Below are 49229 nucleotides of genomic sequence, written 5' to 3'. Positions count from 1 at the left end.
GGGGAGCAGGGGGGCAGGGGAGCAGGGGGCAGGGGGTAGGGGGCAGGGAGGAGAATAATTAATAACCAATGACAAATGACCAATGACAAATGACAAATGACTACTTCGTTTTAATTTTGGCTAGGAATTTGTCAAGCTGTTTTTGGCTGAGTCTGGCTGCTGAGAAATCTGAAGGTGTATGACCGATCGCACCAGGGGATTGACAGTGGGTAATGAGCGATCGCAATGCCTCTATGAACCCAAAGGCCAAACCCTCGATGGTGTCTCGGTTATGAACTTTTTCGCTGTAATTCCAAGTCATTTCCAGCCTTTCTGCACGAATAAATCCGCTTACTCCTAATAGGTGGCTGCGCTGATTAACTAAACTCTGTTCAGCTTTAAAATCTTCAGCCAAACCCAATACAGCAGATGCCTTAAGCACCTGATCGAATTGACCAAGGTAGTTAAAACTCACTTGTGCTTGGGGTAAATCCTGTAATTTCGTGCGTATTTTCTCATCCGGGTGCAAATATCGCAACACGCCATAGCCGATGCCCCGGTTGGGGATGCGCCGTAGTTGTTCTTTGACTGACTTTAAAGCCTCTCCTGCCTCTTGTTCAACTTTTTCTAGCTGTAAATGAACGGGGAATAAGGTAGTAAACCAGCCCACAGTCCGCGACAAATCCACATCCTCAAACAAGTCTTCTCGCCCATGTCCCTCTAAATCAACGAACAGGGAACGTTCTCCTGTCCATTGGGCAAAGCTTTGCACTAGGGCAGTCAACAGTACATCATTAATTTGAGTGTTGTAGGCAGAGGGTACATCCTGCAAGAGGGCGCGGGTTTGTTCTTCAGTTAAGGAAAGTGACACAGAAGCGGTTGAGGCTAAGGTATTATTTTCTTGATCTGAAGGATAATCTACTGGTAAGGCGGTAACTTTCAAATTAGACTCATTTAGCCAGTAATTCAACTCATTTGATGATTTGGCGTATTCTGTTAGGCGATCGCTCCAATATTGAAAGGATGTTGTCTTCGGTGGTAGTTTAATAGCTTTGCCACGGCTGATTTGCTGGTAAGCTGTAGCCAAATCTTCGAGCAAAATCCGCCACGAAATGCCATCTACTACTAAGTGATGGATGATGAACAGTAATCTGCCGGGTTTATCATTGCCTAACCTAAATAACGTCACTTGTGCGATCGCTCCAGTTGATAGATTCAAGCTAGCCTGGAGTTCAGCATCCGTTGCTTTCATTACTGTTTGTTGTTCTTCTGGCGACAGGTGCGACAAATTGATGACGCTAAATGGCACAACTTCCTGGGTAGGGGTGTTAATCTGCTGCCAGTTTTCCCCTTTTTGTATAAACTGCGATTCTCCTAAGAGGAGACGTGCAAAGCACGAACGCAAAACATCGTGATGCATCAACAATTGTTGCACGACTCGCTGCAATAGCTCTGGTTGCAAGTCTGGCGGCACTTTTAGCATGGCTGACTGGTTAAAGTAATCAGGTTCGGGCAAATTCTGCTCGAAAAACCAGTGTTGGATGGGTGTCAGCGCTACTGTACCTGTCACTAACCCTTGTTCGGCTTTGACAGAGCGAGCAATTCCTGCCACAGCAGCTAACTCAGCAATTGTTTGGTAATGAAATAGCTGTTTAGGGGCAATTTGGATACCCGCTTGATTGGCTCTTGAAATTACCTGAATACTGAGGATGGAGTCGCCGCCCAATTCAAAGAAGTTATCGTGGATGCCGACTTGTTTTAGTCTTAAAATTTCCGACCAAATCGCCGCTAATTTCTCTTCTGTAGGAGTTTGCGGTGCAACAAAATTATCTTTTACACTCAGTGAAAGTTCGGTGGCTGGGAGGGCGCGGTAATCTACCTTCTGGTTCGGAGTCATTGGTAGGGCTTTCAGGAGTGCGATCGCTGAGGGCACCATATAATTAGGCAACTTCTGTTTCAGGAAATGGCGCAGTTCATTGAAAGTCGGTGGGAAACTCCATCCACTTGTGGGTGGAGAGGGATAGCCGCCCACCGACTTGGGGCATTGGGCATTGGGCATTGGTGACTCTTCCCCATGCCCCATGCCCCATTCCCCATGCCCAAAAACTCCATCCCCTTGTGGATGGAGTTTTTCATCAGTAGTTGGTTGCGGCTGGTGCGGAACAACATAAGCCACAAGGCGCTTTTGTCCAGGGATATCTTCACGAGCAATAACTACAGCCTCAAATACCTGTGGGTGTTGTCTCAGCACCGTCTCGATTTCTCCCAACTCAATGCGGAAGCCGCGAATCTTCACCTGATTGTCAACTCGTCCGAGATATTCTAAGTTTCCATCGGCGCGAAAACGTGCTAAATCCCCCGTTTTATATAATTTTGGATTTTGGATTTTGGATTTTGGATTGTGAAATGGATTCTCGATAAATTTCTCCGTCGTAAGTTCAGGGCGTTGCCAATATCCTCTAGCTAATCCGGCTCCGCCAATGTGCAGTTCTCCGGGAACTCCTATTGGTACTGGTTGCAGATATTGATCCAAAATATAAACTTGAGCATTACTAATCGGTCGTCCAATCGAAACGGAGTTAGTTGAGGTTAACCGAGTTAAGGTGGTTATAATCGTTGCTTCCGTTGGCCCGTAACTATTAAGTAATTGGGGTGGATTGCAGAGGTGAGCAACACTACTGTGCCAGCGCTTCACTTTTTCGAGTTGAGCTTCTTCTCCCCCAATAATCACCATTCTCAGACTTTCGGGAATTCGGGAATCTTCAGAGGTAAGTTCCGCTACTAATTGATGCCAGTAAGCAGTGGGAAGATCCAAAACAGTTAACTGCCATTCTCGGCAACACCGCCAAAATTCATCGCTGGAGTGCAGCATTTCTTCGGTTCGCAGTACTAATGTTGCGCCAACTAAAAGACAAGGTAAGATTTCTTCAATAGATGTATCAAAACAGAGAGATGCAAATTGCAGAATATTATCAGTTGCATTAATTCCATATTCATGCATAGCACTGATAACAAAATTCATTAGCGATCGCTGTTCAATCATCACCCCTTTAGGTTTACCCGTAGAACCAGAGGTGTAAATAATGTAGGCGAGGTTATGAGGTTGAACTTCGCTAATCGGGTTGGTTGTACTGTGTTGAGTAATTATTTGCCAGTCTGTATCTAAACAGATGGTGGTTTTTCCGGCATAATCTGGTAGTTTTGCCTGAAATCTTTCTTGAGTCAGCAGAATGCTCAGTTGCGTATCTTCGAGAATATCAGCCAGTCGCTTTTGGGGATAGCTAGGGTCAAGGGGAATGTATGCACCGCCCGCTTTGAGAATGCCGAGTAAGCCGATAATCATTTCTAGAGAACGCTCAATGCAGATACCCACCAAGGTTTCTGGTTTGACTCCCAAACTTTGTAGATAGTGTGCAAGTTGATTGGCGCGATCGCTCAATTCGCGGTAAGTTAGCTGTTGACCTTCTTGTTGAATAGCTACAGCATCGGGAGTTAACTCCACCTGAGCTGCAAATAACTCATGAATACCCTGATTAAAGGTGTACTCTTTCTGAGTCTGATTCCACTCTATTAGTAATTGCTGCTGAGTCTCTGTTAGCAGTGGTAATTCTGAAACTCGCTGCTCTGGGTTAGCAACAATCCCCTCTAATAAAGTTTGATACTGCTCTAGCATTCGTTGGATTGTGGCAGCATCAAAGAGATCGCTGTTGTATTCTAAAACTAACGTGATTCCCTTCGCCCCCGTTTTAGAACCGTTCTGCACGCGTTGCTCAGAACGCGGTATAACCAGGAAATCCAGATCAAACTTTGCTGATTTATTGCTGATAGGTTCATGCAAGCTAATGTCCAAACCAGGAAGACTCAAGTCCGGCATGGGAGAATCGTGGAAGCTGAACATCACTTGAAATAGAGGATTGTGGCTTAAATTCCGTATTGGTTTGAGAACTTCCACCACCTTATCAAAAGGTAAATCTTCGTTGTTATATGCTTCCAGTGTTACTTGACGCACTCGGTCGAGTAATTCCCGAAATGTGGGATTGCCAGACAAATCAGTGCGTAGAACCAGGTTATTGACAATCATGCCAATTAACTTTTCTACCTCGTGCATCCGCCGATTGGCAACAGCAGTTCCTACGCTTAGGTCGTTCTGCCCAGTGTGTCGGTGCAAAATTACCAAAAAAGCTCCCAGCATCGTCATAAATAAGGTGACACCTTCTTGACGACTCAGAACTCGCAGAGATTCGCACAAGTTGATGGGAAGTTCCACCCTAATTTGATCGCCATTATAAGTTTGCTCTGTCGGTCGCGGGCGATCTAATGGTAATTCCAACAACGGTGAACTACCGGATAATTGCTGCTGCCAATAGGTTAATTGGGTTTGGGCTTCCTGGCTTTTGACCCACTGTCGCTGCCAATGGGCGAAATCCACAAACTGGAGGATTGGCTCAGTCAACGGGGAAAGATTACCCAAACAGAAGGCTTGATAAAGTTCAAGCAACTCACCCAGAAATACATTAAATGACCAACCATCATGAATTATGTGATGCTCAATGTGGAGCAATAAATGTTCTTGGTCGCTCAACCTCAACAAAACCCATTTAACTAGTGGTAGTTGATTCAAGTCAAACGGCTTTTGTACTTCTGCCTCAACTAGGCGCTGAACTTCTGCTTCCTGCTCAGATTCCGGGAATTTCTGGAGGTCAATAACTTTAAAGCTAATTGGTGACGCTGGGTGGATTATCTGAAATAGCCGTCCATTCACCGCCGGATAAGTCGTGCGAAAGATTTCATGACGGCGCACAATCTCGTTGAGGCACTGTTGTAATACCGCCACATTTAGCTGACCTTTAAATCGCATAGTTGCCTGGAATTGGTAGGCACTACTTTCAGGAGCCACTTGCTGAATAAAGTACACTCGCTCTTGGGCAAAGGAAACTGGTAAGAGTCCTTCACGCCCAATTCGTTGGATGACGGGACGCTGCAACGGCTGTTCTAACTGACTATGCTGTTCGATTAGTTGAGCTAAACCTGCGATACTGGGGTTTTCAAAGATGTGATGAAAAGACAACTCGACTTGGAAAACTTCGCGCACGCGAGAAAGGATCTGAGTTGCAATTAGGGAATGACCACCCAACTGGAAAAAATTGTCATTGACTCCAATCTGCTCAATTGCCAATAACTCAGCCCAAATAATCGCTAACGTCTCCTCAATTGGGCTACGAGGTGCGACAAAAGTTTCTTCGAGAGCGGGGCGTGTGCGATCGCAACCTGGAAGATTTCGACGATCCACTTTACCATTGGGCGTAAGGGGCAACGAGTCTAAAATTACAAAGACTGCTGGCACCATGTAGTTGGGCAGCTTTTCTTGGAGAAAACGTTTTAGAGTAGCGGCGATGGCTTCACGCTTTTGATTAAGGACAATATAGGCAACAAGGCGCTGCTCACCAGGGATATCTTCACGGACGATTACCACCGCCTGCTGTACATCCGAATGTTGACTCAAAAGCGCCTCAATTTCTCCTAATTCAATACGGAAGCCGCGAATCTTCACCTGATGATCAATTCGCCCCAAAAACTCAATATTGCCGTCTGGTAAATAGCGTCCTAAATCCCCTGTTTTATAAAGTCGGGGATTGGGGACTGTGGATTGGGGATTGGGGATTGGGGATTGGGGATTGGGGATTGGGAATTGAGAATTAGGAAGAATTTCTGCCCCTCTGCTTCCACCGAATGGATTGGGGATAAATTTTTCCTTGGTTAATTCTGGACGGTTTAGATATCCTCGTGCCAAGCCATCGCCGCCAATATATAATTCACCAACAGTACCAATAGGAACTGGTTGAAGCTGGGAATCCAGTATATAGATTTGTGTATTAGAGATTGGGCGACCAATCGGTATGTTTGTAGCCTCTTCTGAAATATCCTCTACTAGATACCAACAAGCAAATGTTGTACTCTCAGTTGGGCCATAAGCATTCAGCAATCGCTGTGGCGGCCCATTCTTGAAAACCGCTTTCACTGACTTGAGATCAAGAGTATCGCCCCCAATTAGTAAGTGATGTAAGTCTTTAAATGCTCCAGGGACAACACTAGCTAACTGATTAAATAAGGCTGGCGTCAAAAATAATACACTAATCCTTTGTTCGCGGATGTACGTTGCGAAATAATGGGGCGAAAGCACAACATTCTGAGGAATTACCACCAGCCTAGCCCCGTGGAGGAGAGATCCCCAAATTTCAAACGTAGCTGCGTCAAATGAAGTATTTGAAGCTTGAGCAACACTTAGTTGACCGCCGGAGATATCGCTCGGCATAAACTGTATGTAGTTGGTGTTGCATACTAACCGATTGACAGCCCGATGGGATACAGCTACTCCTTTTGGTGTTCCTGTAGAACCAGAGGTGTAGATAACGTAAGCGAGGTTTTCAGCCGTAACATTACTAATAGCATTCTCTTGGCTGTGTTGGTTGATGGATTCCCAGTCAGTATCCAGACAAACCACCTTTGTCCCGCTACCCGCAAACCCTTCAGCAAACTTTTGCTGTGTTAATAGCACCTGCACTTGTGAATCTGAAAGCATGAACGCTAGACGCTCTTTGGGATACGTTGGATCTAACGGCACATAAGCTCCACCCGCTTTGAGGATACCCAAACTACCCACTACCATTTCCCAGGAACGCTCAACGCAAATGCCTACTAGAACTTCTGTATCTACTCCTAGAATTCGCAAATAATGTGCTAATTGATTGGCTCGGTGGTTCAACTCTTGGTAGGTTAGTTGTTCCTCCTTAAAGACGACAGAAATATTATCTGGAGTTTTTTCTACTTGTGCTTCAAATAACTGATGTATGCATAGATGTTTGGGATAATCTACCGTTGTATCATTCCATTCAACTAATATTTTATGTCGTTCCTGCTCAGTTAAAGCACAAAAATCATCAACATACTGAGTAGAGTTAATGATAATTTCTTCCATAATAAATTTAGTACGAAGGTTGAAAGTTTTAGTAAAGTTATAGTTTTTGAATATATGCTTGACCCGGCTACATAGCTATTTTTTGGAAAAATAGGTAGACCGATTTTTCGGCTTGTGTTAGAGGATGTTTAAAAAGTCCTCTATCCTCTTAGATAACAGATATCTCAATACGGTTCGTTTAAGGTTTTTTGCCGTCAAGATGAAAGACTGATTATTGTAGAGACGGCGAATCATCGCGTCTCTTGTCTTAACCGAACAGTATTGACAGATATCTTGCACGAATCTTTAAAAGAATAGGCCTTTGAGGCTTTAATCCGATGAAATCAGACTCAGAGGCCATTTTATTTGCTCACAGCAATTTGCTGCGATCGCTTTCCTGACACCAATCGGAAAATAGAACACGAATGGATAGATATCTCAAAGCAAAGTACAGTCAGCTTTTCAGACTCCCAAATCCCAATCTAAAATCCAAAATAGTATTAGTGCTATTTGATTTAAAATGTCACCGAATGTAATAGTGAAATTATTCCTCGACAATTTCAATTGTTTTTGGTTGCTGAATCTCTTCAGTATCAATAATAACTTCTGGACTCAGTTCATTTCTCAGTTTGAGTTTTAGCTCATCTGAAATGGGTAAATCTTTAATTTCTTTGAGGAGATATCTCACTGATTCTGTTTTACTACGTTCTGTATAGACGGCCTTGAGAACAGCTTCAATTCCATATCCCGCGACAGTATCCCCTACAACCGTTATTAGACCAAGTATACCTATACCTCCGACAATGCCGAAGGGCCCTCCCAAGGCTGTGAGGGCAGCAACAATAGCAGCATTACTACCTGCTGATGTGACTGCTAAAATCACGAGAATGATGCCAGGAAGACCCAGACCAGCAAGTTTTTTAACGATTTCGTCCATTGTAATTACCTAAAATCCTTTTTTTCTTGGTTAAAACATTACTAAGAGTACGAGAATAGAGTCTTTGTAAATAAAGAAACCTATCTCAAAACCTAGACTAAGCTAGATAAAAGTCATTCACGCTCAGATTGGGTTAATATTTTTTGAGTTTTATCTCTAATTTACCCCGCTCTGATAGTTCGATTTAGTTGGGGTTCCAATCCCCAATCCCTGGATTTACCCCCCTTAATCCCCCCTTGCAAAGGGGGGAAATATCCGGTTCTCCCCCTTTGCAAGGGGGAGTTAGAGGGGGTGAAAAAGACTTGTGTGTACACGGTAGCCCCTGCTTACCCATCTCACACAATCGCATTCCTCCCATCCCCAGTTCCATCAAAGCGATCGCTAATTTTCCCATTTACAGCAGAGATAGCCACTGTTCTTGGTGAGGCTAAATAATTTTTGCCCGTTGGATCGCCGCTACGTCCTTTAAAATTGCGATTGGTTGCATAAATCCCTGTTTCTTCTTTTGCCAAAACCCCAAGTCCAGAATTGATACAAGCCCCACAACCTGTCTTGAGAATTTGTGCTCCTGCTTGTTCAAAAATATCGAGATAACCTAACTCTTGGGCTTGTTCTCGAATTTCAATGGTTGCAGGTACAATAAACAAGTTTACACCGTCTGCCAGTTGGCGACCGTGCAAAACTTCGGCTGCTTGAGCTAAATCGTAGAGTTTACCCCCAGTACAAGAACCAATAAAAGCTTTGGTAATCGGAATGTCTTCTAATTGACTAATGGCAACTACTTGATCCGGTTTTGGGGGACGTGCCACTTGTGCTTCTAAATCACTGAGGTCAAACTGATAAACCCTTTCGTACTCAGCATCAGCATCGCCGCTAATTTCTACAAATTCTTCTGAAGATCGGTTTTTTACATACTCACGTGTCACCTCATCAGGAACAATCAAACCACATATTGCACCACACTCCACAGCCATATTGGCTAGAGTTAATCGTTCATCAAAGGGTAGTTGGGCAAGGATTGAGCCTCTAAACTCTATTACCTTACTGGTAGCGCCAGCACAGCCGATTTTTCCCAGGATAAATAAGATAATATCTTTGGCACTAATTTTAGGAGACAAGGTTCCAGACAACTCAAATACTAGGGTTGGAGGAACACGAATCCACATATCTCCTGTGGCATAAATATTAGCCATATCGGTGGTTCCTACTCCTGTGGAAAAAGCTCCCAATGCTCCGTAGGTGCAGGTATGGGAATCTGTACCAGCAATCAGCATTCCTGGTCGGACAAACCCTTTTTCTGGGAGTAAAACGTGACAGATGCCCGCTGCTTCACCAGGGGAAACCATATCAAATAAGTGGCATCCTTGGACTTTAGCAAACTGAATCATCTGGTCATACATGACATGAGCTTTGTGATCAGCACGGATGTCGTTGACTTGGATAAAGTGATCGGCTACCAAAACTACCTTTTGGGAGTCCCATAACTTTGCTCCTTCTCCATATTCTTGATAAAATATCTTGGCCACAGGCCCAGCTACAGCATCATGGGATAAGGCTAAATCGACCTGGGCAAAAACCACTTCTCCCGGCTGGACGTAGGAATTTCCAGAGGCTTTAGCTAAGAGTTTTTCGACTAAAGTCATGGGGCGTGGCGGGGTGAAGCTGCGAGGAATGGTGATTTTACCCTGACGACGCAGTTGATTAAAAGACATTAACCCACCGGCTAGTGCGATCGCATCAACTACAGGATTCTCCTGTTTCTCCCCCAAAATTTCTAAGGGTAGTCCAATATTGATGCTATTACGATAAAAAATTTCAGCGAACGATCGCGCCCGAATTTTCTCAATTCCCGCAGCTTGCAAGGCAATGGGGGCAACTTCTCGACTGGAACCACAGCCGAAATTTTCTCCTGCTTCAATCACATTGAATTTTAGCAGTTCACCTGCTCCAATAATATGTTCTAAAGCATACTTTTTTAAGTAATCAGGGTCATCTGTAGTCGCCCGATTGGCAGGAATAATATCATCGGTATTGATATCATCTCCCAGGTGCAAAACGTTATTTGCATGACTCATGAAGCACTCCTAATTGAGAATGTTGCACAACTGAAAGTTCTTCAAGTAAAAGGTCAACTAAGGTTGCAGTATTGACTAAAATTTCTTCTCCTTGGCTAAATAAATCAGCTGTTCGGTATCCCTTAGCTAAAATCCGGTCTTGCGCTGCAATAATTCGTTGGGCAGCCCGCACTTCTCCCCATTGTTGAAGCATTAAAATACAAGCTCCAAGGGTGCCGAGGGGATTAGCAATTCCCTTCCCAGCAATGTCTGGGGCTGTACCATGAATCGCTTCGTACAAACCAAATCCATCAGCATTAAGACTCGCCGATCCTAATAAACCAATTGAGCCAATTAATGCACCACCAATATCGCTAAGAATATCTCCAAACAAATTGCCCGCTAAAATTACATCAAACCGTTGGGGATTCAGAACCATTTGCATAGCTAAGTTATCCACCAGCATTGGTTCAATAACAACGCCAGGAAACTCTTTGGCTTCTTCTTCCACTAGACGAGTCCAAGGCAAATAAGGCAAGGCATTTTCTTTGTGGGCTACGGTGAGTAATCCTCGGCGGTATTGGGCTTGTTCTAAAGCCTTGCGAGCAATTCGACGAATCTCTTCATCGTAATAGCGCATCGTATGATAGCCATAATCTCCTTTATCATCTGAGCCGCGTCCAGATGGGCCAAAATAGATTCCACTCACCAGTTCTCGAACGATGAGAATATCAATTCCTTGAATTTTCTCTGGTCGAAGACTAGATTTATGTACGAGGCTTTTAACGCTACGGATCGGACGAAGATTGCAAAAAAAGTCGAAATGCTTTCGGAGTTCTAGTAGTCCGCCTTGAGTAACTGCACCAAATACAATGCCATCGGCTCCATCGCACAGTTCGGCGGTAGCTTGAGGGAAATAACTACCCAGTTGTTCAAGTGCAGTTGCACCAAGCCAGCCATAGTCTACCTGTAAGGTAAATCCTTCAATTTTAGCGACATGTTGCAGAATTTTTAAGGAAGCTTCTACAACTTCTGACCCAATTCCTTCCCCTGGAATGGCGACGATCCGATAAGATGGCTTACTTAAAGACCCCATTTCGACCTATTGAAAATTACTGGCTCAACTCCATTAACATCAAGAAAAGCTCAAATTTATGTTAATAAAATACTAATCAACTCATCGATTTCTTTACTTTTTTCTTGAATCAGTGTATTAGCTAAAGTTTGTAACTGCCGCAGATTTTCGGGCTTGGCATTATCTATTGCTTCAAGTTCACTTTTTAAGAATGTTTGAAATCTATAATAAGAACTTTTGCTACCTTTACTATTAGCCTCAAACAACCTTTCTAATTCTCCAGCTACTACTTCACTGCCACCATCAAGCACAATATTTAACAGCGGTTTTGCCCATTGCAATAGTCCCCATTTTTTTACTTCGTCATAAGGGTAGACACTCGTCAGTGAGCCGGTACCCAAGGATACTATCAAGACATCCTCTGTATTCAAGACTTGTTTATTTTCTTGTCTACTAATTTGCGCTTCCAAAATAGCCAAATTAGCTGGATTATTAGCGACTACCCCGCCATCAACTAAAGTATAGAAACCGTTGGTATTATGAGAACTGGCAACGCGATAGGGAGCGAAATAAGTCGGAGTTGCACTAGTTGCCAATGCTGCATCTGTGAGGGTAAAACCTGAGCATAACTTGCGGAATCTTTTCGATTCTGTCTGTTGCTTTTCGATTTTATTAGTAAAGAATATGGGAATTCGCTGCTCGATATCGTAGCTAGTTACGAAAACTTCTTTGAGATTATTTTCTAGAGGAGTGTCGCCAAAATATTGCCTGATAATTTCTTCTCTCCCCTCAGAAGAATATTTTGGTTGGACAAATATATCTTCTAGTTGACCGAGTATTTGTTCCCAGAATGGCTCGTAAAATATCTCAGCCCCATACTCAAGATATATTTGGACGAGATCCTCAGCGCTGTATTGGGCGGTGGGTAAGCTATCAGTGGCTTCTAAGTCTAATCGGGGTTTGGTTAATCCGAGTGCCAGAATTCCGCCGCTGGAAGTGCCAGAAATTAAATCGAACAAACTAAAAATCGGCTTTTGTGCCCGCTTTTCGATTTCTGCTAGTAGCAGGGCTGGGATAATGCCCCGAATACCACCGCCATCAATAGCAAGTATTTTGTATTTGGGATTAGCTTTCGTATTCATAGTTTTTGGCGATCGCTCCTGAGTTAATGTTTGCTGTTGAATATCGACTGGAACTGTTTCGGCTTTCTCCTCTTTTGGCTGGAGAGTTTGAATGTTTGCAGATTTTTCGCTCTGTCTTTTTGTCCCTTTTTTTGCCTTTGGGTGACGCTCCTCTGGCGCTAACACAGTTGTCGTCTGGGTTGGGATGCCAGTTTCTACAATTGGAGGAACCTCAACGGACTCTTGCTGCAACTCGGTTTCACTGACAGCAATTACTTCAACGGAGACGACATCTGCAACAGACTGGCTTTCTGGCTCCAGCACCACAGTTTCCGCAAGGTTTCTCTCCTCGGAACTACTCGCTGTCTGTTCTTGTGGCTCACTCTCGTTCGATGATTGTGTAATTCCAAATGGAAGTTGTGCGACATCCCAACTAGGATTGCCACGCAAGTTTCCATCAAGACCATTTTCAGTTTGGTCTTTTACAGTTTTTCCTTGTCCTTCGTTTAATGTCCAGTAAGCGACTAATCCTTGTTCATTCCCAACTAAAGGCTGATCGCGATGCCTTTGAATTTCCGCTGGGGGACAGGGATAATTCCAGACGCTAATATTTGCTAATTGACCTGTGAAATATATGTTGTTGTGTAAAGTCGCGCCCAGTGTCACAGAACTAGTTGCTTTATTTAAAGAGTCACCTGTAAAGTACCCAAAATACTCATTCTCATCAAGATATATGCTCAGTTGACCTTTATTAAAAACAATGGCAAAGAAGTGCCATTGTCCGGTAGTTAATTCTCCATTGCCAAAAGTTTTAATTTTCTTCTCAAGAGTCTCATCAATGAATACATCTAGGTTCCCTGATTCACTGATGCCGAACTCAAAATTATCACTATATCGATCTGAAGAACGAGCAAAAAAAACATTGCGCGTGCCGTATGTAGTGGCTTTATCTGTTAGCTGATGAGGATTCACCCATCCAGAAATCGTAAAGGCCGAACTTCCTTGAGCAAAAACACCAGAAAAATCATTTTTGCCAAAGTCTATGTAATCATCTTGGCCATCAAATGTCAGAACTGATTGGCTATATACCTGGTTTGTCACAAGAGTTTAATCTCCAAATAGGATAATTCGTAATTCTAATTAATCAATGCAATAGATGAATAAACTATGTTTGTTAGTAAATCTCTTGAACTACCTGTGTTAAAAGTATTTTTGCCTTAATTAGGCAACTTATCGGAAATTAGTAATTTTTTTTATAGCCAAAGATTATTTTTTATTAAATCGACTAAATTTTTTAAAAACAACGTGCTTAAATACTTGTCGGTTAAGAGGTTGTTTGAAAAGTATTTCACTGTGACTTTAGGCACTTTTTGATCACCCCTAACTCCCCTTAAAAAGGGGGGAACCGGAATCAAAGTCCCCCTTTCTAAGGGGGATTTAGGGGGATCTAAAATTTTTGATGCCGACGGCAAGAGAACTTTTCAAACATCCTCTAAGGGCAAAAGGTAAAGAGAAATCTTTAACTTTTACTATCTAAGTTTGAGAATGAACTCAATTCCAAGTTAAAAATACACAAAGCTAGTAGTATGGCAACGCGCTTAATCTCTACTCTCAAATAATCTCAGCTTTATCAAGAAAATGCAATAGCAGTTAAGACAGTAAAAGTAGACAGTTAAGACAGTAAAAGTGGACAGTTAAGACATTTAAGACAGTTAAGTAGACAGTTAAGACAGTTAAGACAGTTAAGTAGATAAAATATCCTTTACAAAACTTAATTACGAATTACGAATTACGAATTATTTTAATATTCCCCCTGCTCATGCAACAACGCCAAAAAGAGGGGGAAACTAATTATTATAATACTTCTCGGTTAAGGAGAAAAGGGGAAATAAAAAACCTTTAACCCTTACCCTTTGCCCTTTTCCCAAAACCCGATTCCGAATTAAAAATGCTTAACCGAGAAGTATTGCTAATTATTGTAACTCTGCCCAAATTCCTTGACAGCGTTCCATAACTAGCCCTTGAAAAATTGATTGAGTTGATGGATGAATGTCTATTTTGTACAGATAGAAAATACCTGTAGGACTTTTAAGGTTTAACTCTCTTCGGGTAAGAGATAATGCTTGTGTCCGATGGAGTTCAACGGCTTGGAGTAAACCTGGATAACTCAAATTACGTAAAGCTAATTGACCTTTTTTAGTGATATATATAGCATCACTTTGAAAAAGATGTTCTAAGCTTATAAGACTAGCATATACATCCGTATCTTTTTCTATGCCTCCTAAACGGTGAGCATCTAAGCCAAAGCGAATGCAGAAATTGACAGCTACCAACTTCCCAGCTTCTTGAGCAGGTAAAATGCAAGCTGCAAACTCAAACCCTAAACTATCAGATCGCCATTCTTCTACACCAGCATAGGCATAGTTTTGGAAGAGATTATGCTTTACTTTGAAGTCAAATCCCAAACCACTAGCATGTCCTGCTTCATGAACTTGAGTGTCTATATGGCGATAGCGTTCACTATTGATTTCGTCTTCTAATGGGCCTAATAGTAAATTTGCTGTTTCATGTTCAAATACTTTTTGAATGCATTCGCGACTAGAACCTAAAAAACGTCGTCGCTGCTCGCTTGCATTGTTTAATGCTGGGCCACAAACACTGTTAGGAAATGACCATCCATTTGGGACGATGAAGGCTTCACTAATTTCACCACTGACATTACCGCAACTAGCAATTTCGGTAAAAGAAAGATTCCTTGGAATTGGTTGGCTTAGGGTTCCAAATTTTTCGCGACTCAGATTTTCTAATTGTTCAATAGATGGCTGAGAGTTATCGTGCATTTTGCCGTAAATTGCACTTAAAGTCACCTGGCTTTGGCATTGTCGATTTATTTGGTAAGGTGCGATTATCAAGAAATAACCATTTTTACCAATAAAATCCATATTAATAAAGCCTTCAGACAAGATACTCCAATCGTTATTTTCTAAAGCATCTGCTGTGTTGAGTAGCCAAGTTGAAGGAAGTTCACAAGAGTTTGTCGCCTGTTGACGCAGTTTTTTGACAGCAATGGCAATTTCATCTTGCTGAATATATTGAACTATTTGTTTGGCTAATTCTTGTTTATCTGCAAATATTATTGTCATTTTTTACACCTAATATTGAAATTAGCTGGAGTACGAAATTATGTTATCTTTTGCTCTATTTATGCTTCAAGAGTTTGCTCATTTTTAGGTAAAAGCATTAGTAAACGCTAAATTTTCACCCATTTCAACACCTTGGAGTCTTTGTTGTAGCGGTAGGTAAAGCCATCTTTGCCAGTAGTGGACTTACCAAGGCTTGCTCTACTTCTAATACTGGCAAGGGAATAGTCTGTTAATTCCTGCATTTCTTTATGAGAAAGCCCTTCAATTGTGCCTAGTTCGGGTGGATTTTGGGATTGATTATTGGGTAAAATATCTATGATGATTTCAGTATTTTCAGGAGGATTAGTGGCTATTTCTGTTGCTTTTTGACGCCGATAATCTTCCACGGTAACAAGTTGCCAACTAGAATCTTGTGATAGTTCTAAAACCCATTGATGATAATTAAACAAACTTTCTCGATGTCCAACACTGATAAATGTTGTTTTTGTCTCTCGTAACTTTTGATATAAGCTCTCCTCGTTATCCAAATCCAAAGCACTTGTTGCTTCATCTAATATGGTGAAACTAGGATGAGTAATTAATAATCGGGCGAATGCAAGGCGTTGTTGTTCTCCCAAGGAAAGTATATTTTCCCAAGGAACCTCTGTATCGAAACCATCGACTCGACTAAGCAAGTTTTGCAGATTAACTTGTTGTAAAACTTCTTTGAGTTCTCGATCGCTCATGGGACGATTTGTATGAGGATAGAGTAACTGTTCGCGCAGAGTTCCCAAAATTATATAAGGACGTTGGGGCAAAAATAAGACTTGTTCTAAAGGCGGTCGCACCAGACGACCAGTTCCCGCATTCCATAAGCCAGCGATCGCTCTTAACAGAGAACTTTTACCTCGACCACTAGGCCCAACAATTAATAAACTTTCTCCCGATTCAACAGAAAGTGATAAGTCTTCGACAATTACCTGCTGATAGTTGGGCGTTTGTAAGGTGACATGCTCAAAAGTGAGATGGTTTTCTTCTATTGTTTTAATAGTACTGACATTTTCGGGTTGCTTAGTTACTTCTTCTAAAGAATTTGAAAACTCAGCTAAACGATCAACGTAACTAGAAAAGCGTCCTGAAGTACCAAATTCATTTATTAATTCTCCCAGAGCAATAGCAAACATATTACAAGCTAAAGCGGCTTGTCCTAGTTGTCCAAAATCAATTTCGTCTCTAATATATAAAGGCGCGAGTACTAAAAAGGGGAAGATTTGGATAACGGATTGATATCCTCTGCTAAAAATTTCCGTACCTCTTTCCCAACTTATCTTGCGTTCCGTGTTGTTAATCAGATTACTAAATCGGCGTCCAATTATATTTAATTCTTGTTTTTCTCCCTGAAAAAAAGCTATCGATTCAGCGTGATTCCGAACATGAGTCAAGGAATAATTGTATTCAGCTTTAAATACAAGTTCTTCTTGATTAATTTTACTCAATGTTTGATTTAAGTAAACAGCAATAAAATTACCTATGATCGTATAAGCAAGTAGAACAACAGCGATTTGCTGGGAAATAGACCAGACAATTATTAAAAAAGTTGTCATTTCCAGTACTTTTTCTAAAAAAGTAGCTGAAAAACTCAAAGCACTATTGGTAACAGGTTCAATTTCTTGAGATAAGCGTTGATCTGGGTTATCAAGATCGGCTTTAAAGTTAATTTTATAATAAGCACGATTGCTCAAATATTTCTCTAAAATATGATTGTTTAGCCATTTGTACCAATCCAGAGCAATTTTTTTTCTGACAAATTTAGAAAATCCTACTAACAGGGTTACTAAGACTAGCCCAACAATATTAACTGCTAAGGTATTAAGGAACTTATCATAATCTTTGTCTTGGATAAGACTATCGACCAAATAGCGACTAACAAAACTATTAAAAGCAGTTACGCCCACAAGCCCGATTATTAGTAATATCAGAAGAATAAGCATTCCCCAGGCGCGAAGAACGTCTGGAAATGTTCTATCACCTGGCTTTGTTGGATACCAGTAAGGGCCTGCGATCGCTTTTACATCTTCCCAAAATTGAGTAAAACTTGAAAAAGCATTTGTTATGGGTTGAGCTTGAACAGCTTGGGTTGGCATATTTTAGAAATAAATTGAAATCTTTTATAATCAGATTTAGCACTTTTTAGTACTGAGTGAAAAAGCATCTTTGCACTTATAGCGGTTCTCGATAAGCGTGAAGTACAATTTTGACCTCACTTCCATTCCTCTCTCCTAAAAGGCTACGGTGTACACACAAATCATCTGATCCCCCTAAATCCCCCTTAAAAAGGGGGACTTTGATTCTAATTCCCCCCTTTTTAAGGGGGGTTAGGGGGGATCAAAACGCTGTTGGGCAACTTTTTAAGACTTGTGTGTACACGGTAGCTCCTAAAAGGAGAGAGGTCAAAATTGTTCCCCCTTCCCGCCTTCGGGAAGGGGGTTAGGGGGTTAGATCTATTTACACACATGTACCTCACCGAATTGAAAATGGCTATAGTTTGCTGATGCTTGCTGGATGCAAGCTTTCAAGCGTTCGGCTAAAACCTGGACATGGGGTTCAGCCATAATCGTGATATGGTTACCTAGCACAAAATGGATATCCACTGGTTCGGTACAAAAATCGCTCCAGCCCAAGGATAAATCTTGTGAAACCTCAGCATTTAACTCACTATTAGGGTCTTCTGGCATATCCTCGTTAGCTCGTAGAATCGTAAGTTTACCCGGATAAATCTGTTTTGGTAGATAATCAACTAGACATAAACAGCTAGTTTTATAAGCTTGGACAATATTTTTCAGCTGCGTAATTTCAGCATTAGGAGCCAACATATTAGCCATTTTAAAATAGTGTAAAACGTATTTTAGTTGCTCCTCCATAGTCAAGGTTTGGAGAGTATCGTAGGAAATATCCACGCTTTTTTCTAAATAAAGTTCTATTCCTTTGCTCACCTCCGCTAGCCACATAGCATCATCCCAATTAATATAATCAATCAGCATTTGCTTATCCTTATAAGTCGGTGCTGAAGAATCAATTATCGCCAGCAATGCAACTTCATGTCCCTGATAAACTAGCTGTTGGGCCATTTCAAAAGCGACGTTCCCACCATAGGAATGTCCTCCCAAAAAGTATGGGCCTTGGGGCTGCACAGCTTGCATTGCTTGAATGTAAATACTAGCCATATCCTCAATACGAGTAACTGACTCTAAGTCACTATATAAATCATTTTGAAAACTGTATAACGGTTGATCTGCTCCTAAATAACGTCCTAAGTGATAGAAGTAAAAAGGCCTGCCACCTGCTCCGGGAACGCAGAAGAAAGGCAAGTTTGAACCGTTTGGTTGAATTGCTACCAAACAAGACGAATCAGAGTAATCCGCGCCTTTTTGTACAATTGTCGCCAACTGTTCAATAGTTGGATTTTGAAAAAGGTTGGTTAAGGTGACATCTTTACCAAGCTGCTGTTTAATTTGAGTCATTAAGTAGGGAGCTAAAAGGGAATGACCACCAAGGTCAAAAAAGTTATCTTGTACTCCCACTTTGTCAACTTTCAGAATCTTTGACCAGATTTGTACTAGTTGCAGTTCTAATTGGTTACGAGGTTGAACAAATTTGTCTAAGTTGCTGGTGTTAGAAGGTGCTTTCAAGGCGCGGCGGTCTACTTTTCCATTGGGAGTTAGTGGCAAGGACTCCAACATCACAAAAGCATTTGGCGTCATATATGCAGGTAGTTTATTAGCAAGGAACTGACGCAGTTCGCTTACTGTGGGTGTTACCTGTGGGTGCGGCACGATGTAAGCGACTAACCGCTTTTCACCTGGGGTATCTTCGTGGGCAATGACGCAAGATACCTGCACATCTTCATGTTGGCTCAGTACAGCTTCAATTTCTCCCAACTCAATGCGGAAACCACGAATTTTTACTTGGTTATCGATGCGTCCCAAGTATTCGATATTGCCGTCACTCAAGTAGCGTGCTAAATCCCCAGTTTTATAAAGTCGGGGACTGGGGACTGGGGATTGGGAACTGGGGATTAGGGGCAATGGGGATTGAGAATTAGGAAGAATTTCTGCCCCTCTGCTTCCACCGAACGGATTGGGGATGAATTTCTCTTGTGTTAACTTTGGTCGGTTGAGATAGCCGCGTGCCAATCCTGCACCACCAATATGCAATTCTCCTGGCATACCCACGGGCACTGGTTGTAGATATTCGTCTAAGATGTGGATTTGGGTGTTAGCGATCGCTCGGCCAATGGGAATTGACTCTATGGTTGCGTCAATCTGTCTAGGGATAGGGTGACAACAAGTAAAAGTCGTGCTTTCTGTCGGCCCATACCCATTAATGATTTGCGTAAATGGCAGAGCCGCCAAAGCTCTCTGAACGTGAGCAACTGAAAGGGCTTCCCCACCAATTAGTAACTGTTCAATTCCTGACAGAGCTTTTTCATCATCATCAATTATGGAGTTAAATAAAGCAGCCGTCAGCCATAAAATCGTAATGCCGTGTTTGTGAATTTCATCCCTGAGACTTTTAGCGGTAGGAATACTTCCTGGGAAAAGAACGCATCTAGCACCATGTAATAAAGCTCCCCAAATCTCAAAGGTGGAAGCATCAAAAGAAATTGGGGCTAACTGAAGAAATCTTTGGGTGGTATCGAGATGAACATAATTGACGCCAAACAACAGACGATTAACGCCACGGTGAATCACTTCAACTCCTTTCGGCTGACCTGTAGATCCTGATGTATAAATCACATAAGCCAAATTAGTTGCTTGCACATCCGCGATACCTACGGTAAGCTGCGCGATCGCATTATCCTGATTACATTGGTCAATCAAGGGCCAGTCAGTGTCTAAACAAACAAGCTGTGCTTGATGTTGTGGCAGTCTATTAACAAGTTGCTGCTGAGTTAGCAATACTGAAACTTGAGCATCTTGAAGCATGAATTGTAAGCGTTCTTGGGGATACTCTGGGTCAAGTGGCAGATATGCTCCACCCGCCTTGAGAATTCCCAGTAGTCCCACAATCATCTCTAGCGATCGCTCTACACACAACCCGACCAGTACATCTGCTCCCACACCCAAGGAGCGCAAATAGTGCGCCAACTGGTTAGCACGACTATTCAACTCACCATAAGTCAGTTGTTGATTTTCATACACCACCGCCACTGCATCGGGTGTTCTCTCAACTTGCTTCTCAAATAACTGATGGATACAAAAATCCTGGGGATAATCTACTTGAGTATCGTTCCACTCCACCAACAATTGATGTCTTTCTGCTGAACTCAATAGTGGTAATTCAGAAATTCGCATTCTGGGATTTGCGACAATTGCTTTGAGTAAAGTTTGAAAATGTTGGCCGATGCGAGTAATTGTGGTGGCATCAAATAAATCAGTGTTATAGCACCAAACACCCTCCAGACCTCCTGGATTTTCCCAGTAGTTCACTTCCAAATCAAACCTGACTTTGACATCAAGTGGTAACGGCACATTCTGGATAGTTAAACCTGGTAAATTAGCAGAAGATTGTGGCGCATTTTGGAGGGAAAACATTACTTGTACCAGGGGATTACGACTCAAATCTCGGTCTGGCTGTAACTTTTCCACCAACATTTCAAAAGGCAAGTCTTGGTGGGAGTATGCTGACAACGTGGTTTGCCGGACTTGCGCTAAAAACTCAGTAAAGCTGGGGTTTCCAGACAGATTGCCCCTTAATGGTAGGGTATTAGCAAAAAACCCCATTAGCTGTTCGATCGCTGGACTGTTGCGGTTAGCGATCGGAGAACCAACAACAATATCTGATTGACCACTGTAACGAGAGAGCAAGACCAAAAAAGCTGCCAGTAGGGTCATAAATAAGGTTGTGTCTGACTCCTGGCTCAATTGCTTGAGGCGTTGTGTGAGGTCGCGATCCAGTTGAAAACACTCAACTCCACCTTGAAAGGTCTGAACTGGGGGACGTTTTCGATCAGCAGGGAGTTCTAGTACTAGAGGCGCATCTGCTAATTGTTTTTGCCAGTAATTGAGTTGGCGCTCAAGAACTTCGCCTGTGAGCCACTGGCGTTGCCAAACTGCAAAGTCGGCGTATTGGATAGGTAATTGGGCTAGTGGGTTGGGTAATCCTTGAGTGAAAGCTGCATATAACTGAGATAACTCACGGAAAAAGATGCTCAAAGACCAGCCATCGTAGATAATGTGGTGCATCTTCAACAGCAGTACATACTCCTGGGAATTCAGTTGGAGTAAGGTGAATTGTACTAATGGTTCAGCAGCCAGATCGAAAAGCTCGGATGCAATGGACTTGGCTATTTGTCGAATTTGCTCAGTTTGCTCCTCGGTGGACAACCCCTGCAAGTCATGGATTGGCAAAGTTAGGGCTGTGGGAGGGGCAATTAGCTGGATCGGGTTTCCGTCTACTGTGGGAAAAGTGGTTCTTAAAACCTCGTGGCGGCGAATCAGTTCGCTGAGGCTCTGCTCCAGTGCAACTATATTGGGCGAACCGTCTAGTCGCAGAGCTTCCAGCAGATTGTAAGCAGTACTGTCGGGTGATATCTGGTGGATAAACCAGAGCCGTTGTTGGGCAAAAGACAGTGGTAGCTTACCATCCCGTAGTACGGGTTGAATGGACAACTGCTCGGAGACTTTAAGCTGCTTTGCCTCCTGTAATAATAAAATCAGGTCTGTTTTGCGCTGGGCGATTTCTTGGCGCAGGGTTGGAGTTAACGCTCCTTCAGGCGCATGACAGCGCAAGCGATCGCCATCGGTTTCTAGATTAATACTTAAATTTCTGAGTTGACAAAGAAAATCAAATGTGCTGTTAGTCATTCTCAAAACTCCACTATTTCGCCAGTGATATCAGGTTCCGCTAAATCTTCAGCTGCCCAATCCATTACTTCCATGTAGGATGCGATCGCAGCAACAGTGGGAAACTCAAACATCTTCTGTACAGAGAGATCAAGTCCAAAAGCTGAATTGCTGCGTGAAATAACCTGAGTAGCCAGCAACGAATGTCCCCCTAATTCAAAGAAGTTATCCTTAACACCAATCCGTTCCAGTCCCAGAACTTCACCCCAGATTTGAACCAGTTGAGCTTCAATTGGAGTTCGAGGAGAAACAAAGCCAGTTGAGAGATTTCTGGAAGCCGTATCAGGTGTTGGGAGCGCCCGACGATCCACTTTGCCATTAGGTGTCAGGGGCAAAGCATTGAGCAGGACAAAAGCTTTCGGAACCATGTAATTGGGTAGCTTTTGTTGAATAAATTCCCGCACCTGGGGCACCAACTTCTGGACTAACTTACCGTGTAGAGGATTGTTAGTGTAGTCAGTCCAGGATTTAGTAGTAACCGTTGAACTATCCCAAAAAGCGATCGCTTGGTGTCCTAGGGTTGAACTATTGCGGCAGAACACCACATCGAATGAACCATCCTGACTACTACCCCACCAACTCAAGTGGACAGCGTAGCCGAGATCCTGCCCCAGTTCCCAAAACTGCTCTGGATTGATCCCAACTTTTGGCTGTTGTGCCAGTATTTCCCGCAATTGCCCGACTGTTTCGACACCAGGAGGATTGGACAACCATTCCCAAATTTGTAATGCTTGCTGCACCCGTTGATTTGGTACGCGTCTGATTCCCAACAGTTCCGGCTGCTCTGAAAGCAGTTGATTTTTAATTTGGGTAAAGGAAAGTTGGTCTAGTTGCCAGTCTAACCAAGGAACTACTGGTGTTTGGACATCAGTACCCAGATGCAGAGTGACATCATAGCGGAATTGAGTTAACTCATTTTGAGAATGACCGCGTTTGGGCTGAATCTCCACCCAAGAAATCTGGGGAAAACGTTGTTTGAGAGCGATGAAAAACCTGGGTTCGATGAGCAATTCTTCCTCAGCGGCTACACTCTGGTGTACCTGCTGCTGCCATTGCTCAATACTTCTTTCATCAATTGCTTGGGATAACTGTACGGCTGCGTGATATGGCTCCAGTAGCGGCAAGCTGCGGACATCGCCCACAAAAATTGTCCCCTCTTGGCCAATTGTGGCGATCGCTCCTTCTAGAACTTGTAACAGATATTCAACACTGGGGAAATACTGGACTACAGAGTTCACAATTACAGTGTCGAATTCTCCTTGGGGGATACTTGCAAAGTTATCTGCCATTTGGTGCAGCAGCCGCACATGTTCTAGACCCTCAACCGTGCTGCAAACCTGCTCAACGTACTTGATGGCGGCGATGGAATAATCGGCTCCCCAATATTGCTGACAACCCTTGGCAATGCGCGATAGCAGTAACCCCGTTCCGCAACCAATTTCTAATACCCGTTTCGGTTCAACCGCCAGAATTCGGCTCACCGTATTTTCAACCCACTCCCGCATCTCCATATCTGGGATGGCTTGTCTGGTGTAACTACTGTTCCAACCACTGATATTGAATGTGGGGTCATCTGTGGATACTTCAACTTGCCCATAAGCTTGTTCATAAAGTCTTTGCCAGTCACTCACGTACTCACTCTGCCATTGAGCAAGCTGCTGGGGTAATACTTGACTTTTGAAACCGGGCACTAAGTAAGCCACCAAACTTTTATCCCCAGAGGAATCAACTCTGGTGATGACGACACTCTCTTGTACCAAGGAGTGTTGGCTCAAAACTGCTTCAATTTCGCCTAACTCGATACGGAAGCCGCGAATCTTAACTTGATTGTCGATGCGTCCTAAGTATTCGATATTCCCGTCAGGTAAATAGCGGGCTAAATCGCCAGTTTTATAAAGTCGGGGATTGGGGACTGGGGATTGGGGATTGGGGACTGGGGATTGGGGATTGGGGACTGGGGATTGGGGACTGGGGACTGGGGATTGGGGACTGGGGATTAGGGGCAATGAGGATTGGGGATTGGGAAGAATTTCTGCTTCCCTGCTTTGACCGAAGGGATTGGGGATGAATTTCTCTTGGGTTAACTCTGGTCGATTGAGATAGCCTCTGGCTAATCCGATACCACCAATGTGCAGTTCTCCTGGAACGCCAATTGGCACTGGCTGTAAGTGCGAGTCTAGAATGTGGACTTGAGTGTTGGCAATGGGGCGACCAATTGAAATTTTCTGATCGTCAGGAGTGCATTTTGCGATCGTCGCACAGACGCTAGCTTCTGTTGGCCCATAAGCGTTGAAGAAGTTTCTACCAGCAGACCATTGCTTCATCAGTTCAACAGAACAAGATTCTCCAGCGACAATTAGTGTTTGCAATGCCGGGAGTTCTTCAACTGGCAGAACTGCTAAAGCCGATGGTGGTAGGGTGACATGGGTAATGCCATAATTGCGTAACCGCTCAATTAACGGCGTACCGGGCATTAAAGAGTCTTTTGTACCCAAATAAAGGGTTGCCCCTGATCCCAAAGTCATTAAGATTTCCGAGATACAAGCATCAAAACTGAAGGAGGCAAACTGGAGAACTCGACTACCAGAATCTAAGCCAAAAGCTTGAATCTGAGCTTGAGCTAGGTTACACAATCCTTTATGCTCAACCATTACCCCTTTAGGTTTACCAGTAGAACCGGAAGTGTAAATCACATTCGCTAGATCAAAAGCCGTTACGAACCCAGTCAGGTTATTCTGGCTATTTTGGGCAATTTCTGACCAAATTTCCTCTAAAAAGACTTGGTTCGCTTGATTTGGCGTTAGTTTATCAACTAAGTGCTGTTGAGTCAGAAGTAACCAAACTTGAGCATCTTCAAGCATAAAGCTCAGACGGTCTTGGGGATAATCGGGGTCAAGGGGCACGTAAGCACCACCCGCTTTCAGAATCCCCAACAATGCAACGACTGTTAAAAGCGATCGCTCTACACACAATCCCACCAGTACATCGGTTCCTACACCCAAAGACCGCAAGTATTGCGCCAACTGGTTAGCGCGACAATTTAACTGGTGATAGGTGAGTTGTTCGTTTTCAAATACCACCGCCACTGCATTAGGTGTCCGCTCTACCTGTGCTTCAAATAACTGATGAATACACTTGTGCTGCGGATAGTCTGTTTGAGTATCATTCCACTCTATTAATAGTTGATGGTGTTCTTGCTCGGTGAGCAATGGAAGTAATGCCACTGGCTGCTGGGGATTTGCAACAATTGCTCCCAGGATTGTCACAAAATGTTGCATCATGCGGGCGATGGTTGCGGCATCAAATAAATCGGCGTTGTAAGAGCAAAAGCCGCCAAGACCTTGGGGCATATCCCACAGGTAAACTTCTAGGTCAAGCCGAACTGAGTCAAGTCCCGAAGGCATCCCTTCAACCTTTAAACCAGGTAGATCCCAATCGGAGGAGGGAGCATTCTGGAGGGCAAACACTACCTGCACTAATGGGTTGCGATCCAGGTTCCGCTCAAGTTGCAATTCTTCGACTAACATCTCGAAGGGTAAATCTTGATGGTCGTAGGCGGTTTGGGTAACTTTTCGCACCTGCGCTAGTAAGGCTTCAAAGGTCGGTTCTGGGGATAAATCGAATCTCAGTGCCAGAGTATTGACAAAAAAGCCAATTAGCCCTTCGATTTCTATGCGGTTACGATTTGCGATCGGTGAACCAATCACCAAATCTGTTTGTCCACTGTAGCGAGACATTAACACTACAAAACCCGCCAGCAGTGTCATAAACAGTGTGCTTCCAGACTCTTGAGATAGCTTTTTCAGCTGCTGCGTTACCAAGGGATCTAATCGAAGTTGCTCTGTACCGCCTCGGAAAGTCTGTACGGCTGGGCGGGGGCGGTCTGTGGGTAGTTCTAATAGAGGTGGCGCTCCTGTTAACTGTTGCTTCCAGTAGCTTAACTGACGCTCTAGTACCTGATTTGTTAGCCACTGACGTTGCCACACGGCGAAGTCGGCATACTGTATGGGTAACTCTGGTAACTCAATAGAACTACCTGTTAAAAAGCTTCGATAATAGGCTGACAGTTCACCGATGAAAACGCCCATCGACCAACCATCAGCAGCAATATGGTGAATTGCGAATAGCAATACGTACTCGTCTTGAGTAATTTGCCACATCTTGACTCGCAGCATAGGGCCATTCGCTAGATCGAATGGTTTGCAGGTTTCTGCTGTTGCCAGTTGCTCAACTTGTTTCCAGGGGTCTGGCACATTCTGTAAATCCACCACTGGTAAGGTGACGCTTAGATGGGGAGCAATTACTTGTACTGGCTTGTTATTCTTGATTTCAAAACGAGTCCGCAGAACTTCATGGCGCTGCACTATCTCCCCAAAGGCTTGTTCTAAAGCTTGGATGTTGAGATTTCCCACCAAACGTAAAGTGAAATCTATTGTGTAGGCACCACTTTCGCCTGACAACTGATTTACAAACCATAGGCGTTCTTGCGCCCAAGAGAGGGGTATATCTGTGTCTCTGGAAGCGGGTGCGATCGCAGGTAATGCCAGACCTGAACCAGTTTCAAGTTGAGCTAAAATAGCTTCACTTAACTGGGCAACTGTAGGTGATTCAAAGATATAGCGTAAGGGTAAGGAAGTCCCAAAGGCTGACTGTAAGCGAGAAATTACCTGAGTCGCTAATAGAGAATGTCCCCCTAGTTCAAAGAAGTTATCGTAAAGACCCACCTTTTCTACTTGTAGTGTTTTTTGCCAAATACCAGCAATGATTTTTTCTGCTTCTGTATTTGGCATGACATAATCGGCTTCATTTAGAAGAGTTAGTTCATGTGTTGGTAGGGCGCGGCGGTCTATCTTGCCGTTTGGTGTTAAGGGCAGGTTCTCTAGCACCACAAACCTGGAGGGGATCATGTAGTCGGGCAAGAGTTTCTTGAGATTTGCTCTTAAAGATTGAGCTAAATTATCGGGGTGATTATTTTTTACATTGCCATAATCAGCAAATAATCGTTGATAGAAAGGTGTTTTCTGGAAATTATTTTTATAGTGATAGGAGACGTATTCAAAGTTAATATTTTCTCCATTATTTTTCCGCAGACTACCTTTAATTGCATAATCTGGGTTGAGATTATTTTCGCAAAGTGTCCGGGAACAAACTGCTTGAATTACATCACCAGACTCAACCTCAATTCCTGGTTCAAATACCGGAAAATAAACAGGCAGCCAGCAATACTCATGTTTGAGAATATCTATTTCTTCTCCGGCAATAGTATGCAAATTCAGCCAGACTAAAAAGCCATCCATTTGCCCATTCTTTTGAATTTCAAATTTAACTTCATGGGAGAATTCTGGGCTAATAGATTCATTGAAGTTCAAGTCTTCTAAAACATCCACAGTGGATAGCACATTTGCTTGGGGAAATTTCCTTATACATACCCTTAAGTCAAATGGATATCCGACTTGCTTAAAGATTTCTTTGGTGTAATGTGTGGGAATTTCAGCAAATTTGGGATTGTGTAATATTTCGTCTGGGAGAGTGACAACTGCCATCTTAGTGACGCTTCTTTCAGGAATCATCAAACCATCAGGTTTGAGAAATCTTCTAGCGTTATTAATAATTACTGCTGCTCCTTCAGAGCCGCCAATTGCTCCCACAATTTCCGAGACGCAGATATCAGCGAGTTCTGGGAGATCAACTTTTGTTGCATCTCCATGAATGACTGTGATTTTGTCTGCTAAACCTAACTTTTCAATACAAGCTCTTGCTTTGCGGCAGGTTTCTTCATTTCTTTCAATTGCATAAATTTTCTTGGCACCGCCTTGGACACAAAATCTGGATAAAATTGCATCTTTACCTGTGCCGATTTCAACGACTATTTTATCTTTGACCAATTGATTAATCGCGACTTTATAACTATTGTTGCGTCGATGGTCATTGGTCATCGCGTAATACAATAAGTCGTCATAGACATAGTATTCAGCTACAGATGGCCACAGCTCTACTTTTTCTGTTGATAAATTGTCTGGTTTCTTTGATGATTCGAGGTTTTTCTGTTGCGGTACAACATAAGCTATTAGGCGTTTGTTATTCGGTTGGTCTTCCCGTGAGATGACTATTGCTTCTCGGACTTCAGGTAGTTGGGACAGTGCAGCTTCAATTTCTCCCAACTCAATGCGGAAGCCACGAATTTTTACCTGATTGTCGATGCGCCCCAGGTATTCTATGTTTCCATCTGGTAAATAACGGGCTAAATCCCCGGTTTTATATAATTTACTCGCTCTTGCTGCGCTATCCTCAAACGGATTAGGGATAAATTTTTCTTGTGTTAACTCAGGTCGGTTGAGATAACCTCGTGCTAATCCTGCACCACCAATGTGTAATTCTCCTGGTACACCAACGGGAACTGGTTGTAAGTGCGAGTCTAAGATGTAGATTTGCGCGTTGGCTATTGGGCGGCCGATAGAGATTTTGCGATCGCGATCGGTGCATTTAGCGATCGTGGCACAAACGCTAGCTTCTGTTGGCCCATAAGCGTTGAAGAAGTTTCTACGAACAGACCATTGTCTGATCAGTTCAGCAGAACAAGCTTCTCCAGCCACAATTATTGTTTGCAACGCCGGGAATTCCTCAGCAGGCAGGACTGCTAGTGCCGAGGGTGGTAAGGTAACATGGGTAATGCAATAATCCCTTAATAGCTGAATTAAGGGTGTACCAGGTAGTAAAGAGTCTTTTGTTCCTAAGTAGAGTCTTGCTCCTGATCCCAGAGCCATGATGATTTCCCAGATAGAAGCATCAAAACTAAAGGAAGCAAACTGGAGGACGCGACTATCAGAATGCAAGCCAAAAGTTTGCATCTGAGCTTGAGCTAAGTTAACAAGTCCGGTATGCTCAACCATCACACCTTTGGGCTTGCCTGTGGAGCCGGAAGTATAAATTAGATTAGCTAGGTGAGCAGATGTAACTCCACTGGTGAGATTATCTTGATTATTTTGGACAATTTGTGGCCAAATTTCATCCAAACAGACAAGCTGCGTCTCATGTTCAGGTAGTCTATCAAGAACTCGCTGTTGGGTTAGTAGTACCGAAACTTGAGCATCTTCGAGAATATATTGTAAGCGTTCTTGGGGATACTCAGGGTCAAGGGGCACATAAGCACCACCCGCCTTGAGAATGGCAAGTAGTCCTACGATCATTTCTAAAGAACGCTCGACACAAATACCCACCAGTACATCGGCTCCCACACCCAATGATCGTAAGTAATGCGCCAACTGATTAGCGCGACAATTCAACTGCTGGTAAGTTAATTGTTGATTGTCTACAAACACCACCGCCACTGCATCTGGAGTCTGCTCAACCTGTTCTTCAAATAACTGATGAATACATTTATCTTGGGGATAGTCTAGCTGAGTATTATTCCAATCAATTAATAACTGCTGCTGCTCAACTGCTGTCAACATTGGCAACTGGGAAATTTGCTGCTGTGGATTCGCCACAATTGCAGAGAGCAAAGTTATAAAATGACCCGATAGCCGCTCAATAGTGCTTCCATCAAACAAGTCAGTATTATACTCCCACAGTCCCACCAGTCCAGTAGCAGTGTTTTCCATTGCCAAGGTAAGATCAAACTTGGCAGTTACATTTTCTATTGGCAAATCACTGATAGTTAACCCAGTCAGTTCTACTTGAGATATGGGCGCATTCTGAATCACAAACGCTACTTGGAATAGTGGTGTATGGCTAAGGTTTCGTTCAGGTTGCAATACTTCCACCAGCATTTCAAAGGGCAAATCTTGATGAGCGTATGCTCCCAAAGCCACTTCCCGAACACGAGTGAGTAAATCTAGGAAACTAGGATTTTCAGATAAATCAGTCCGCATCACTAAAGTGTTGACAAAAAAGCCAATCAGCCCTTCTATTTCACTGCGATTACGGTTAGCAATTGGTGTCCCCACCAAAATATCTGATTGTCCTGTGTAGCGGTAAAGTAATGTATCAAATGCCGCCAATAGCGTCATGAATAAAGTTACGCCTTGTTGCTGACTCAGTTGTGTCAGTCTTTGAGTTAACTCAGGTGAAAGTGCAAACTCTTGATGTGCTCCAGCAAAGGTTTGTACAGCAGGTCTAGGTCGATCTGTGGGAAGCGACAATAAAGCTGGTGCGTTTGCCAATTGTTTTTGCCAGTAAGACAGTTGGCTTTGCAGTATCTCCCCTTGCAACCACTGTCTTTGCCAGATTGCGAAATCTGCGTACTGAATCGGTAATGGCGCTAAAGTGGAAGGCTGACCTTGGGAATAAGCACTATACAACGCTGTGAATTCTTGGACAAACACGCCCATTGACCAGCCATCACTAACAATGTGATGCATACACACTAGTAAAATGTGTTCTGTCTCGGACAGCACTACTAATGTCGCTCTCACTAATGCTTGTCTTGCTAAATCAAAGGGTTGAATAGCTTGTGTAATTGCTAATTGCTTTGAAGCTATTTCTTGCTCGGTTACTTCGTCTTCGCTCAGTACAAGTGTGGATAAATCCTTGAAGTCAACAATTGATATAGTTCCCTGTTCCCCTCTCGTTTGAACGATTTGAGAAGGTTGTCCATCAACTGTGATGAAGTTGGTGCGTAACGCTTCATGACGCTGAATGATTCCTTGCAAGCTTTGTTCTAAGGCTGCAACATTGAGAGTTCCGACTAGACGCAAAGCCAGGGGGATGTTATATAAAGCACTATTCGGCTGTAACTGGTCTAAAAACCACAAACGCTGTTGAGCATAAGACAGTGATAATTCTGCATTATGAACCCTTGGTAAGATAGGTGGTGCTGTGAGTTCTAAATTTTGTTGCTGCAACTGCCCAATAAGATGTGCTAATTGAGCAACTGTCGCTGCGGCAAACAGGCTTCGCAATGGTAGTTCTACTTTGAAACTGTTGCGAATGCGTGAAACCAGTTGCGTTGCTAGTAGTGAATGTCCCCCAATTTCAAAGAAGTTATCATGAATGCCCACTTGCTCTACTTTCAGGACTTGTGCCCAAATTTGTGCCAGCATTTCTTCGCTGGGGGTACGTGGAGCAACATATTTGTCTGCTAGTTCGCTATATAAATCTGGTGCTGGTAAAGCACGACGGTCTACTTTCCGGTTTGTTGTGAGCGGTAGCGACTCCAGAATCACGAAAGCCTGGGGCACCATGTAAAGAGGCAGATTATTAGAGAGGAACTGACGCAATTCGCTAATGGTGGGTATCTTTTGCTCGTGCGGTACTACGTAGGCGACTAAGCGCTTCTCCCCGATCGCATCTTCGCGAATGATCACACAGGATGTCTGCACATGAATCTGTTGATTCAGTACCGCCTCAATTTCTCCCAACTCAATGCGGAATCCCCGGATTTTTACCTGATTGTCGATGCGTCCAAAGCACTCAATATTACCGTCAGGTAGATAACGAGCTAAATCCCCTGTTTTATATAATCTACTCCCTCCTGCCTTCTGCCTCCTGCCTCCTGCCGACGCTCGCGGACTCGCTACCGCTGCGCTATCCTCAAACGGATTGGGAATGAATTTTTCCTCTGTCAATTCTGGGCGGTTGAGATAGCCTCGTGCTAAACGAACTCCACATATATGCAGTTCGCCTCTGACTCCAATCGGTACTGGTTGGAGGTGACGGTCAAGGATGTAAACTTGTGTATTGGCAATGGGACGACCAATTAGCACAGAATTGGTTTTTTCTGATTTGGGATGAAGCAAATCGTGGACGATCGCTGTCACCGATGCTTCGGTGGGGCCGTAGACGTTAAGACAATTGACGCGATCGCCTACCAATTGCTGCCATATTGTTACTGTTTCTGGTAGAACTGCATCCCCACCTACGGCGACTAAGCGAAGACTTTGCGGTACTGTTGCATCCTTTTGAGATACTGCGATCGCCCATTCATGCCAATAGGCTGGGGTAATATTTAAGACACTCAGCTTTTGTTGTTCAATAAATTGGGCAAAGCTGGCAAAGTCTGGGAACATTTGCGCGGGTCTTAATACTACAGTTGCACCTTTCGACCAAGTGGGAAAGATTTCTTCGGCAGCAACATCAAAGCCGAAGGAAGCAAACTGCAAAACGCGATCGCTACTCGTTAGACCAAATACTTCACTAATTGCACTGCTATGGTTAACTAAAGCTGCGTGAGTCAGCATTACGCCTTTGGGTTTGCCGGTAGACCCAGAGGTGTACAGTATACAAGTCAAGTTTTCTGGTTTTACCTCACTCACCGGATTTTCTTGACTTTGATTTGTCAGCACCGTAGATTCTGTGTCTAAGATGATGACTTTTACCCCTTGGATTGGTAAGGAATTAAGTAATTTCTGCTGGGTGATCAGCACGGAAATTTGTGAATCTTGGGATATGTCGGCTAATCGCTGCTGGGGATAATCAGGGTCTAGGGGGACGTAAGCGCCACCGGCTTTGAGGACGGCTAACAATCCGACGATAATCGATAGCGATCGCTCTAAATAAATCCCTACTAAAACTTCTGGCCCCACACCAACAGATTGTAGGTGGTGTGCTAATTGATTAGCTTGGGTGTTTAACTCACCATAAGTTAACTGTTGATTTTCAAATATTACTGCGATCGCATCTGGGGTCAGTTCTACCTGTGACTCAAATAACTGATGAATGCATTTATCCCCAGGGTAATCCGCCTGAGTATTGTTCCATTCTCCAAATAATTGTTGTTGCTCAACTTCTGTCAGCATTGGCAACTGGGAAATTCGCTCTTGGGGATTGGCTACAATTGCTTCCAGCAGTGTCACAAAATGACCTGTCATGCGTGCGATCGTGCTGCTATCAAATAAGTCTGTGTTGTACTCCCACGAACCCAACAGTCCACTACCAGTATTCTCCATTGATAAAGTAAGGTCAAATTTTGCCGTCGCATTTTCTATTGGCAATGGACTAATATCTAACCCAGTTAACTCCAATTGAGATGTGGGGGCACTCTCAAGTACAAACATCACCTGGAAGAGTGGCGTATGACTGAGATCCCTTTCTGGCTGCAATGCCTCTACTAGCATTTCAAAGGGCAAATCCTGATGAGAGTATGCAGACAGAGCCATTTCTCGAATGCGAGTGAGTAATTCGTTAAAGCTGGGATTGCCTGAGATATCAGTACGCAAAACTAAAGTATTGATAAAAAAGCCAATTAACCCTTCTATTTCACTGCGATTCCGGTTAGCAATTGGTGTCCCCACTAAAATGTCTGATTGTTCTGTATAGCGGTAAAGTAAAGTATCAAAGGCTGCCAACAGTGTCATGAACAACGTCACCCCTTGTTCCTGGCTCAGTTGTGTCAGTTTTTGAGTTAATTCAACAGAGAGGGCAAACTTTTGACGTGCCCCTGCGAAAGTCTGAACAGCAGGTCTTGGTCGGTCTGTGGGTAGGACTAATAAAGCTGGTGCATCTGCCAATTGTTGTTGCCAGTAATTCAATTGGCTTTGCAGTACATCCCCTTGTAACCATTGTCGCTGCCAGATTGCGAAATCTGCGTACTGAATTGGCAGTGGAGTTAAGGGTGAGTGCTGATCTTGAGAATAAGCATTGTACAGCGCCGCTAGTTCTTGGACAAATACACCCATTGACCAGCCATCGGAGACAACGTGATGCATACAGACTAGCAAAATGTATTCTGTCTCAGACAGCACGACTAATGTCGCTCTAACTAATGCTTGTTTTACTAGATCAAAGGGTTGAATAGCTTGTTGTTGCACCACTTGTTGTGAAGCAATTTCTTGTTCGGTTACTTCGTCTTCGCTCAGTACAAGTGTGGATAAATGCTTCAAGTCAACAACTGATACAGTCCAATTCGTTTCTAAGTTAATGATTTGAGAAGGTTTTCCATCAACTGTGATGAAATTGGTGCGTAAAGCTTCGTGGCGATGAATGATTTCTTCTAAGCTTTTTTCTAAGGCAACTTGATTGAGAGTTCCTCCTAAATGCAAAGCTAAAGGTATGTTGTAGAAGGAACTGTTCGGCTCGAACTGATCTAAAAACCACAACCGTGTTTGGGCATAAGATAGTGGTAATTCTGCATTATGAACCCTTGGTAAGATGGGTAGTGAAGTAAGTTGTAACTGTTGTTGCTGTAACTGCCCAAGCGATCGCGCCAATTCGATTACTGTTGGTGCAGCAAACAACTCACGCAATGGTAATTCCAGTTTGAAAATGTTGCGGATGCGTGAAACCAGTTGCGTTGCTAGTAGTGAGTGTCCCCCAAGTTCAAAGAAGTTATCGTAAATGCCCACTTGCTCTACTTTTAGGACTTGTGCCCAAATTTGTGCCAGCATTTCTTCGCTGGGGGTGCGTGGGGCTACATATTTGTCTTTGAATTCGCTGTATAAATCTGGTGTCGGTAAAGCGCGGTGATCTACTTTCCCATTAAGAGTTAGTGGCATTGACTCCAACATCACGAAAGCATTGGGAACCATATATTCTGGTAGCTTGGCTTTCAGGAATTGCCGCAGAACGCTTACTGTGGGTGTCACCTCTTTTTGTGGCACGATGTAAGCAACTAGGCGTTTATCGCCGATTGTATCTTCGCGGGCGATGACTACAACTGCATTGACTTCGCTGTGTTGCCTCAGTACTGTTTCTATCTCACCCAACTCAATGCGGAAACCCCGAATTTTTACCTGATTGCCGATGCGCCCCAAGTATTCGATATTACCGTCACTCAAGTAGCGTGCTAAATCCCCAGTTTTATAAAGTCGGGGACTGGGGACTGGGGATTGGGAACTGGGGATTAGGGGCAATGGGGATTGGGGATTGGGCAATGGGGATTGAGAATTAGGAAGAATTTCTGCCCCTCTGCTTCCACCGAACGGATTGGGGATGAATTTTTCTTGTGTTAATTCTGGTTGGTTGAGGTAGCCTCTCGCTAAAGGGACACCCCCAATATGCAATTCTCCAGCAACGCCAATGGGAACTGGTTGCAGATCAGGATCGAGGATGTAAATCTGGGTATTGGCAATGGGACGACCAATGGGAATTACTTGATAACTAGACTGTGGTATACACTGCCAGGAAGTGGCATCAATTGCCGTTTCCGTTGGGCCGTAAAGATTATGTAATTCACAGTCGAACTGCTCAAAAAATCGTTGAGTCAGTTCATAAGATAGTGCTTCTCCACCACAAAACTCTCGCTTTAAACAACGGCATTTTTCTAAGTTTGGTTCTTGCAGAAAAGCTTGCAGCAATGAGGGAACAAAAAATATTTGAGTAATTTGTTGCTGGGCGATCAAATTGCTTAAGTAAGCAGTGTCTTTATGACCTTCAGGTTTAGCTACTACTAAAGTTGTTCCAGAGGTTAAAGGCCAGAAGATTTCCAAGACTGAAGCATCAAAACTAAAAGGAGCTATTTGCAGGATGCGATCGCTTTGCCCGCCGTAGGCATCGCTTGCTGTGAGTGGGTAATCATTAATTGTCCGCAATAAATTATTGCAAATGCTCTGATGAATATTCATCACGCCTTTTGGCTTGCCCGTAGAGCCAGAGGTATAAATAACATAAGCCAAATTTTCCGATTTTACTTGGCTAACGGGATTCTGCTGGCTGTAGTTAGCAATTACTTGCCAATCACTATCTAAAGACAGTACCTCGGCTTGATTTTCTGGTAAAAATTCTACCAAGGATTGCTGGGTGAGCAATATTGACACCCCTGTATCCGAGAGCATATAAGCCAATCGCTCTGCTGGATAGTTAGGATCTAAAGGCACATAAGCTCCCCCTGCCTTTAAAATTCCTAACAGTCCTACGATCATCTCAATAGAACGCTCAACAAAAATTCCTACCAATACTTCTGAATCTACACCTTTTGCTTGCAAATAGTGAGCCAACTGATTTGCACGCTCGTTTAACTGTTGATAAGTTAATTGTTGATTTTCAAATATTACTGCGATCGCATCCGGTCTACTCTCCACTTGCTGCTCGAACAATTGATGGATACACAAATCTTGAGGATAATCTACTTGTGTATCATTCCACTCAACTAACAGTTGATGTTGCTCAACTTCTGTCAGCAGGGGCAATTGGGAAATGGGCTGCTGTGGATTCGCCAAAATTCCCGCAAGTAAAGTCACAAAATGACCCGCCATCCGCTCAATAGTGCTGCTATCAAACAAATCAGTATTGTACTCCCATACCCCTACTAGTCCAGTAGCAGTGTTCTGCATTGACAAGGTAAGATCAAACTTGGCAGTTGTACTTTCTAGCTCTAGTGGACTGACAGTTAACCCAGTTAACTCCATTGGAGACATGGGATTATTTTGCAGAACAAACATGACCTGAAACAGTGGTGTATGGCTTAAGTTCCGTTGTGGCTGCAATACTTCCACCAACATTTCAAACGGTAAGTCTTGATGAGCGTATGCATCCATTGCCATTTCCCGAACACGAGTGAGTAATTCGCTAAAGCTAGGATTGCCTGATAAGTCTGTACGCAGAACTAAGGTGTTGACAAAAAAGCCAATTAACCCTTCTATCTCACTACGATTACGATTAGCAATTGGTGTCCCCACCAAAATATCTGATTGTCCTGTGTAGCGGTACAGTAATGTATCAAACGCTGCCAACAGCGTCATGAACAAAGTCACCCCTTGTTGCTGACACAACTGAGTCAGCTTGTGAGTTAACTCAACAGAGAGTGCAAACTTGTGATGTGCCCCAGCGAAAGTCTGCACAGCAGGTCTAGATCGGTCAGTGGGTAGCACTAATAAAGCTGGTGCGTCTTTTAGTTGTTGTTGCCAGTAACTCAGTTGGCTTTGCAGTACATCCCCTTGTAACCACTGTCTTTGCCAAATTGCGAAATCTGCGTACTGAATTGGTAGTGGTGCTAAGGGTGAAAGCAGACCTTGAGAATAAGCATTGTACAGGGCTGCTAGTTCTTGGACAAATACACCCATTGACCAGCCATCAGAGACAACATGATGCATGTACACTAAAAATACGTGTTCTGTCTCAGACAACACTACTAATGTTGCCCTGACTAATCTTTGTGTTGCTAGGTCAAAGGGTTGAATAGCTTGTTGTTGCGCTAATTGCTTTATTGCTATTTCTTGCTCGGTTGTAGATAAATGCTTAAAGTCAACAATTGATCCAGTCCCCTGTTGCCTTCTCGTTTGAATGATTTGAGTGGCTTGTCCATCAACTGTGATGAAGTTGGTGCGTAACGCTTCGTGGCGGTGAATTATTTCTTCTAAGCTTTGTTCTAAGGCTGTCACTCTCAGAGTTCCAACTAGATGCAAAGCGATGGATATGTTGTAGAAGGAACTGTTCGGCTCGAACTGATCTAAAAACCACAGCCGTGTTTGAGCATAAGACAGTGGTAATTCTGTATTATGAACCCTTGGTAATATGGGTGGGGAAGTAAGTTCTAAGTTTTGCTGCTGTAACTGCCCAATCTCTTGTGCCAATTCGGCTACTGTCGCTGCGACAAACAGGCTACGCAACGGTAGTTCTACCTTGAAAATGTTGCGAATGCGTGATAACAGTTGTGTTGCTAGTAGGGAATGTCCCCCAAGTTCAAAGAAGTTATCGTAAATGCCTACTTGTTCTAATTTCAAGACTTGTGCCCAAATTAGTGCCAGCATTTCCTCGATTGGAGTGCGGGGTGCAATAAATTTGTCTGTTACTTCACTGTGTAACTCTGGAGCAGGTAGAGCGCGGCGGTCTACTTTGCCGTTGGAAGTAAGTGGTATGGCTTCTAGAATAACTATTGCATTTGGCAACATGTACTCTGGTAGCTTTTCCTTCAGAAAGCGACGTAGTTCGATCGCTTGAAGAGATTGTTCCACCTTCGGTATCACGTAAGCCACTAAACGTTTGTCGCTCGGTTCATCCTCCCGAACCACCACCACACTCTCCCGAACATCTGGGTGTTGCGCCAGTAATGCCTCAATTTCTCCCAACTCAATGCGGAAGCCACGAATCTTTACTTGCTGGTCAATTCGCCCTAAATACTCCAACTCGCCATTTGGCAGATAACGAGCTAAGTCTCCTGTTTTGTAGAGGCTGGGATTGGAGATTGGGGACTGGGGACTGGGGATTGGGGACTGGGGATTGGGGATTGCTGCTTTGATTCTTTGGAAGGGATTAGAGATAAACCGTTGTGCTGTCAGTTCAGGACGATTGAGATAGCCACGAGTTATTCCAGCACCACCGATGTGCATCTCACCTGGAACTCCAATTGGCATTGGCTGTAAATGCTGATCTAGCAGATACACCTGTAAGTCTGGAATCGGACGACCAATTACACTTGCTGTACCATTCAAATCGCCTTTGCTTAATGGACGATAAGTTACATGTACAGTGGTTTCCGTAATCCCGTACATATTCACTAACTGGGGTTGCTGGTCGCCGTGACGGTCAAACCAAGGTTGTAAACTCGATAGTTCTAAGGCTTCTCCACCGAAGATAACTAGGCGTAAGTTCAAATCGCCAACAGATGCTATTGACTGTTCGGCTTGAATTAACTGGCGGAAGGCTGAAGGTGTCTGATTGAGAACTGTGACTTTCTCTTGACACAGCAACTTGTAGAAAGATTCGGGCGATCGCGTCACTAAATATGGTACTACTACCAGTCGTCCACCATAAAGCAAAGCACCCCACATTTCCCAAACAGAGAAATCGAATGCATAAGAGTGGAATAGTGTCCATACATCTTGTTCATCAAAGTGATACCAAGGCTCTGTTGCTTCAAATAGACGCGCAACATTATAGTGATTGACTAAAACGCCTTTGGGTTTACCTGTGGAACCAGATGTGTAGATTACATAAGCTAGGTTATTGGGTGTAGCTTCGTTTTTCGGGTTTGACTCGCTGTTTTGAGCAATTTTTTCCCAATCGCTGTCTAAGTAAACAACACGTGCCTGATGTTTAGGAACAGATTCTACTAATTGCTGTTGGGTTAACAGCACCGAAACTTGAGCATCTTCTAATATAAAGCTCAAACGCTCTTGGGGATACTCAGGGTCAAGGGGCACATAAGCACCACCTGCCTTGAGAATACCAAGTAATCCTACCAGCATTTCGAGCGATCGCTCCACACAAATACCCACCAGCACATCGGCTCCCACACCCAAAGACTTGAGATGGTGCGCCAATTGGTTAGCACGATCATTCAGCTGACTATAGGTAAGTTGTTGATTTACTCTTCCAGGCGTGTCTACAAACACCACTGCGATCGCATCGGGTGTACGCTCAACCTGCGCCTCAAATAACTGATGGATACACAAATCTTGAGGATAATCTACTTGTGTATTGTTCCATTCAAATAATAACTGTCGTTGCTCAACTTCTGTCAGCAGGGGCAATTGGGAAATTCGCTCTTGGGGATTCGCCACAATTGCTTCCAGCATTGTCACAAAATGACTCGTCATCCGTGCGATCGTGCTGCCATCAAACAAGTCGGTATTGTACTCCCACACACCCACCAGTCCAGTAGCAGTGTTCTCCATTGCTAAGGTGAGATCAAATTTTGCTGTCGCATTTTCTATTGGCAATGAACTGACAGTTAACCCAGTCAGTTCGACTTGAGATATGGGGGCATTCTGGAGCACAAACACTACCTGGAACAGCGGTGTATGGCTGATATCTCTTTGGGGCTGCAATGCCTCTACTAGCATTTCAAAAGGCAAATCCTGATGAGAGTATGCGGACAAAGCCATTTCCCGAATACGAACAAGTAATTCGTTAAAGCTAGGATCGCCTGATAAATCAGTCCGCATCACTAAAGTGTTGATAAAAAAGCCAATCAACCCTTCTATTTCACTGCGATTACGGTTAGCAATTGGTGTCCCCACCAAAATATCTGATTGTTCTGTGTAGCGATAAAGTAAGGTATCAAACGCTGCCAACAGCGTCATAAACAAAGTTACCCCTTGTTGCTGACACAGCTGAGTCAGTCTTTGAGTTAACTCAACAGAGAGTGCAAACTCTTGATGTGCCCCAGCGAAAGTTTGCACAGCCGGTCTGGGTCGGTCAGTGGGTAACACTAATAAAGCTGGTGCGTCTTTTAGTTGTTTTTGCCAGTAACTCAGTTGGCTTTGCAGTACATCTCCCTGCAACCACTGTCTTTGCCAGATTGCGAAATCTGCGTACTGAATCGGCAGTGGGGTTAAGGGTGTAAGCAAGCTACGCGTAGCGGACGCACCAGAAGGCTGAACTTGAGAATAAGCATTGTACAGCGCCGCTAGTTCTTGGACAAACACACTCCTTGACCAGCCATCAGAGACAATATGATGCATACACACTAACAACACGTGTTCTGTCTCAGACAGCACTATTAATGTCGCTCTAATTAATGCAAGTCTTGCCAAATCAAAGGGTTGAATAGCGTGTTGTCGCGCTAATTGCTGTGAAGCTATTTCTTGTTCAGTTGTAGATAAATGCTTTAAGTCAACAACTGATACTGTCCAATTCGTTTCTGTTTGAACGATTTGAGAAGGTTTTCCATCAACTGTGATGAAGTTGGTGCGTAACGCTTCGTGGCGATGAATGATTTCTTCTAAGCTTTGTTCTAAGGCAACTTGATTGAGAGTTCCAACTAGATGCAAAGCTATGGGTATGTTATATAAGGCACTGTTCGGCTCGAACTGGTCTAAAAACCACAGCCGTGTTTGGGCATAAGATAGTGGTAATTCTGCATTCCTTGCCCTTGGTAAAATGGGTGGGGAGGTCAGTTCTAAGTTTTGTTGCTGTAACTGCTGAATTGATTGCGCCAATTCGGCTACTGCGGGTGCAGTAAATAGACTACGCAATGGTAATTCCACTTTGAAAATGTTGCGGATGCGTGAAACCAGTTGCGTTGCTAGTAGTGAGTGTCCCCCAAGTTCAAAGAAATTATCATGAATGCCCACTTGCTCTACTTTTAGGACTTGTGCCCAAATTTGTGACAGCATTTCCTCAACGGGAGTGCGTGGGGCAACATATTTGTCTAATAGTTCGCTGTGTAAATCTGGTGTGGGTAAAGCGCGGTGGTCTACTTTTCCATTAGGAGTTAGTGGTAGGGATTCCAACGTCACAAAAGCATTGGGCACCATGTATTCTGGTAGCTTGGCTTTCAGGAATTGCCGCAGAACGGTTACTGTGGGTGTCGCCTGTGAGTGCGGCACGATGTAGGCGACTAACCGCTTCTCACCTGGGATATCTTCGCGGGCAATGACGCAAGATACCTGTACATCTTCATGTTGGCTCAGTACGGCTTCAATTTCTCCCAACTCAATGCGGAAACCACGAATTTTTACTTGGTTATCAATGCGTCCCAAGTATTCGATATTACCGTCAATCAAGTAGCGTGCTAAATCCCCAGTTTTATATAATCTACTTTCTCCTGCCCCCTGCCTCCTGCCTCCTGCCTTCTCAAACGGATTGGGGATGAATTTCTCTTGTGTTAACTCTGAACGGTTAAGATAGCCTCGCGCTAAACCAGCACCACTAATGTACAATTCTCCTGGTACACCAATGGGAACAGGTTGCAGATAGCGATCGAGTAGATAAATTTGTGTGTTCGATAGGGGACGACCTAAAGGAACAGTTTGTGTAGAAGAGGTTGTATTAGATATTGTTTCAGGTTTTACCTTAAAAGTCAGTACACCAACAGTGGTTTCAGTTGGGCCGTAATGGTTGAAAATTTGGCACTGCGGAGCATGAATTAAGAGTTTCTCGACTAAATTCCAACTGGTAGCTTCACCACCCAAGATTAATTGCTGCCAGGGTAATCTAGTTTCAGATTGTATAGACGATAACAAAGCCGCTAGGTGCGAAGGAACTATTTTGAGATAATCAAAAGGATTTTGTTGGCAATATTCTAAGAAGGCATTTGAGTCAGATATTCTTTCTTGGGATAAGATGTGCAGACATCCACCACTAGATAAACAGGGAAATATGACTGTATTCCCTAAATCAGCGGCAAACGTCGAGGCCAAGGCAAATCTACCACCTGGTTTCTGGAATAATCTTTCCTGAATTCCATCTAGATAATTAAGTAATTGTCTGTGTTCAATTGCCACACCCTTAGTTCTACCAGTTGATCCAGAAGTGAAGATCACGTAGATTAAATTCTTGGGAGTCGTTGTATTTTCGAGATTCTTTTCATCTAATTTGGCAATTTTCTCCCAGTCAGAGTCTAAATAAATTATGGGTATCTCATGCTTTCCTAGTTTCTCAGCTAGTGGTTGTCGGGTTAACAACACTTTCGCCTGAGTGTCTGCGAGCATGAAACTCAGGCGTTCTTGGGGATACTCCGGGTCGAGGGGTACATAAGCACCACCCGCTTTCAGAATACCAAGTAGACCAACCAGCATCTCCAGAGAACGTTCTACACAAATACCAACCAGCACATCTGCACCTACACCCAAAGACTGCAAATAGTGCGCTAACTGGTTAGCCCGACAATTCAGTTCACCGTAAGTCAGTTGTTGATTTTCAAATACAACCGCCACTGTATCCGGGTTGCGCTCTACTTGCTGCTCGAACAACTGATGGATACACAAATCTTGAGGATAATCTACCTGTGTATTATTCCACTCAACTAATAGTTGATGTTGCTCAACTTCCGTTATTAGGGGCAATTGGGAAATGAGTTGCTGTGGATTCGCCACAATTCCCGTAAGTAAAGTCTGGAAATGATTTGCGATTTGCGTGATTGTATTAGCGTCAAACAAGTCAGTATTATATTGCCAGCATAATTGCAAAACTCCCTCAGCTTCCATCACCATCAAGTTCAGATCCAAGTGTGCGCCACGCTGATGTCCAATCAAGTAAGGCTCCATCTGAAGCACTTGTTCTTGACTGTGTAGTGAATTCTCTGTTGCTTCAAACCAACGTTGTGCTTGCCAAGCGAAACCAACTTGACACAAAGGAGAACGACTTGGATCTCGTTGTTGCTGAAGTTGTTCTGCTAAGAGTGAAAAAGGGTAATGTTGATGTTTTTGGGCCTCTTTTACCGTTTTACCAACTTGAGTGAGGAATTCTTGGAATGTGGCATTTTCCCATACAGAAGTTCGTAAAACGATGAGGTTAACGAAGTAGCCAATAATTTCTTGAAACTCTCCGCCCCACCGACCTCTCATTGGGCTTCCTATGAGGATATCTTTTTGATCTGTATAGCGATAAATTAATATGTAAAATGCTGCTAGTAGAAGCTTATAAAGACTTGTTCCAGAGACTATAGCTAGATGATTAACTTGTTGAACTAACTGTTCATCTAGCTTGAGAATATATGTTTCCCCTTGATAAGTCTGTACAGTTGGGCGGGGTTTATCTGTGAGCAAATTCAAAATTGGCAATTCACCAGATAATTGTTCTTGCCAGTATTGCCAAAGTTTTTCTCCCCTCGAACTGGATAGCATTTCTGACTGCCAGCGGACAAACTCTACATAAGATTTATTCTTGGTCGAAGAATCTTTAGTTGCCTCTGTCTGCTCTTGACTAGCTTGCTCGATTTCAGCAGTATACAAAGTTTGAAATTCACTGATCAGTAAATCAACAGACCGCAAATCACCTGCAATGTGGTGCATTGTTAGCAAAAGAATGTGTTCTTTTACTGACTGACTAAATAAATTAACCCTCAAAATAGAATCTTTTTCTAGGTTAAAAGGGCGGTCAGTTTCGGCAAATATCTTCTCTTTTAGGTAATCTTCACTCCAATGGTTGGCATCTGTTAAGTCAACACTAAATTTTTGTTGTTCATTAATTTGCTGGATCGGTTTACCTTCGTGGGTGGTATATGTAGTTCGGAGAATAGGATGGCGTTCAACAATCTTGTTCCATACACTGATGAAAGTAGAAATATTTAAATATGAATTAATTTTTACCGTAATAAATATATTATAAGCAACGCTCTCTGGTGCCATTTGGTAGATAAACCACATTGCTTGTTGACCAGAGGAGAGGGGATAGCTTTCTTTTACTTTTCTGTTCATGAGAGTTCCTGGAAAATCTTACAATTTTGACGACAACAATCTGAATATTTTGCGGATAGAGTCTTTATAGAAACAATAAATATATTTAAAAAGTATATTAATTAGCTAACCAGAGCATTAGCTTATATATCCTTACCTAAACACCGCTTTTTGTTGGAAATCAGGATTGCTTTTTAACTATTTTGTTCATTTTAATTACCTAAAATCTTTTCGTTTTGGCTCAAACATTTCTCAGGGTACAATAATTTACCCTTGTTTGATAAGTTAGTCTTTATTGTTTAAAGTATAAAAATACAGGCTTTTAGTTTTTCAGATTCTTAGCAATTTTCTTCCTAAAAAATCATATTTAGTTGGATAAAAAACTACAACGCTCATCGATTTCTTGATTGGTAGATTATAAAATTAATTTTTTATTAAATAAACTTGCTTTTTTGAAATCAACTTACTTAGAATTTCACCTAACAACAGATAATCTCAGTTTTATCAATAAAATGCAATAGCACTTAAGACTGTTAACTAGACGGTTAAGACTGCCAATTGGACAGTTAAGACATTTAAGAAGACAGTTAAGACAGTTAAGGGGACAGTTAAGACATTTAAGACAGTTAAGCTAATAGTTAAAATATTTAAAATAGTTAATAAAGAATAATTACCAGATGTAACTTCTTTGTAGGGACTCAGGTGCAGAGGGACGGCAAGGGTATCTAAATTTTGACAAAGTGGTAAGTAGAGGTGTAGTCAAAGTAGTACAGATAAACTATATGACTAGTTAAGTGAGCGATCGCTAGTTGGTGGTATTCTCATTCTCAAAGTAAAATGAAGCCTCAGCCTGTGAAACTTAACGTGAGTTCGACAAGTCTTATTTGACCTCTCCCCCAACCCCTCTCCGACACGGAGAGGGGAGCAAAAGGCTGAATTTTTCGTTGCTCCTCCCTCTCCGTTTCGGAGAGGTCAAACATATCCTTATATTGATATAGTGAAACACTGTATTGTTTTGCAAAAGCCTGCAACACCTGATCTGTATAGGCGCGTATCTTACCAGCCGTTAGTCCAAAACAGTGAATTGGTTCCAGGTGACAAATAGGTTTTTGTCCCAGCCACAGTTCTGCGCCTAAGGCGTGTAATGGTTTATCCCCTAGTTCTTTATACAAATACAGTACTGCAAAATATGTTGCTGGTGGTTCGACTGCGATTGCATCAATTTCTGCTGAATTATTCTGGGAGCGGTGGCGGTAAAACGAACGGCGATTATGACAGATTTTGGGATTCCAACACCCGTCCCCTTATCTTTTATCCGATATAAACTACAATTAAAACCACTTTCCTTGATATACAACACTTTCACCAATATGCGATCGCTGACTGAGCATATTGGCAACGAGAATAGAAACTATTGCGCTGCCGATGAATTTTGGTTATCCCTGGTATCGCCTATAATGCGTAATCTAGCAATTCACAGGTTTGAAGTGCTAACTTCCAGTTATAGTTAGCCGTAACTTATTATAGACACAATGCAACTGTAACTTTGACTAGGTGCAAAGATAGTTTACAAAGAAGGGTAAAAGGGGAATGGGTAAGGGGCAAGGGAAGAAGAAACTTTTCCCCACAAGGTATAAAGCCCCTATTTTAAATGTGGAGAACAAAAAAGAAGATTTTTGAGAGACGTAGTGCGATAACTTAGCAGGGTCTATTTCTTGAAACCCCTGTTTTTAAATATGGGTTCCCTTTCCCCTTACCCTTTCCCCCTTCCCCCTCTTTTTCATAAAAGTTGCTCAGGCGCTTGCCATAATATTGGTTCAGCGAAGAGACAGAGGTATTGCTGCCGAAGAATGCATTCGGGAAAACTTTTCTTCCTGAAGCGGTTCCTGTTCCTCAATTTCTAAGATTTAGATCGTGGATAACTGCAACCGCCTCGATGCATAACCGTCTGGGAATACAAATTGTCTGCTTTAATTACAAAAATCATCTACCCGAATATCCCGCCAGACATCAGAAACCTGCCAGCCGGAATTGCCCACCGATTGTACTGGAGGATTGTCAAGAAATGGAATATAGTCAGGAACTCTAGGCTCTGAAATCGCTACTGGTTTCTCCTCAACCTCAACCACAGAGGCTGGAGAATTGACAGTATTAGCTTGAAGAAGTTGGTCTTCAGCGTCTTGGATTTCCCTCATTTCCTTCAAAGTTAGCTTGTCGGATTTTTTGATGATCTTCTTGGTATGTATGTCATTAGAAGTATTCATTGGCTTTTCTCTCGAAGGCATTGGCTCAAAAATCGGATGGCAGTAAAGTTGGGAGAAGTTAGGTATAAATAATTTGCACGGAATTAACAAGGTACACCAAATTTATGGAAAATACGAGCCCCTTGTCGAGGAATTTATTAATTGGACATAAATATCTTTTTCGGGCAGATGCCCTAGCATAATCTGTTGCACAGATGTAAGTATTAAGCGATCGCTTCTTTCCTCATGACTCTACTTCGAGATTGCTTTGCGGTTTTGACTCCTAATAAGCAGATAATAGATGGTTGAGAGTTCTCGCTGGAAAGGAACAGCGCTGAGAAACTTATCATGAAATTCCCGTGTAATTTTTAGCTCTTGTTCTAAAACAGCTTCAGACATCTGGGAATACTAAATCTGGAAATACTAAGGATTTAGCAGTATGGTTAGCACTCTTGTTAGAATTCCCGGATATCACATAACTGAAGAACTTTACAACGGTTCTAGAACTATCGTTTATCGAGGATATCGAGAGAGTGACTCATTACCTGTAGCGATCAAACTGCTGAAAAATCCTTATCCCAATTTCAGCGAACTCTTGTCGTTTCGCAATCAGTATGTGATTGCGAAAAATCTCAATTCACCCCTAATCGTCCAAACTTATAGCCTAGAACCATACCAAAATGGCTATGCGTTGGTGATGGAAGACTTTGGGGGAATCTCTCTGACAGATTATTTCACTTTTGACCAGACGCTATATATCGCTTCTCTACAAGAGTTTTTAGAAATTGCGATCGCACTCTGCGACACCTTAGATTTACTCTACCACGAGCGCATCATTCACAAAGACATTAAACCCAGCAATATATTAATTAATCCCGAAACCAAACAAGTTAAATTAATTGACTTTAGTATTGCATCTTTATTACCAAGAGAAACCCAAACCCTCGTCAACCCCAATGTCTTAGAAGGGACACTTGCTTATGTTTCCCCCGAACAAACAGGCAGAATGAATCGAGGGATTGACTATCGCACAGACTTCTACTCACTCGGCGTAACTTTCTACGAATTACTTACAGGAGAGTTACCTTTTGCCTCTAATGATCCGATGGAGTTGGTACATTCTCATATTGCAAAAATCGCACCATTAGTACACGAAACTAATTCCGAAATTTCATCTGTAATATCAAAAATTGTCAGTAAATTGATGGCGAAGAATGCTGAAGATAGATATCAGAATGTATTGGGGTTGAAGTTTGATTTAGAAAATTGTTTACAGCAGCTAAGAGAAATTGGGGAAATTCAGAGTTTTGAAATTGCAAGTAGGGATGTGTGCGATCGCTTCATCATCCCCGACAAACTGTACGGACGGGAAAATGAAGTTCAGTCTTTACTGAAAGCCTTCGAGCGTGTTGCTAGCGGCAGTTCTGAACTGATGCTGGTGGCTGGTTTCTCTGGTATTGGCAAAACTGCGGTGGTGAATGAAGTCCACAAACCCATCACCCGACAGTACGGCTATTTCATCAAAGGGAAATACGACCAATTCAATCGCAACATTCCGTTTTCAGCCTTTGTCCAAGCTTTTCGCAGCTTGATGGGACAAATCCTGAGTGCATCGGATATAGAACTAGCTCATTGGAAAGAGCAAATCCTTGCTACTGTTGGTGAAAACGGACAAGTTCTGATTGAAGTCATTCCCGAACTAGAATGCATCATTGGTTCCCAACCCCCGATAATTGAGCTGGTTGGTAGTGCATCTCAGAATCGGTTTAATCTGCTCTTTGGCAAATTTATTCAGATATTTACGAAAAAAGAACATCCCTTAGTGATTTTTCTCGATGATTTACAGTGGGCTGATTCCGCTTCTTTGAACCTTTTGAAATTGTTGATGAGCGAGTCAGAAGCAGGCTATCTACTCGTACTCGGAGCTTATCGGGATAATGAAGTTTTTCCAGCCCACCCGTTGATACTAACTCTGAATGAAATTAGAAAAGGTGGTGTCAATGTCAATACTCTCATGTTGGCTGCTTTGAATGAATTAGATATTACCTGTTTAGTTGCCGATACATTGCAGTGTTCAAATAATATCGCTGCGCCACTTTCGCATTTGACCTACCAAAAAACTCAGGGAAATCCATTTTTCACCATTCAGTTTTTGTACGGACTGCACGAGGAAGAATGTATTATTTTCAATCATTCCTCCGGCTATTGGCAGTGTGACTTAACCCAGGTGACACAGTTGGCTCTGACGGATGATGTTGTGGAATTTACGATCCGCCGATTGCAGAGGCTACCAGAAGCAACACAGCAAGTATTAAAGCTAGCGGCGTGCATTGGTAATCGATTTGATTTAGAAACATTAGCAGTAGTCTGTGAAGCTACTCAAGATAGTGTAGCAGCAGATTTGTGGCGATCGCTTCAAGAGGGGTTAGTTATTCCAGAAAACTCAACCTACAAGTTTTTCCAGGGAAAGGGACTTGATGTAGAAGCGATTGATAAAATTACTGTTAGTTATCTGTTTCTCCACGATCGAGTGCAGCAAGCCGCTTACTCTCTCATTCCTGAGACTTTGAAACAAGCAACTCACTTCCAAATTGGCAAACTTCTGCTTGCTAATGTTTCGCCAGAAGAACAAGGCAGCAAAATTTTTGCGATCGTCAATCACTTAAATGAAGGCTTTGTATTTCATCAAAGTCAGGAAGAACGTTCAGAACTTTTACAGCTAAACTCTATTGCAGGGAAAAGGGCTAAAGAATCTACTGCCTATGGGGTTGCTGTTAACTACTTTACGGTAGCTGAACGCTTATTACCTCCAGATAGTTGGCAGCAATGCTATGAAAAGTCCTTAGATGGTGTTTGAAAAGTAGGTCAGGGTGTAAAAAAGCTCTCTCAGTATAAGCTGTGAA

Annotated in this window: 11 protein-coding genes and 3 pseudogenes; 1 reads left to right on the top strand and 13 read right to left on the bottom strand. The window is 43.0% G+C overall.

The annotated features are described in order from the left end of the window. Window positions 1–100: 100 nt before the first annotated feature. From ABF638_RS14830 to ABF638_RS14770, 13 genes and pseudogenes are all read right to left on the bottom strand, one after another. A complete protein-coding gene (locus ABF638_RS14830; RefSeq protein WP_435023450.1) occupies window positions 101–6955 on the bottom strand; it encodes an amino acid adenylation domain-containing protein in 6855 nt (2284 codons plus the stop codon). A gap of 523 nt (window positions 6956–7478) precedes the next feature. Then, the gene (locus ABF638_RS14825) at window positions 7479–7871 is read right to left on the bottom strand and encodes a hypothetical protein (protein ID WP_435023449.1); all 393 of its coding nucleotides are present in this window, start codon (window positions 7869–7871) and stop codon (window positions 7479–7481) included. Between the two features lie 335 nt (window positions 7872–8206). After that, window positions 8207–9514 carry a 3-isopropylmalate dehydratase large subunit gene (locus ABF638_RS14820; RefSeq protein ID WP_435023451.1) on the bottom strand — a complete coding sequence of 436 codons (1308 nt, stop codon included), beginning with the start codon at window positions 9512–9514 and terminating at the stop codon, window positions 8207–8209. A 132-nt stretch (window positions 9515–9646) separates the two neighbouring features. Continuing rightward, window positions 9647–9790: pseudogene (locus ABF638_RS14815) on the bottom strand (3-isopropylmalate dehydratase); the annotation flags it as partial. A gap of 139 nt (window positions 9791–9929) precedes the next feature. Next, the gene (locus tag ABF638_RS14810) at window positions 9930–11021 is read right to left on the bottom strand and encodes an isocitrate/isopropylmalate dehydrogenase family protein (protein WP_435023448.1); all 1092 of its coding nucleotides are present in this window, start codon (window positions 11019–11021) and stop codon (window positions 9930–9932) included. A 56-nt stretch (window positions 11022–11077) separates the two neighbouring features. Then, entirely contained in the window at window positions 11078–13222 is a 2145-nt protein-coding gene (locus ABF638_RS14805) for a patatin-like phospholipase family protein (protein WP_435023446.1), read from the bottom strand. Between the two features lie 872 nt (window positions 13223–14094). Beyond that, window positions 14095–15264 (bottom strand): DUF6014 family protein, encoded by a 1170-nt coding sequence (locus tag ABF638_RS14800; RefSeq protein ID WP_435023445.1) that lies wholly within the window; start codon window positions 15262–15264, stop codon window positions 14095–14097. A 107-nt stretch (window positions 15265–15371) separates the two neighbouring features. Then, window positions 15372–17387 carry an ABC transporter ATP-binding protein/permease gene (locus ABF638_RS14795; RefSeq protein WP_435023444.1) on the bottom strand — a complete coding sequence of 672 codons (2016 nt, stop codon included), beginning with the start codon at window positions 17385–17387 and terminating at the stop codon, window positions 15372–15374. A gap of 357 nt (window positions 17388–17744) precedes the next feature. Further along, on the bottom strand, window positions 17745–22109 hold the full coding sequence (locus ABF638_RS14790) for an amino acid adenylation domain-containing protein (protein ID WP_435023443.1): 4365 nt from the start codon (window positions 22107–22109) through the stop codon (window positions 17745–17747). Window positions 22110–22111: 2 nt separating this feature from the next. Then, complete coding sequence (locus tag ABF638_RS14785) at window positions 22112–44104, bottom strand: non-ribosomal peptide synthase/polyketide synthase (protein WP_435023442.1); 21993 nt, start codon at window positions 44102–44104, stop codon at window positions 22112–22114. Between the two features lie 938 nt (window positions 44105–45042). Further along, window positions 45043–45387 (bottom strand): annotated as a pseudogene (locus tag ABF638_RS14780) (hypothetical protein); the annotation flags it as partial. A gap of 666 nt (window positions 45388–46053) precedes the next feature. Beyond that, a complete protein-coding gene (locus ABF638_RS14775) occupies window positions 46054–46347 on the bottom strand; it encodes a hypothetical protein (RefSeq protein WP_435023440.1) in 294 nt (97 codons plus the stop codon). Between the two features lie 203 nt (window positions 46348–46550). After that, window positions 46551–46676, bottom strand: a complete 126-nt coding sequence (locus ABF638_RS14770) for a hypothetical protein (RefSeq protein WP_435023438.1) — start codon at window positions 46674–46676, stop codon at window positions 46551–46553. An 89-nt stretch (window positions 46677–46765) separates the two neighbouring features. On the opposite strand from ABF638_RS14770, the pseudogene ABF638_RS14765 reads away from it, so the two are divergent. Beyond that, window positions 46766–49174: pseudogene (locus ABF638_RS14765) on the top strand (ATP-binding protein); the annotation flags it as partial. Window positions 49175–49229 lie beyond the last annotated feature (55 nt).

Source organism: Nostoc sp. CALU 1950 (assembly GCF_051172895.1).
In the GTDB taxonomy this organism is placed as follows: domain Bacteria; phylum Cyanobacteriota; class Cyanobacteriia; order Cyanobacteriales; family Nostocaceae; genus Nostoc; species Nostoc edaphicum_A.
The sequence above is the reverse complement of the archived record's forward strand: the minus strand, read 5'-3'. Positions and strand labels throughout refer to the sequence as shown.

What these genes read in the sequence shown, in the direction of transcription:
- ABF638_RS14830 (WP_435023450.1), bottom strand. Translation starts at nt 6,955, where the DNA reads ATGGAAGAAATTATCATTAACTCTACTCAGTATGTTGATGATTTTTGT.
- ABF638_RS14825 (WP_435023449.1), bottom strand. Translation starts at nt 7,871, where the DNA reads ATGGACGAAATCGTTAAAAAACTTGCTGGTCTGGGTCTTCCTGGCATC.
- ABF638_RS14820 (WP_435023451.1), bottom strand. Translation starts at nt 9,514, where the DNA reads ATGACTTTAGTCGAAAAACTCTTAGCTAAAGCCTCTGGAAATTCCTAC.
- ABF638_RS14810 (WP_435023448.1), bottom strand. Translation starts at nt 11,021, where the DNA reads ATGGGGTCTTTAAGTAAGCCATCTTATCGGATCGTCGCCATTCCAGGG.
- ABF638_RS14800 (WP_435023445.1), bottom strand. Translation starts at nt 15,264, where the DNA reads ATGACAATAATATTTGCAGATAAACAAGAATTAGCCAAACAAATAGTT.
- ABF638_RS14795 (WP_435023444.1), bottom strand. Translation starts at nt 17,387, where the DNA reads ATGCCAACCCAAGCTGTTCAAGCTCAACCCATAACAAATGCTTTTTCA.
- ABF638_RS14790 (WP_435023443.1), bottom strand. Translation starts at nt 22,109, where the DNA reads ATGACTAACAGCACATTTGATTTTCTTTGTCAACTCAGAAATTTAAGT.
- ABF638_RS14785 (WP_435023442.1), bottom strand. Translation starts at nt 44,104, where the DNA reads ATGAACAGAAAAGTAAAAGAAAGCTATCCCCTCTCCTCTGGTCAACAA.
- ABF638_RS14775 (WP_435023440.1), bottom strand. Translation starts at nt 46,347, where the DNA reads ATGAATACTTCTAATGACATACATACCAAGAAGATCATCAAAAAATCC.
- ABF638_RS14770 (WP_435023438.1), bottom strand. Translation starts at nt 46,676, where the DNA reads ATGATAAGTTTCTCAGCGCTGTTCCTTTCCAGCGAGAACTCTCAACCA.